The organism is Pseudomonas poae, assembly GCF_001439785.1.
Classification (GTDB): Bacteria; Pseudomonadota; Gammaproteobacteria; order Pseudomonadales; family Pseudomonadaceae; genus Aquipseudomonas; species Aquipseudomonas poae.
In genome coordinates this window covers 1-57,254 of record NZ_JYLI01000028.1, presented here as the reverse complement: position 1 = coordinate 57,254, position 57,254 = coordinate 1, and the positions used below count along the sequence as shown (strand labels likewise).

Here is a 57,254-nt window from a genome sequence, read left to right as displayed (position 1 = left end):
TACGACGCACCACGCGCTGTCGCACAACTGCAACACCGTCTTGCGCCGCACGCCGAGCTGATCCTGCTGCAGAACGGCCTGGGCAGCCAAGACACGGTGGCCGCTCAGCAGCCTCACGCCCACTGCATATTCGCCTCCAGCACCGAGGGCGCGTTTCGCGACGGTGAGTGGCGCGTGGTATTCGCCGGGCATGGCTACACCTGGTTGGGGGACGCGGCCAGTCCGACAGCGCCGCCATGGCTGGATGACCTGCACGCTGCCGGTATCCCCCATGAATGGAGCGACGATATTCTCACGCGCCTGTGGCGCAAGCTGGCGCTCAATTGCGCGGTCAACCCGCTGACCGTGCTTCATCAATGTCGCAACGGTGGCCTGCAGGCGCACCCGCGTGAAGTCGCAACACTGTGCACCGAGTTGGCCGAGCTGCTTGAGTACTGCGGTCAACCAGCGGCCGCGCAGGATCTTCACGCTGAAGTGCAACGGGTGATCCAGGCCACTGCCGCCAATTTTTCCTCCATGTATCAGGACGTGGCCAACCTGCGCCGTACCGAAATCAGCTACCTGCTGGGTTACGCCTGCCAGGCTGCCGCCCGCCATCAGTTGCCCGTGCCCCATCTGCGCGCCGTGCAGGCGCGCCTGGTCGAGCAGTTGGTGGCCCGCGGATTGCCCAGCGACTGAGGCACGCGCTACCCTGCCTGCCTGTCTCTTAACGGCGAACACCCTGATGCCCCTGCGCCAGCGTCTTGAAAACCTTCCGGTCGGCCAGAAACTGCTGGCCGCGCTGTTGGTGCTGCTGACCACCGTGTTGCTGGTGGCCAACCTCACCTTTATCAGCGCCGCCTACTGGATTTCCCAGGAAAGCATGGCGCCGCAGGCGTTACAGGCCATTGGCCGGTTAGTGTCCAACCCGGCCCTTGCCGCCGAGGCCCTCGAATCGCCGGCCAAGGCCGATGCCCTGCTCAACGAATTGACCAGCTATTCACCGCTGCGCGCCGCTGCGCTGTACGACGGCGAAGGTAATCGCCTGGCACAGATGCAACATGGCGACCGACTGCACCTGCCGGACACCTATCGGCATATCGAGGCGTGGCGCGTCACCGAGTTTCGCAGCAACCAGGTCATCACCCTGCCCCGTCCCGGCCAGGCATCCGGGCATTTGCTGCTGGTGGCCAGCAGCGAACTGCCCGTGGCGTTCTACACCGGCACCCTGACCGCCAGCCTTGGCATCCTGATTTTCAGCGTGCTGTTGTGGCTGGTGATCGCCCGCCAGATCAAGCGATTGATCACCCGGCCCATTTATGAGCTGGAAGAACTGTCCCGCCAAGTGACGCGCGAAGAGAACTACGCATTGCGCGCCGGGCGCGGCAACCACGACGAAATCGGCAGCCTGGCGGAAGCATTCAATACCATGTTGTCGCGCATCGAAGCGCGCGAACAGCAGCTCAAGCGCGCCCGGGACGACTCCCAGGCGGCCTATGACCAGGCGCAAGGTCTGGCCGAAGAAACGCGTCACACCAACCGCAAGCTCGAACTGGAAGTGCAGGTTCGCAGCAAGATCGAGAAAAAACTCACCGGTTTCCAGAATTATCTCAACAGCATTATCGACTCAATGCCCTCGGCGCTGATTGCGCTGGATGAGCAACTGTATGTCACCCAATGGAACCAGGAGGCCAGCGCGCTTTCCGGTACGCGCCTGGATGAAGCGCTGAACCAGCCGATCTTCCTCGCGTTCGAGCCGCTCAAGCCGTTTCTGCCGCAGATCAAGGCCACGATCGAGCAGCACGTGGTGGAGCGCATCGAACGCGTCACCTGGATCAAGGATGACGAGCCCAAGCATTATGCCCTCACCTTCTACCCGCTGACGGGCGGCGCGGGACGCGGTGTGGTGATCCGCATCGACGACATCACTCAGCGCCTTTCCTTGGAAGAAATGATGGTGCAGTCGGAAAAAATGCTTTCCGTCGGCGGTCTCGCGGCCGGCATGGCCCATGAAATCAATAATCCGCTGGGCGCGATTCTGCACAACGTGCAGAACATCCGCCGCCGGCTGTCGGCGGACTTGCCGAAAAACCAGGAACACGCCGAACAGGCCGGCATCGAGCTGGCAACGGTCAATCGCTACCTCGAAGGCCGCGAAGTGCCGCAATTGCTCGACGGCATCCAGCAAGCCGGGGCGCGGGCGGCGAAGATCGTCACCCATATGCTCAGCTTCAGCCGCCGCAGCAACCGGCAAATGGCGCCCTGCGACTTACCCGCGCTGATCGATCAGGCCGTGGAAATCGCCGGCAATGATTTTGACCTGACCATTGGCTTCGACTTCAAGGGGCAGGCGATCATTCGTCAATTCGACCCGCACTTGGGCCCGGTGCCTGGTACTGCCAACGAACTGGAACAAGTGCTGCTCAACCTGCTGAAAAATGCCGCCCAGGCCATTCACCTGCGCGACGACGGCGAGCCGGGGCGGATCATCCTGCGCACCCGCCTCAACCCGCCGTGGGCCGAAATCCAGGTGGAAGATAACGGCATCGGCATGAGCGAAAGCGTGCGCAAGCGCACTTTCGAACCGTTCTTCACCACCAAGGAAATCGGTCAGGGCACCGGGCTTGGGCTGTCAGTGTCGTATTTCATCATCACCAACAACCACAAGGGCCAGATGGAAGTGCATTCCACCTTGGGCCAGGGCACCTGCTTTACCTTGCGCTTGCCTCTGGCCGGCAGCCAATTGTCCCCCACTGCACTTACTCAACTGGAGCAATGACCATGGGCTTTCGCCTGTCGAAGATCTACACCCGCACTGGCGACCAGGGCGAAACCGGCCTGGGCGACGGCCGCCGCGTGCCCAAGGATCACCCGCGCGTGGAGGCCATTGGTGAAGTCGATACGCTCAACAGCCAATTGGGCCTGCTGCTGGCCACTCTGGAAGAGCAGAGCGGCAAGCACCCGGAACTCAGGGAGGTGATTGAAGTACTGACGCCTTGCCAGCATCGCCTGTTCGACCTCGGCGGCGAGCTGGCGATGCCGGTTTACAAAGCATTGAATGCGGCCGAGGTGGACCGGCTGGAAGCAGCCATTGACCGCTGGAACGAAGAAGTCGGGCCGCTGGAAAACTTCATCCTGCCCGGTGGCTCAGCCTTGATTGCCCAGGCACACGTATGCCGTAGTCTGGCACGCAGCGCGGAGCGTCGGTGTCAGCACCTGAACGCGGTTGAGCCGCTTGAAGGGGTGGGGCTTGCGTATATCAATCGGCTGTCGGATCTGCTGTTTGTGGCGGCGCGAGTGATTGCCAAGCGCCAGAGTGTGGCTGAGGTGCTGTGGCAGGCGGCGGCCAAGCCGCACTGATTATGCAGTGGGTTGTCTGGCCTCATCGGGAGCAAGCCCCCTCCTGCCACCCCTCAAATCTGTGGCCAGAACGCCCTGATACCCGCCACACCCTGAGCCCCTGCCGCCCACGCCTGCTCCCGCTCGGCAGGCCCTACCCCGCCCAACAGAAATACCGGCTTGCTGAACCCGGCAATCAACTGTGCCGCCTGTTCCCAGCCCAGGGGCTGCGCATCCGGGTGGGTCTGGGTCGGTTGCACGGGCGATAACGTCACAAAATCCACGTCCATCAATTCCGCCAACGCCAGTTCCTCGGCGTTATGGCAGGACGCAGCCAGCCAACGGTCCTTGGGCAACGGCCTTCCTTTGCTCGCGTATTTGCGCAGTTGCGCCGAGGTCACGTGCCAACCCGCCGCAGGAAAATCCCCCAGCCATTCAAATGGCCCCTTGAGCATCAGTTGCGCTTTACCGGCGCACAGCCCCACCGCATCCACCGCCAGGTCGCGGTATTTGGGGTCGTAACCATTGGGGGCGCGCAGTTGAATCAGCTTGATGCCGGAGGCGACAGCCTGCTGGATGCCACGCAACAGCGTCGGGGTTTCCAGCTCGCCGGGGGTGATCAGGTAGTCGGCAGGCAGGCGCGCGGCCGCGACAATCGGCGTGTTGGCTGCGGGAAACGCATAGTTGAGCAGATCCCGAGGAGCCACCCACTCCAGCGGCTGCCCTTCGACGCCGTGAGGCTCGCCGGTAAACGCCGAGACTTCCCAGACATCCAGCAACACCTGCTTGTCCGGATAGTCATGCTGCACCTTGATCAATGGCCGCGCCGTCGTGACCTGAATACCCAACTCTTCCTGCAGTTCGCGGGACAGCGCGGTGGCGACCGACTCGTCAGTCTCCACCTTGCCACCGGGAAACTCCCACAAACCGCCCTGATGCTGGGTGTCGGCACGGCGTGCCAGCAGGATCCTGCCGTCGGCACCGCGGATCACCGCCGCTGCTACATGTACTCGTTTCACGCCACTGCTTCCTCGTGTGGTAACCCCTGCAAGAGCAAGCGCTTACAGGGGGAGGGTCATTTTCAGGTGCGATATTCCGCGTTGATCTTCACGTACTCGTGGGACAGATCAGTGGTCCAGATGGTTTCGCTGCAATCGCCGCGGCCCAGCTCGATGCGGATGATGATTTCTTCCTGCTGCATCACTGCCGAACCCTGCGCCTCGGTGTAGGTTTCGGCCCGCGCGCCACGGCTGGCGATGCACACGTCACCAAGAAACACGTCGATCTTGCTCACGTCCAGTTCCGGCACGCCGGCGCGGCCGACGGCGGCGAGGATGCGCCCCCAGTTCGGGTCGGAGGCGAACAGTGCAGTCTTGATCAGCGGCGAATGGGCCACGGTGTAACCCACGTCCAGGCATTCCTGATGATTGCCGCCACCATTGACTTCAACGGTGACGAACTTGGTCGCACCTTCACCGTCGCGCACGATGGCCTGGGCGACGTCCATGCACACTTCAAACACCGCCTGTTTCAACGCTGCGAACAGCGGGCCGGTGGCGTCGGTGATTTCCGGCAGGTTGGCCTGGCCGGTGGCAATCAGCATGCAGCAGTCGTTGGTCGAGGTGTCGCCATCGATGGTGATGCGGTTGAACGACTTGTTGGCGCCGTCCAGGATCAGGCTGTGCAGAACGTTGCGCGACACCTTGGCGTCGGTGGCAATGTAGCCGAGCATGGTGGCCATGTTCGGGCGGATCATGCCCGCGCCCTTACTGATGCCGGTGACCGTGACGGTCACGCCGTCATGCACGAACTGGCGGCTCGCGCCCTTGGGCAGGGTGTCGGTGGTCATGATGCCGGTGGCCGCTGCCGCCCAGTTATCCACAGACAAATCATCCAGCGCGGCCTGCAAGGCTCCTTCGATTTTCTCGACCGGCAGTGGCTCGCCGATCACGCCGGTGGAGTAAGGCAGCACCTGGCTGGCATCCACGCCTGTCAATTGCGCAAGCTTTGCACAGGTGCGCGCAGCGGCAACCAGGCCGGGCTCGCCCGTACCGGCATTGGCATTGCCGGTGTTGGTCAGCAGGTACCGAATCGGGCCGGCTACGCGCTGTTTGGCCAGAATGACGGGCGCTGCACAAAACGCATTGAGGGTAAACACGCCAGCGACGGTCGAACCCTCGGCACAGCGCATCACTACCACATCCTTGCGACCCGGACGCTTGATGCCGGCCGAAGCAATACCGAGCTCAAAACCGGCCACCGGGTGCAATGTGGGCAAAGGACCAAGACCAACAGCCATGAATGCGCTCCTCAACAATAGATGATGTCTGTGCCGTCTTGATTGACGGTGAGATTAATTGCAAAACGCCGCGACGGCAGAGGCCGGTCGCGGCGCGGGGTGCTGCAGCGTCAGGCGCAAATCCTAGTTGATTTCGCCGTGGCAGTGTTTGTACTTCTTGCCCGAACCGCACCAGCACAGTTCGTTGCGGCCCAGCTTCTGATCGTTGCGCACCGGGGTTTGCGCCAGGGCTACATCGATCTCTTCGCCAAGCACTTGCGGCGCGTCCAGGCCCGGTGCCTCGTCATGCTGGAACTGCATGCGCGCGGCCAGTGCCTCGGCTTCCTCGCGCAGACGTGCCTCCTCTTCGATCGGGTCTTCGCGACGCACCTGAACGTGGGACAGCACGCGAATCGAATCGCGCTTGATCGAATCGAGCAACTCGGAGAACAGCGTGAACGACTCGCGCTTGTACTCCTGCTTCGGGTTCTTCTGGGCATAGCCGCGCAAGTGGATACCGTGACGCAGGTGGTCCATGGTCGACAGGTGGTCTTTCCACAGGTCGTCCAGCACGCGCAGTACGATCTGTTTCTCGAACGTGCGCAGGGCTTCGGCGCTCGCCTGCTCTTCTTTCTCGTTGTACGCGGCCAAAAGCTCTGTCATCAGCTTCTCGCGCAGCGTCTCTTCGTACAGGTGATCGTCTTCGTCCAGCCATTGCTGAACCGGCAGGTCGACACCGAAGTCGCTCTTGAGCGCCGCTTCCAGACCGGCAACGTCCCACTGCTCAGGCAGGGACTGTGGCGGAATGTGTGCGGCCACGGTGGCGTTGAGCACATCCTGACGGAAGTCGGCAATGGTCTCGCCAATGTTGTCGGCGGCCAGCAACGTGTTACGCATGTGATAAATCACTTTACGCTGTTCGTTGTTGACGTCGTCGAACTCGAGCAGTTGCTTGCGGATGTCGAAGTTGCGCCCTTCAACCTTGCGCTGGGCCTTCTCGATGGCGTTGGTCACCATGCGGTGCTCGATCGCCTCGCCGGATTGCATGCCCAGGGCCTTCATGAAGTTTTTCACGCGGTCCGAGGCGAAGATACGCATCAGGCTGTCTTCCAGGGACAGGTAGAAACGGCTGGAACCGGCGTCACCCTGACGACCGGCACGGCCACGCAGCTGGTTGTCGATACGACGCGATTCGTGACGCTCGGAAGCGATCACCTGCAGGCCACCGGATTCCAGCACGGCCTGATGGCGTTTCTGCCAGTCGGCCTTGATCTGGGCGACCTGCTCGGGCGTCGGGTCGTCCAGCGAAGCCACTTCCACTTCCCAGTTGCCGCCCAACAGGATGTCGGTACCACGACCGGCCATGTTGGTCGCGATGGTCAGCGCGCCTGGGCGACCAGCCTGGGCGATGATCTCGGCTTCCTTTTCGTGGAATTTGGCGTTGAGGACCTTGTGCTCGATGCCTTCCTTGTTGAGCAGGTTGGACACATGCTCGGACGTCTCGATGGTCGCGGTGCCCACCAGGATCGGGCGGCCCTGGGCCATGCCGTCCTTGATGTCGTTGATGATCGCCGCGTATTTCTCTTCGGCGGTCAGGAACACCAGGTCGTTGAAGTCCTTGCGCGCCAGCGGCTTGTTCGGCGGGATAACCACCACCGACAGACCGTAGATCTGATGGAATTCGAAGGCTTCGGTGTCGGCCGTACCGGTCATGCCGGACAGTTTGTTGTACAGACGGAAGTAGTTCTGGAAGGTGGTGGACGCCAACGTCTGGCTTTCGGCCTGGATGTTGAGCACTTCCTTGGCCTCGATGGCCTGGTGCAGGCCCTCGGACAGGCGACGACCCGGCATGGTACGGCCGGTGTGTTCGTCAACCAGCACGACCTGGCCGTCCTGGACGATGTATTCGACGTTGCGGTGGAACAGTTTGTGGGCACGCAGGCCGGCATACACATGGGTCAACAGGCCCAGGTTGTGCGCCGAATAGAGGCTCTCGCCTTCAGCCAGCAGGCCGATCTGGGTCAGCATGTCTTCTACATACTGGTGACCGGCTTCATTGAGTTCGACCTGGCGGGTCTTCTCGTCGATGGTGAAGTGACCTTCTTTGGTCACCACGCCTTCCACTTCCTCGATGTGCTGTTCCAGGCGCGGGATCAACTTGTTGATCTCGGTGTACAGACGCGAGCTGTCTTCGGCCTGGCCGGAGATGATCAGCGGGGTACGGGCTTCGTCGATCAGGATGGAGTCGACTTCGTCGATCACGGCAAAATTGAGTTCGCGCTGGAATTTTTCTTCCATGCTGAACGCCATGTTGTCGCGCAGGTAGTCGAACCCGAATTCGTTGTTGGTGCCGTAGGTGATGTCGGCGGCGTAGGCGGCACGCTTCTCTTCCGGCGGCTGGAACGGCGTGACTACGCCGACGGTGAGGCCGAGGAATTCATACAGCGGACGCATCCAGTTGGCGTCCCGGCGGGCCAGGTAGTCGTTCACGGTCACAACGTGCACGCCCTTGCCGGACAGTGCGTTGAGGTAAACGCCCAGTGTCGCCACCAGGGTCTTGCCTTCACCGGTACGCATTTCGGCGATCATGCCTTCATGCAAGGTCATGCCGCCGATCAACTGGACGTCGAAGTGGCGCATGCCCATTACGCGCTTGCCGGCTTCACGGGCAACCGCAAAGGCTTCGGGCAGCAGTTTGTCGAGGGTTTCACCTTTGGCTATGCGGGCCTTGAACTCTTGGGTCTTGGCGCGCAATTGCTCGTCGGAAAGGGCAACCATCTGCTCTTCGAAAGCATTGACCAGCTGCACCGTCTTGAGCATGCGTTTGACTTCGCGCTCATTCTTGCTTCCAAAAAGTTTCTTTAACAAAGGCGCAAACATATCGGCAGGTTCTTCCACACATAGGGATGGAGGGCGCACCGTCAGTGGCCCGAGCAGCCCTCACGGCCGCATGCGAACGCGCATTCTACCCGGAAACGTGGGTGAGGAAAGTGGCGTTGTTCCCAGATGCTGGCATGAGGCTGTGAGAGGGCCTGTTTAAAATAAGGGCTTTTGCGCGAACTTCAACCCGTCAGGTGCAGAAGTTACTTATTGATTTCACGGGAAAAGCCGTGCATCGGCATTGCCCGGGGCCGCCTGGGTGCTTTCTGTTAAGATGGCCGCTCTGTTACTTAAGGTGTCCGCTCATGGCATTTCGCCCTCTCACAGCCCGCGCACCCAGCGTGTTGCTTCGCGAAGCCAAGCCGTTGAAAGCCATCTTCGGCCACGCCCAACGCCTGGGCCACCTGCAACGCCTGCTCGAAAGCCAACTGCAACCGGCCGCACGCGAACATTGTCACGTGGCGTCCTGGCGTGAAGGCAATTTGCTGCTGATCGTCACCGACGGCCATTGGGCGACCCGCCTGCGCTACCAGCAAAAACGCCTGCAGCGGCAATTGATGGTATTTGATGAGTTCGCCAGCCTGACGCGCATCCAGTTCAAGGTACAGCCGCCTACCGTGCAGCAAGGTGCGGTCGGCCATACGATGGATCTGTCGGAGAATGCCGCCGAAACCATCCAGGCCACGGCCGACGGGATCAGCGATCCAGGCTTGCGCGCGGCGCTGGAACGGCTCGCCGCCCACGCCAGGCCCAAGGCCTGAGCCGCTACTTGCGCTTGCTGCCGCCGAGCAACGAGCCCAGTAAACCGCGCACCAACTGCCGCCCTATTTGATTGGCGGCCTGCTGCATCGCGGATTTGAGCGCCTTGCCTGCCGCCGTTCCCAGAAACGCGCCGGCCTTGTCGGTGAAGCTCGGTTCCTGAGCTGCAGGCGCAGACGCTGCGCCTGGCCCCAGCGCCTTGCGTGCCATCAGCACTTCATAGGCGGATTCGCGATCAATCGGTTTGTCATAGCGGCCTTGCAGGGGCGAACTGGCGATCAGCGCCGCACGCTCGACCTCGCTGAGCGGGCCGATCCGCGATTGTGGCGGCGCCACCAGCACCCGCTGGACCACCTCCGGCGTGCCCTTTTCCTGCAAGGTGCCGACCAACGCCTCACCCGTGCCCAGCTCCGTCAGCACCGTTAAGGCATCGAACGCCGGGTTCGCACGGAAACCCTCAGCCACGGCGCGCAGCGATTTCTGCTCTTTAGTGGTGAACGCACGCAGGCCGTGCTGGATACGCAGGCCGAGCTGCGCGAGCACGGTGTCAGGCAGATCCCCTGGGGACTGCGTGACGAAATACACGCCAACGCCTTTGGAGCGAATCAACCGCACCACTTGCTCCAGCCGATCCTGCAAGGCCTTGGGAGTATCGGCAAACAACAAATGGGCCTCATCGAAGAACAGTGCCAGCAACGGCTTTTCGGCATCGCCGCGCTCCGGCAATTGTTCGAACAGCTCCGCCAGGAGCCATAACAGGAACGTGGCGTACACCTTTGGTGCTTCATGCACGAGACGGCTGGCATCCAATAGATGAATACGGCCACGGCCATCTGCTGCGGGCTGCAAGATATCTTCAAGTTGCAACGCGGGCTCGCCGAACAAGGCGTCGGCGCCCTGCTGTTCCAGCACCGCCAGACGTCGCAGCAGCGCCTGGCTGGAGCCCGTGTTCATCAATGCCGCGTCATCGCCCAGCAGTTGCGGGTGATAGTGCAGGTGATTGAGCAGCGCCTTGAGATCCTTGAGGTCCAGCAGCAACAGGCCTTCGCGGTCGGCCACCTTGAAGGCGGCGTACAGCGCCGACTGCTGGCTGTCGGTGAGTTCCAACAGGCTGCCGAGCAGGAGCGGGCCCATTTCGCTGATGGTGGTGCGCAATGGATGACCGGACTGGCCGTGGATATCCCACAGCGTGACGGGGTAAGCCTTGGCGGTGTAATTAATGAAAGGCATGCCGGCGATACGCTCGGCCACCTTGCCCTGGGGATTGGCGGCGGCGCCCAGGCCACAGAGGTCACCTTTGATGTCGGCGGCAAATACCGCCACACCCGCATCGCTGAACGCTTCCGCCAGGCGTTGCAAGGTGACGGTCTTGCCAGTGCCCGTGGCTCCGGCAATCAATCCGTGACGATTGGCCAGGCGCATGGGCTGGGCTATGGGCTGGCCGTCTGAGTCGGCACCGATAAGCAGTTGTGTGGAATCAGGCATTTCGTCACCCATGGTTGATCTCCAATGCCGCAGGTAGGCGCTTGGAATATTAAGACATTAGCGGCCCCTTCAAGCGATGAATAAAAATCTGCGCTTGAAGGATGGGCAACGTTCGACCCTCATCAGTCTTTTTCAGGCTCGGGCTTGCTGCGCTCGCGTTCCCATAACTGGGCGGCACCGGGAAAATCCGTGCCGTCTTCACTGTTCAGTTCATCCGGGTCATAACGGCTCAAACAGCCTTCGCCCAGGGTCGCCGGGGCCTTTGCGGTGGCTTTGTCCAAAGGGTCATTCATGACTCAATCCTCGACGTTCAGGCAAAGAAAAAGGGCCTGGGACGATTTAACGCCCAGGCCCTCGATTCTTCAATCGCCGTGATCAGAACACGACCGTCTTGTTGCCATGCACCAGCACGCGATCTTCCAGGTGATAACGCAGGCCACGGGCCAGCACCATCTTCTCGACGTCACGGCCGAAACGCACCATGTCTTCAATGCTGTCGCTGTGGCTGACACGCACCACGTCCTGCTCGATGATCGGGCCAGCATCCAGCTCTTCGGTGACGTAGTGACAGGTTGCGCCAATCAACTTCACGCCGCGCAGGGATGCCTGATGGTAAGGCTTGGCACCCACAAACGAGGGCAGGAAGCTGTGGTGAATGTTGATCACCCTGCCGGCGTATTCACGGCACAGTTCCGGCGGCAGGATTTGCATGTAGCGCGCCAGCACCACCACGTCGGCTTCATGCTGCCCGACCAGACGGGAAACCTCGGCGAACGCCGGCTCCTTGTCCTGCGGATTGACCGGCACGTGGTAATACGGGATGCCATGCCACTCGACCATGCTGCGCAGGTCGTCATGGTTGGAGATCACGCAGGCAATCTCGCAGTCCAGCTCATCGCTGTGCCAGCGGTGCAGCAAGTCGGCCAGGCAGTGGGACTCACGGCTGGCCATCAGCACCACACGTTTTTTCTGCTCGGTGTCCGTGATATGCCAGGTCATCGAAAACTCTTCGGCAATCGGCGCAAACGCCTCGCGGAAGGCTTGCAGACCAAAGGGAAGCGTGTCGGCACGTATTTCGTGACGCATGAAAAACCAACCGCTGAGATCGTCCGAGTGATGGCTCGCCTCGGTGATCCAACCGTTATGGGAGGCCAGAAAGTTACTGACTTTGGCAACGATGCCAACCCGGTCCGGGCAAGCAATCACCAGCCGAAAAGTGCGCATTAGGGGGAAACTCCAGAACTTCGCAAAGGCCGCCATTCTAGCGATTGCGCAGAAAAACTGCAGTATTCCTTCACGCTTATTCTGCGCTACGCTCTGCCGGTGCCCCTTAATTGTGTAAGGTTTTACCGCATTTACTTAAATCTACAACCTCACGCGTGGGCAGTAAGCGGGACATTAATCAGAAGGTCGTTGCGCATACCGCTACTTATTAACTCGATTGCATCGCGTGGCTGCTTACATTCAGAGTAATTCACCCGAATACACGCTTAAATGTTTACTTGAGCAAATTGCCTGACTATTATTGGCGCACTGTCCCTGTCATCAGCGTTCTACATAAGGTAGTCCACATGTCCCTGATCAACGAATACCGCGCCACCGAAGAAGCCATCAAAGAGCTGCAAGCCCGTTTGAAGAATTTGTCCCAAGACGACAAACTGAAAACCGAGCTGGAATTTGAAGGCAAACTGCGCACCTTGATGGGTGAATACTCCAAGTCGCTGCGCGACATCATCGCGCTGCTCGATCCAGAGTCGAAAGTTAAAGCACCGCGTGGCGCTGTGAAAACTACCGGCACCAAACGTGCTCGCAAGGTCAAGCAATACAAAAACCCGCACAACGGTGAAGTGATTGAAACCAAAGGTGGCAACCACAAGACGCTGAAAGAGTGGAAAGCCAAGTGGGGCGGTGACGTGGTTGAAGGTTGGTCCACTCTGCTCGGCTAAGCCTTGCCAGGTCCTGCCTGATTTGCGACACCCTGAAACGCCAGCTTGCTGGCGTTTTTTTATTGCCGAAACAATTGCGCAATTATTTTCCTACAGATTCATCCGCAGCGCTAAAGCATCGACATACTCTTGCCATTGATCCAGCACCTCACACTGAATCGATGTAGCACTAATCATCAATTCTCGTCGCGCAAGATTAAATGATTCCAGGGTATTGGGAGCGCCCCATTGTGCGTCCGACAAACGTTGCTGACAGAAAAGTTTCCAGCGTTGTTGCTCCTCGTGACTCAAGGTTTCAGCAAAGTTACGGGCGCGGTAGCGAAATAACAATTCCGGTAAACGGTGATCATCAAAGGGCCACTGTTGACGGGCGAGTTGTGCAGGTTCTGCGGCCCTGACTTGTTCACACAAGCGGCGGTCGCGGTCGCCGATAAAACCAGCGTACAGCTGCTGCTCGGGATCTTCATTTGCGGCAAAATCGTCCTCGGCATAAATAGCCATCAACTTGTCACGCCATACATCCTGTGCGTCAGTTAGCCGCAGCGCGCGTGCTTGATAACTGTCCATATCCAACTGCAACCGCTCACAGTCCTGGGCACGCAGCACACTCAAAGGGGCGACCACCGGACAACGGTTGATATGCACCAACTTGAGCGGCACAGGCAGTTCGCCCTCGGCCAGTTCGTCGCGGCGCGTATAGAGACGCTGACGTAAAGTTTCAGCGTCCAGCGCGAGCAGCCCCTGTGGATCGAGCCCCAGGTCGCACACGATCAAGGCATTGCGGTTGCGCGGGTGCCAGGCCAGCGGCAGCACCACACCCAGATAGTGACGCTCGGCGGAAAAGCGCCCGGAGATATGTACCATCGGCTGCAGCAGGCGTACCTGGTCCATGACGCGTTGCTTGCTGCGCAGTTGAAAGAGCCAGTCGAACAGCTTGGGCTGTTTCTTACGGACCAGGCGAGCCAGTGCAATCGTGGCGCGTACGTCTGACAACGCATCGTGCGCCTGGCCATGATCAATCCCGTTGGCCTGCGTCAGGCGATCAAGCTTGAGGGTAACGCGCCCGTCCTGTTCGGGCCAGGTGATCCCTTCGGGGCGCAACGCGTAGGCCGTGCGGACCACATCGATCAAGTCCCAGCGGCTGTTGCCGCCCTGCCATTCCCGCGCATAAGGGTCGAAAAAATTGCGGTAAAGGCTGTACCGCGTCATTTCATCATCAAACCGCAAGGTGTTGTAACCGGCGCCACAGGTGCCGGGGGCTGCCAGCTGCGCGTGCACACGGGTCATGAAGTCGGCCTCGGCCAGGCCCTTTTGCGCCAGTATCGCAGGCGTGATGCCTGTAATGGCACAGGCTGCCGGATGAGGCAGGATATCGTCGCTTGGCAGGCAAAACAGGTTGACCGGCGCGTCTATCTCGTTGAGGTCGTGATCGGTACGAATACCGGCGACCTGAAGAGGGCGATCGCTGCGAGGATTGATGCCGGTGGTTTCATAGTCGTACCAGAAAATCGAGGTCACGGGCCATTCCTGAGCTGAAGATTGCTAAAGTCTAGGCGCTGCAAGGCGTCCACAGCCAGCGCAAAATCGGCTGTACAAACATCCAGCAAAATCTTGGATGGTTGCTTCCGCCGCCGACGCTGCTAGCATCCGTGTCTTCCAGCCGCTCCGCACTGCCAGGGATCGCGATGCAATCAGCCCCATTGGACACCCGCTACCAGATCGAGACCCCGGAAGGCATCGACCTGCCCCTGCGTCCCGCCGGCCTGCTGCCACGGGCACTGGCCTTTGCCTTCGACCTGGGCGTACGCGGGCTGGCCATGGGTATCCTGCTGGTGCCCTTGGCGCTGTTGGGCAATATCGGCATCGGCCTGGGTTCGCTGCTGCTGTTTCTGGTCAGTTGGTGGTACATGGTGCTGTTCGAAGTGCTTAACCAGGGCTGCTCACCCGGCAAGCAAGTCATGGGCTTGCGCGTGGTGCAGGATGACGGCACGCCCATCGGATGGTCCGCTTCGCTTATCCGCAACCTGCTGCGCTTTGTCGACATGCTGCCTTTCGGCTACTTTTTTGGCGCCGTCAGTTGCCTGCAACATCCCCATTTCAAACGACTCGGCGATCTCGCCGCCGGTACGCTGGTGATTTATCGCCAACAGCCGGCGGCCCGCCCCAAAATACCCCAAGCCGCGCCTTTGGGCCTGCCCTTCACTCTGGAGCTCAACGAACAACGGGCCATCCTTGGATTCGCCGAGCGCCAGGGTGAACTGTCAGCAGAGCGAGTGCACGAACTGGCGTCCATCCTCGCAATGCCCCTGCAGGTGCCAGCGGCGCGCGCCGCAGAGCAACTCAATGGCGTTGCGCGTGGCTTATTGGGGCCGACATGAAGCAGAGCCTGTTCGAAAGCCGTCACCAACCGCAGTGGCAAGCCTTTGCCGAACAACTGAAGCAGTTGGAGCAAGGCAAGCGCAAGGCTGGCGATATGGCCGACTTTCCCCATCAGTACCGGCGCCTTTGCCAGCACCTGGCCCTGGCCCAGGAGCGCGGCTACAGCAGTTACCTGGTCGACCCGCTGCAACAACTGGCATTGCGCGGCCACCAACAACTGTACCGGCATCGCAGCCGTTTGACCGCGAACATACTGAGCTTCGTATTGGCCGATTTTCCCCGACTGGTACGCGAGCAGTGGCGCTTCGTATTGATCGCCGGGCTGCTGTTCTTCGGCAGCCTGGTGGTGGTTGCGCTGCTGGTGTACCTGTTTCCCGAGTTGGTCTACAGCATTGTCAGCCCGCAGCAGGTCGCCGAGATGCAAGGCATGTATGACCCTGAGGCCAGTCGCCTGGGACGCCTTGCCGACCGCGCCGCCAGTGAAGACTGGATGATGTTCGGTTACTACGTGATGCATAACATCGGGATTGCCTTTCAGACGTTTGCCGCCGGCTTGCTGTTCGGGCTGGGCAGCGTGTTTTTCCTGATCTACAACGGCTTGATCATCGGCGCCATCTCCGGACACCTCACTGAAATCGGCTACGGCCAGACCTTCTGGTCGTTCGTTATCGGCCATGGCGCTTTCGAACTCACTGCCATCGCCCTCGCCGGCGCGGCCGGTCTGCAACTGGGCTGGGCACTGATCGCGCCCGGGCGCCTCACACGCGCCGAATCGCTGCGGCTGGCGGCGCGCAAAAGCATGCAGATGCTCTGCGGCGTCATGCTGTTGCTGCTGATTGCGGCGTTTATCGAAGCGTACTGGTCGTCCTCCACCACCACGGCCGCCTGGATCAAGTACCTGGTGGGCGCCGTGCTGTGGCTGCTGGTGGCCGCTTACCTGACATTGACCGGACGGACCCGCCATGCGCCTGAGTGACGCAAGCGTCGTGATTCGCCCGCGCACGCCCTGGGAAGCCATGGACCTTGGCGTACTCATGGCCCGTGAGCACCGTTTGCTGCTGATGGCCAGCTGGGCGATTGTAAGCTTGCCGCTATTCATTTTACTCAGTGCCGTGTTTTGGAAATATCCGTCCACCGCTGTGCTTGTTTTCTGGTGGCTGAAACCGGCGTTCGACCGCTTGCCGCTGTACATCCTGTCCAAATCTTTGTTTGGCGAGACTCCCAGCGTCAAGCAGGCCGTACGCCAGTGGCCGCGTCTGCTCAAAGGCCAGTTGTTGAGCAGCTTGATCTGGCGACGGCTCAGCCTGAGTCGCAGCTTTGTGATGCCCGTCAGCCAGCTCGAAGGACTCGATGGCGACGCGCGTCAGAAACGCCTGGGTGTGCTGCTGCAGCGCAACGGTGGAGCCGCACGCTGGCTCACCCTGCTTGGGATGTGCCTTGAAATAACGCTGTGGTTCGGCGCCATGGCGTTGTTTTACCTGCTCATCCCCCAGCAGATCGAGCTGGACTGGGACTGGCAACGCCTGGCACAGGCGAGCGGTTCGCAAGCGCTGTGGCTGGAGCACATGAGCAACGCGTTCTATGCATTGATCCTGGTGTTCTGGGAACCGATCTACGTCGCCTGCGGTTTCAGCCTGTACCTCAACCGCCGGACCGTACTCGAGGCCTGGGACCTGGAGCTGGTGTTCCGCCGCCTTCGAGACCGCTTGGGCAGCGTCGCGCCGCTGTTGCTGCTGGTTGCAGGTCTGATGCTGGCGCCCTTCTTCAGCCAGTCGTCCATGGCGGCTGACGCCAGCCCGTCCAAACCGGTCAGCACCCAGGCCGCCAGCCAATCGATCAAGACCTTGCTGGAAAAGCCACCTTTCAAGAATCCAGAGACTGTCACGCGCTATCGTTTCGGCGAAGAAAAAACTGCGGTAAAAAACCAGGCGCGTGGCGATGGCAAACTTCCCGCCTGGCTTGAGGCACTGCTGGACAACTTCAACAGCAGCAGCTTCAAACATCTGGCTCGGGGCCTCGAAGTCCTGTTGTGGAGTTTGCTGGCGGGCGGCGTGGCGCTGCTGGTCTGGCGTTATCGCGACTGGCTGCGCACCTTTGTCAGCCGGCGCGGGCCGCTCAATCTCGACACCGACTTGCCTGTGCCCACGCAATTGTTCGGCCTCGCGGTAGGCGCCGAGACCCTGCCCGACGATATCGCCAGCGCCGCCGCGCAACTGTGGCCCACTCAACCACGTGAGGCCCTCGGACTGCTCTACCGTGGCCTGCTCAGCCGATTGCTGCACGACTTCAACCTGCCGCTGACAAACGCCGATACCGAGGGCCAGGTGCTGGAGCGCATTGAACACTTGCAACAACCAGACCTGCTTTCCTTCAGCAACGACCTGACTCGCCATTGGCAAAACCTTGCCTACGGTCACCGGCTGCCTCCCGCGTTTGCACAACAACAGCTGTGCCGCGATTGGCGCAGCTTGTTCAACGCAGGTGCTACCCAATGAACCGGCCATTGCTGTGGGTGGGATTGCTACTGGCAGGTCTGCTTGGGGCCGGCGGGTTGTTTCTGTGGAGCAAAGCCATTCCGTATGACGAAGTCGTCGACCGCGGCCCCTCGCCGGAGGTGCTGGCCAATCCCTACCTTGCGGCAGAACAGTTCCTGCGCCGGCAAGGCCTTGTGGTTGAGCATGCCAATGGCCTGAATAGGCTCGCCGACCTTCCCGCCGAGGGTAATAGCCTGTTGCTGCTGGGCGAGCGCGGCAACATGACCCCACGTCAGGCAGATCAACTATTGGACTGGGCGAGGTCAGGCGGACACCTGTTGCTGGTCGCCGAAGCGCTCTGGGATGAAGAGACCGATAAAAGCGGCGACTTGCTGCTCGATCGACTGCACCTCCATCAGTTGTTGAGTGACGAGCCCGAGGAACCGGCTCCCGCGCGCAAGCAGAACACGCCAGACCTGACCAAACTCTACGTCGACAATGAAACCGCACCGGCTTATTTCAGTTTCGACACCGACTTCAACTTGACCGACCCCAGGCATCTGGCCCAGTTTTCCGCCAACAGCGCCAGGGCCAGCCACCTGATGCAGCTCAATCTGGGGCAAGGCCGAGTCACGGTAGTCACCGACAGCGACCTTTGGAAAGCCCCCATAATCGGCCAACACGATAACGCCTGGCTGCTGTGGTACCTGAACCAGGACACGACCGTCACGTTGCTGTTCAATAGTGATGTCGACAACCTGCTCAGCCTGCTGATGCGCTACTTCCCTCAGGCCCTGGTAGCGCTTGCCGCGCTGATTGCCCTGGCACTCTGGCAGGCAGGCATGCGCCAGGGACCGGTGCAGGCGCCGACACCCAGAGCGCGTCGGCAATTGCAGGAACACCTGAAGGCCAGTGCGGACTTTCTGCTGCGCCGCAGTGGCCAGCGCACACTGTTGCAGGCCTTGCAGCGCGATATCCTGCGCGCCGCGCGGCGCCGCCACACCGGCTTTGAACACCTCGATAACGCGGCCCAGTGTCAGGTCCTCGAACACCTCACTCGCCAACCTCCTCACGTCATCAGCCAGGCCCTCGAGCCACTTGCGGCAAAACGGCTTTCCAGCGCCGATTTCAGCCGTCAGGTGGCGTGCCTGCAAACCCTCAGGAATGCCCTATGAGTGAATTTCCCAGCGCCACGCCCCTGACCAGCGCCACCTTGCTACAGGCCAGCGACTTGGCCAACGCTTTGCGCGTTGAACTGCGCAAGGCGGTGATTGGCCAGGACGTGGTGATTGATGACGTACTGACGGCATTGATTGCCGGCGGCCACGTATTGCTTGAGGGCGTGCCGGGGTTGGGCAAGACGTTGCTCGTTCGCGCATTGGCCCGCTGCTTCGACGGTGATTTCGCACGTATCCAGTTCACCCCCGACCTGATGCCCAGCGATGTTACCGGTCACGCCGTCTACGACCTGCACACCGAACAATTCAAGCTGCGCAAGGGTCCGCTGTTCACTCACCTGCTGCTGGCCGACGAAATCAACCGCGCGCCCGCCAAAACCCAGGCGGCGCTGCTCGAGGCCATGCAGGAACGCCAAGTGACTCTGGAGGGCGAAGCGCTGCCCATCGGCCAGCCATTCATGGTGCTGGCCACTCAGAACCCCATTGAGCAGGAAGGTACTTATCCGTTGCCGGAAGCCGAACTGGACCGCTTCATGCTGAAGATTCGCATGGACTACCCGGATGCTCGGCAGGAACTGGACATGGTGCGCGAAGTCACGCGCTCCTCGCGTGCCGACATGCTGGATATACAACCGCTGCGTACCGTGCTGCAAGCTGCGGATGTGCTGCACCTGCAGCAGGTCGCTACTGAAATGCCGCTGGATGAGCAGGTGCTCGACTATGCCGTGCGCCTGGCTCGCGCCACCCGCAGTTGGCCCGGGCTGACCATCGGTGCGGGCCCGCGGGCCTCCATTGCCCTGGTCAGCGGCGCCCGCGCACGCGCCCTGTTGCGCGGCGGCGAGTTTGTCACCCCGGACGATATCAAGAGCTGCGCCATGGCAGTGCTTCGTCACCGGGTACGAATCGCTCCCGAACTGGACATCGATGGGCTGGACGTAGACCAGGTGCTCAAGCAACTGCTGGATCAGATTCCAGCACCGAGGCAATGAGCCACCTATGAAGCCAACCCGTCTGCTGCTGATCTGGCTCGGTGTCCTGCTGGGTTTGAGCACCCTGCTGGGTATCGCCGCTGCGTTGCAGTTCAAGATGCCCGACACCCTGCACCAGGTGGCGTGGGGCCTGTTGCTGGCGCTGTTGCTGCTGGCCCTGCTGGACGCCGCTCGCCTGCGTCGCCGCCCGGGCATCAGCGTGCAACGGCAGATGCCTGGCAGTCTGGCCCTGGGCCGCTGGGGCGAAGTGCGCCTGACCCTGCATCACGATTATCTGCAGCCGCTGACCGTGCAGGTATTCGATCACGTACCCGATGGGCTGAACGTGGAGAACATGCCTCAACTGGTTGAACTGCGCCCCGGCGCGCGCAGCGAGTTGGGCTATCGCGTGCGTCCGCTGCGGCGCGGGCATTTCAGTTTCACTCGGTGCGAGATTCACCTGCCCAGTCCGCTGGGGTTGTGGTCGGCTCGGCGCTTTGTGGACGTGGCCGATGCCACTCGCGTCTACCCGGACTTCGCGCGTCTGTATGGCGCACAGTTGCTCGGGGTGGACAGCTGGCTGAGCCAACTGGGCGTTCGACAGCATCCGCGACGCGGCTCAGGGCTGGAGTTTCATCAGTTGCGCGAGTTTCGCGAAGGCGACAGCCTGCGGCAGATTGACTGGAAGGCCACCGCACGCCAACGCACGCCCATCGCCCGGGAGTATCAGGACGAGCGCGACCAGCAAATCGTGTTCATGCTCGATTGCGGTCGGCGCATGCGCAGCCAGGATGCCGAGCTCTCCCATTTCGACCACGCGCTCAATGCCTGCCTGCTGCTCAGCTACGTCGCCCTGCGTCAAGGCGATGCGGTGGGGCTGTGCACCTTTGCCTGTGATCAGCCGCGTTACCTGGCGCCCGTCAAAGGCACCGGCCAGTTGACCCTGTTGCTCAATAGCGTCTACGACCTGGATACCACCCAACGCACCGCCGATTACGAAGCCGCTGCCAGCCAACTGCTGGCCCGACAAAAACGCCGTGCGCTGGTTATAGTGGTGAGTAACCTGCGGGACGAGGACGATGAGGCATTACTGACTGCAGTCAAGCGCATCAGCCGCCAACACCGGGTGCTGGTTGCCAGCCTGCGCGAGGAAGTGCTCGACCAACTGCGCCAGTTTCCCGTGCAAACATTGCCCGAGGCACTGGCCTACAGCGGCGCCGTCGATTACCTCACCCGGCGCGACGAATTGCATGATCGTCTGAGCGCCCACGGTTTGACCGTACTGGATACCCTGCCCTCAGCGCTGGGGCCGGCATTGGTGACGCGTTACATGGGCTGGAAAAAAGCTGGGGTGCTGTGAAAAATGCGCACGACCACGGCGAAAGCAAACACACCTGGCCGGGTCGACAACGCGCGGTGTCTAGGCCGAAGCCTGCATGGGATCAAAACTGAAGTAACGCAATAATGCGCTGATCAGTTGGCTGTAATCCGCAGGTGCCACAACCACACTGAAACCTGAGTCGTAGTGCTGCGGGTTGACGTCCTCACGACTCCACAAACACTCAGCTGTGAGGTCAATTGTCTGAACGTCCCCATTCGCCATGGGGGCCTTCACGCACAGTTCGAACGTCGCGCCGACCATCATCGGCAACTGGCTGATCAACATCAGTCCATCTTCAGACACATTGCCCAGGTAACCAATCGGCTTGTCCGTAAACCGGTTGAACACTTGCAGGAAACGGGACAACTCATGCCGCTCAATACGTCGATCAGTAAACATGATGACTGCCATCCATTGGATATTGCTCTGGCCGAGCCAGTGATTCGGAACGGCGATACAGGCCCGCTCTCCCTGAAATTGGCGCGACGAAAGTGTTGCCCATCATCACTATGAATCTACCAATTCCAAGCATTCCATCCGTTTGAAGATAAACACATCAAACAGACATTCAAATAATAGCTTAAGACACGAAACCGGCCAGTGGCAGTGTGACAAATATCGTCAAAGGGATGCGGGCCGGGGTTTCGCGACGCTGGCGCCGGGGTAATGACCCAACTGCTGCAGCGTGTCGAGTCGGGCGCGCGCGCGGTACGCGTATTCGCTGGACGGATACTGGCTGATGATGAACTGATAGGTTTGCACCGCATCCACGAACAGCTTCTGGCGCTCCAGGCACTGCCCGCGCAACATCGAAACCTCCGGCTGCACGTAGCGCCGGGTACGACTTTCACGGTCGACCTGGGACAATTCCAGGGTCACGCGCTCGCAGTCACCCACCTTGTACGCACGGTAGGCGTTGTTCAAATGATGGTCCATGGACCAGCGGGTGCAGCCGACTACACTGACGGCCAGGGCAGCAACGAGCAAAATTCGCATGGGGGTTCTCCTGTCTTGTGCAGTGTATCGACCCCTCGTCGAAAATCTTCAAGGATGTTGTCTATTCAATTGACGCTGAAACGGGCCAATCGTCGATAAGTAGTGCAAACGAACAATGACTACAACCAAAGAGCATAGTAGCCTTCCCCAGCGCTTGAACTCAGGAGTCCGTGCATGTCCGTCCGTCGCACCAAAATCGTCGCCACCCTTGGCCCGGCCAGTAACTCGCCGGAAGTCCTCGAACAGCTGATTCTGGCTGGTTTGGACGTTGCCCGTCTGAACTTCTCCCACGGCACCCCGGACGAGCACAAGGCTCGCGCCAAGCTGGTGCGTGACCTGGCCGCCAAGCACGGCCGCTTCGTCGCTTTGCTGGGTGACCTGCAAGGCCCGAAAATTCGTATCGCCAAATTCGCCAACAAGCGCATCGAGCTGAAGATCGGTGACCCGTTCACCTTCTCCACCAGCCATCCGCTCACCGAAGGCAACCAGCAGGTCGTGGGTATCGACTACCCGGATCTGGTCAAGGACTGTGGCGTCGGCGACGAACTGCTGCTCGACGATGGCCGCGTGGTCATGCGTGTCGACACCGCCACCCCGACTGAACTGCATTGCACCGTGATCATCGGTGGCCCGTTGTCGGACCACAAAGGCATCAACCGTCGCGGCGGTGGCCTGACCGCCCCGGCCCTGACTGAAAAAGACAAGGCCGACATCAAGCTCGCCGCCGAAATGGAAGTGGACTACCTCGCGGTGTCCTTCCCGCGCGACGCCGCCGACATGGAATACGCCCGTAAACTGCGCGACGAAGCCGGCGGTACCGCCTGGCTGGTGGCGAAGATCGAACGCGCTGAAGCCGTGGCCGATGACGAAACCCTCGACGGCCTGATCAAGGCGTCCGACGCCGTGATGGTTGCCCGTGGCGACCTGGGCGTGGAAATCGGCGACGCCGAGCTGATCGGCATCCAGAAGAAGATCATCCTGCACGCTCGCCGCCACAACAAAGCGGTCATCGTGGCGACCCAGATGATGGAGTCGATGATCCAGAACCCGATGCCGACCCGTGCCGAAGTCTCCGACGTGGCCAACGCCGTGCTCGACTACACCGACGCCGTGATGCTCTCGGCCGAAAGTGCCGCCGGCCCGTACCCGCTGGAAGCCGTGCAGGCGATGGCGCGTATCTGCGTCGGCGCCGAAAAGCACCCGACCAGCAAGACCTCCAGCCACCGTATTGGCAAGGTCTTCGAAAGCTGCGACCAGAGCATTGCCCTGGCGGCCATGTACACCGCCAACCACTTCCCAGGCGTTAAAGCGATCATCGCCTTGACCGAGAGTGGCTACACGCCGTTGATCATGTCGCGCATCCGTTCCTCGGTGCCGATCTACGCGTTCACCCCGCACCGCGAAGCCCAGGCCCGCGCGGCGATGTTCCGTGGCGTCTATACCGTGCCGTTCGACCCCGCTTCGTTGCCGCCTAATGAAGTCAGCCAGGCCGCCATCGACGAGTTGGTCAAGCGCGGCGTTGTGGAGAAAGGCGACTGGGTCATCCTGACCAAGGGCGACAGCTACCACACCACCGGCGGTACCAATGGCATGAAGATTCTGCACGTGGGCGACCCGCAGTTCTGAGTGACACGCTGAAAAACAAAAGCCCCGCCATGTGAATGGCGGGGCTTTTTGCATTTCAAGTGAGCGGATGTGCCGAGTTTGAGGGCCTCTCCGCGGGCAAGTCCGCTCTCACGATGGATCGCTTAACCCCGGGGCACGAACACATCGGCCAGCAGTTGATTACGCGGCAGGCCTGCCAGGAACAAGCGCTTGGAAAACGCCTCGACGCTGCCGGGGTGCCCGCAGAGTAAAGCCAGGGTTTGCCGGGAAACCACCCGCAGTTGCGCCAACGCCGCGTCCAGCCCTGCTGCCGTCCACAACTCCACCGTCAGATTGGGATGGCTGGCGGCCAGTGCCGCCAGCGGTTCGGCAAGGTAATGGCCGCTGGCATCGTGAGCCAAGTGAATCACGCGGATGGCGCCCTGATGATCGTGGCGCAAGGCTTCGCGCAATACGCCCCACAGCGGGCCCAGCCCCGTGCCGGAGGCCAGCAGCCACAGGGGTCGCGCCTGCCAGTCCGAATCGTAGTGCAGCGCCCCGCCGCGCAGTTCGCCCAGGCGCAGAGGGTCACCCACCGCCAGACGACGCGCCGCATCGCTGAATTGGCCAGGCTGACGGCAATCGAGATGAAACTCCAGAAAGGCGTCTTCCTGCGGCAAGCTCGCCAGCGAATACGGGCGCGCCACCTGCCCCGCCCACAGCACAAGGTGCTGCCCGGCGCGGTAACGCAAACCACGCTCCGGCTGCAGGCGCAGGCGCAGCACGGAGGCATTCAACCAATCGGCCGCCGTCACCTGTGCCGATAAGCCGTCACGCAAGGGATCGAAGGCTTCAACCTGCACATCACCGATCACCTGGCACTGGCAGGCCAGGCGCCAGCCGTCCTGGCGTTGTGCCGGGCTCAGGGCGTCGGGCTGTTTGTCTTCAACGTCGCCGCGACACCTCACGAGACAGGCATGACAACTGCCCGCCCGGCAACTGTAAGGCACGGCCACCCCCGCCTGATTCAAGGCATCCAGCAGGTTGCTGCCGGCAGGGACCGACCAGTGGCGCTCGCCAACATGCAGTTCAGGCATATAACTCTCACCTGTAGAAGCGAGCTTGCTCGCGAAGATCGCTAACGATAACGCGGGGGGCCTGGCGAAACCCATCAAATTCAAGTTTTTCGCGAGCAAGCTCGCTCCTGCAACCCAATCGAGCCAGGCATTCATGAACATAGCCGGATGTATCGCCCACCGCACCGCGTTATACTGCCGCGCCTTTTTAGCGTCGCGCCTGCACCAATGGCGTGCCTTGGAAAGGTGGCCTCAGCCGACCGACGCAACACTGAAGCCACCTTTATTGAATGTTCCCTTATAGAGGAGCGCGACTCATGACCGTGATCAAGCAAGACGACCTGATTCAGAGCGTTGCCGACGCCCTGCAATTCATCTCCTACTACCACCCCGTGGATTTCATCCAGGCGATGCACGAAGCCTACCTGCGCGAAGAATCGCCAGCGGCCCGTGACTCCATGGCGCAGATCCTGATCAACTCGCGCATGTGCGCCACCGGCCATCGCCCGATCTGCCAGGACACCGGTATCGTCACCGTGTTCGTGCGCGTGGGCATGGATGTGCGTTGGGATGGCGCCACCATGGGTCTGGACGACATGATCAACGAAGGCGTGCGTCGCGCCTACAACCTGCCGGAAAACGTCCTGCGCGCCTCCATCCTCGCCGACCCGGCCGGTGCGCGCAAGAACACCAAGGACAACACCCCCGCCGTGATCCACTACTCCATCGTCCCGGGTAACACCGTGGAAGTGGACGTGGCCGCCAAGGGTGGTGGTTCAGAAAACAAATCGAAAATGGCCATGCTCAACCCGTCCGACTCGATCGTCGACTGGGTGCTCAAGACCGTTCCGACCATGGGCGCCGGCTGGTGCCCGCCGGGCATGCTCGGCATCGGCATCGGCGGCACCGCCGAGAAAGCCGCGGTAATGGCCAAGGAAGTGTTGATGGAATCCATCGACATTCACGAGCTGAAAAAGCGCGGCCCTTCCAACCGCATCGAAGAGATGCGCCTGGAGCTGTTCGAGAAGGTTAACCAACTGGGCATCGGCGCCCAGGGCCTCGGTGGCCTGACCACTGTGCTCGACGTGAAGATCATGGACTATCCGACCCACGCAGCCTCGCTGCCGGTGTGCATGATCCCCAACTGCGCCGCCACCCGTCACGCCCACTTCGTGCTGGACGGTTCCGGCCCGGCGTCGCTGGAAGCACCACCGCTGGACGCCTACCCGGAAATCGTCTGGGAAGCCGGCCCGTCGGCCCGTCGTGTCAACCTCGACACCCTCACCGCCGAAGACGTGCAAAGCTGGAAGCCGGGCGAAACCGTATTGCTCAACGGCAAGATGCTCACCGGTCGCGACGCGGCGCACAAGCGCATGGTCGAGATGCTCAACAAGGGTGAAACCCTGCCGGTGGACCTCAAGGGTCGCTTCATCTACTACGTGGGCCCGGTTGATCCGGTGCGCGAAGAAGTGGTTGGCCCGGCCGGCCCGACCACCGCGACGCGGATGGACAAGTTCACCCGTCAGATCCTTGAGCAAACCGGTTTGCTGGGCATGATTGGCAAATCCGAACGCGGCCCGACTGCGATCGACGCTATCAAGGACCACAAGGCCGTGTACCTCATGGCCGTGGGCGGCGCCGCTTACCTGGTGGCGCAAGCCATCAAGAAGTCGCGTGTAGTGGCCTTCGCCGAACTGGGCATGGAAGCGATCTACGAGTTCGACGTCAAAGACATGCCGGTCACCGTCGCGGTGGACAGCAACGGCGAATCCGTCCATATCACCGGTCCTGCCATCTGGCAGAAAAAGATCAGTGAAAGCCTGGCGGTGGAAGTGCAGTAAGCACACTCCCGCAAGGAGAAAGGCGACTGCGGCCCAAGGCCCAGTCGCCTTTTTTACTGTGAATACCGTCAAATGTGGGAGCGGGCTTAACTGAACGACATTGGGGTAAGCCCCCTCCCACACAAGCCCATTCGCCACAGACTCAAGCAGCGCATGCTATGGTGCGCTCCTCCCAACTGTGCCTGCTCATCACCGTATGATCGTGATCCCCCGCCCCCTGCGCCTCACCTTCTACTCCCTGCTGATCATCGCCGGTGCGCTATTGGCCGCCGCCCTGGCAACGCGTCATGCCGAGCGCCAGGCGTTGGTGGACGATGCGACTCGCGCCAATCAGCAGCTCGCGTTGTACGCCAACTCGCTGCACACCCTGATCGAGCGTTACCGCGCCCTGCCTGCCGTGCTGGCGCTGGACTCGGAAATGATCCGCGCCCTCAAAGACCCTCTGGATGCCGCGACCCAGGATGTGCTTAACCGCAAGCTGGAGCGCATCAATGCTGCCGCGCAGTCCTCCACCCTGGAACTGATGGACCGCAACGGCCTGGCCGTGGCGGCCAGTAACTGGAACCTGCCGAGTAGCTACGTGGGCCACAACTACGCATTTCGTCCCTATTTCAGCCAGACCCTGAGCCAGGGCACCGGGCGTTTTTATGCGGTAGGGGTGACCACCGGCATACCGGGTTACTTTCTCTCCAGTGCGGTGCTCGACGAACACGGGCAGTTCCTCGGCGCCATGGTGGTGAAGCTGGAATTCCCCGAGCTTGAACGCGAATGGGCCCAAGGCAACGACCTGCTGCTGGTCAGCGACGCGCGCGGGATTGTGTTTATCGCCAACCAGCCGGGCTGGCGCTATCGCAACCTTCGGCCCTTGTCAGGCAGCGACCTGGCCGAACTCAAAGCCACGCGCCAGTACGACAAGAAAAATCTGCAAACGCTGGAAACCAGCACCCTGCAACGCTTCGGCGAAAACAGTCATCTGATGCGCGTCAACGGCCCGGATGGCAATGCCAATTACATCTGGGAGTCCCTGCCCCTCAAAGCCGAGGGCTGGACCCTGCACCTGCTGCGCAAACCGCAATTCGCCTTTGAAGACCAACGCAACGCGGGTCTGGCCGCCGCCGGTTCCTGGCTGGCGCTGGTATTTCTGGTGCTGTTCCTCAGCCAGCGCTGGCGCCTGGCCCGTCTGCGCCAGCGCAGCCGCGAAGAGCTTGAACAACTGGTCGAGGAACGCACCCAGGCGCTGCGCACGGCGCAGGACGGCCTGGTGCAGTCGGCCAAGCTGGCGGCATTGGGGCAGATGTCGGCCGCCCTAGCCCATGAAATCAACCAGCCACTGACCGCCCAGCGCATGCAACTGGCAACGCTGCGCCTGCTGCTGGACCACGGCCGCGTGGATGACGCCTACCAGGCCCTCACGCCGCTGGACGATATGCTCACGCGCATGGCCGCTCTCACCGGCCACCTCAAGACGTTCGCCCGCAAGAGCCCCAGCGGCCTGCGCGAACGGCTTGATCTGGCCACGGTGGTCGACCAGTCCCTGCACTTGCTCGACGCACGCCTGCGTGATGAAGCCATCGGCGTGATGCTGGACCTGACCCGCCCAGCCTGGGTGCGCGGCGACGCGATCCGCCTGGAACAGGTGCTGATCAACCTGCTGCGCAACGCCCTCGACGCCATGGCCGACACGCCGCGCAAGCGCCTGGAGATCCGCCTGCACGCCGATGAACAATGCTGGCAACTGACTGTTGCCGACAGCGGCGGCGGGATTGCCGACGAACACTTGGCCTGTGTGTTCGACCCGTTCTTCACCACCAAGCCGGTGGGCGACGGGCTCGGCTTGGGACTGGCGGTGTCCTACGCTATCGTGCACGAACTGGGCGGGCGCCTGAGCGCCGCCAACCGTGGCGATGGCGCCGTATTCACCCTCACCCTGCCTGTCGCGCTGGAGACACCGGACCTATGTTGAACGCGGTAATTGTGGTCGATGACGAAGCCAGCATTCGCACGGCCGTCGAGCAATGGTTGCGCCTGTCCGGATTTGAAGTGCAGTTGTTCAGCCGTGCCGAGGAATGCCTGGCGCAACTGCCCAGGGATTTCCCCGGCGTCATTCTGAGCGACGTGCGGATGCCGGGCTTGAGCGGCCTGCAGCTGCTGGCCGAAGTGCAACGCCGCGATGTCGACTTGCCGGTGATCCTGCTCACGGGCCATGGCGATGTGCCGATGGCGGTCGAAGCCATGCGCGACGGCGCCTACGATTTTCTGGAGAAACCCTTCAGCCCGCAGGACCTGCTCAACGGTCTGCGCCGTGCGTTGGACAAACGCGGGCTGGTGCTGGAGAACCGGCGCCTGCATCAGCAGGCCGATCATCGCGCGCGGCTGGAAACCAGCCTGCTGGGCGTGTCCAAGGGCCTGCAAACGTTACGGCGCCAGGTCATGGACCTGGCGAGCCTGCCGGTCAATGTGCTGATTCGCGGCGAGACCGGCAGCGGCAAGGAGCTGGTCGCGCGCTGCCTGCATGATTTCGGGCCGCGGGCGAAAAAGCCGTTCGTGGCCCTCAATTGCGCGGCGATCCCCGAGCAGTTATTTGAAGCCGAACTGTTCGGCCACGAAAGTGGCGCGTTCACCGGCGCCCAGGGCAAGCGCATCGGCAAGCTCGAATATGCCCATGGCGGCACGCTGTTTCTGGATGAAATCGAAAGCATGCCCCTGGCTCAGCAGGTGAAGCTGCTGCGCGTTTTACAGGAGCAGAAACTGGAGCGACTGGGCTCCAACCAGAGCATCCAGGTGGACCTGCGCATCATTGCCGCCACCAAGCCGGACCTGCTTGAAGAGGCCCGCGCGGGGCGGTTTCGTGAAGACCTGGCGTATCGATTGAACGTCGCTCAACTGCGCCTGCCGCCGCTGCGCGAACGCCGCGAAGATATCCCGCTGCTGTACGAGCATTTTGCACAAAGCGCCGCCGAACGCCTGGGCCGCAACATCGAACCGTTGAGCGGGCCACAGTTGGGTCGCCTGCTCAGCCACGACTGGCCGGGCAATGTGCGGGAATTGGCCAACGTCGCCGAGCGCCAGGTGCTGGGGCTGGGCGAACCGGAACCGGAGGGGATGGATGCCGGCCAATCGCTGGCGGCGCAGCAAGAGGCGTTTGAAGCCCATTGCCTGAAAGCTGCGCTGGCCCGGCATAAAGGCGATATCAAGGCGGTGCTGGCGGAACTGCAACTGCCGCGTCGGACCCTGAATGAAAAGATGCAGCGCCATGGGTTGGCGCGGGAGATGTTTCTCTAGCGGCCTGCGATAGCGCCGACAGCCATAAGCGGATTTCCGCTCATCCGCTGCAAACCATCAGCGACTTTCCGCTCAAAAAACTCCCGCCCCCCTTCTGCCCCGGCTCTTTCCCCACCTGGCACACCTCCTGCTACAGCCGAACCACGCTGCGTTCGCGCCGCTCCATAAAAACAACTAGATGAAGGATCCTTCAATGGATAACTCCAACTCCCTGCCTCTGGGCTCGGCGGCTGCGCCGGCAAAAGAACGCACGACGGCAAGCCGTATCAAATCGATCTTCAGCGGATCGGTCGGCAACATGGTCGAGTGGTACGACTGGTACGTCTACGCCGCCTTCTCGCTGTACTTTGCCAAAACCTTCTTCCCCGCCGGCTCTTCCAATGCCCAACTGATGAACACCGCCGCAATCTTTGCCGTGGGCTTTATCATGCGCCCCATCGGCGGCTGGCTGATGGGGCTCTACGCCGATTACAAAGGCCGCAAGGCCGCGCTGATGGCTTCCGTATTGCTGATGTGCTTCGGCTCATTGCTGATCGCCCTGACCCCGGGTTACGACACCATCGGAATCAGCGCACCGATCCTGCTGGTATTCGCGCGTTTGCTGCAGGGCCTCTCGGTAGGCGGTGAGTACGGCACCTCGGCCACTTACCTGAGCGAAATGGCGACCAAGGAACGTCGTGGCTTCTTCTCCAGCTTCCAGTACGTGACCCTGATTTCCGGCCAGCTCATCGCCCTGGCGGTACTGATTGTGCTGCAACAGGTACTGACCACCGAGCAGCTGTATGCCTGGGGCTGGCGCATCCCGTTCGCCATCGGCGCGCTGTGTGCCGTGGTCGCCTTGTTCCTGCGTCGTGGCATGGAAGAAACCGAGTCGTTCACCAAGAAGGAAAAAGCCAAGGGAAGCGCAATGCGCACCTTGATCCGCCATCCCAAGGAAGTCCTCACCGTGGTCGGCCTGACCATGGGCGGCACCCTGGCCTTCTACACCTACACCACCTACATGCAGAAATACCTGGTGAACACGGTGGGCATGAGCATTTCCGACTCCACCACCATTTCGGCGGCGACGCTGTTTTTGTTCATGTGCCTGCAACCCCTGGTGGGCAGCCTGTCGGACAAGGTCGGTCGACGGCCGATTCTGATCGCCTTCGGCATCCTCGGCACCCTGTTCACCGTGCCGATTCTCACCACCCTGCACACCATCCAGTCCTGGTGGGGCGCGTTCTTCCTGATCATGGCAGCGCTGATCATCGTCAGCGGTTACACCTCGATCAACGCGGTGGTCAAAGCAGAGCTGTTTCCGACCGAAATCCGCGCGCTGGGCGTGGGCCTGCCCTATGCACTGACCGTGTCGATCTTCGGCGGCACCGCTGAATACATCGCGCTGTGGTTCAAGAGCATCGGCATGGAGACCGGCTACTACTGGTATGTGACGGCGTGTATCGCGGTGTCGCTGGTGGTTTACGTGACCATGAAGGACACCCGCAAGCACTCGCGCATTACCACCGACTAAAAGAGCCGACTCGCCAAGAAACGGTGGGAGCGGGCTTGCTCGCGAATGCGCAGTGTCAGTCATCCATTCGATAACTGACAGACCGCATTCGCGAGCAAGCCCGCTCCCACATTGGTTATGATGCGTGCCCCAGAACCGAGTACGGAACAGGCCATGTCTGACGATATCCACTTCTACGAACCCGCCAATGGCCACGGCCTGCCCCATGATCCGTTCAACGCGATTGTCGGCCCGCGCCCGATTGGCTGGATTTCGTCCCACGACCGCGAGGGCTGCCTGAATCTGGCGCCCTACAGCTTTTTCAACGCGTTCAACTACATTCCGCCGATCATTGGGTTTTCCAGTGTCGGACGCAAAGACAGCCTGAACAACATCGAACAGACCGGCGAGTTTGTCTGGAACCTGGCAACCCGCCCGCTGGCCGAGCAGATGAACCAGAGTTGTGCGGCCGTCTCGCCGCAGGTGGATGAGTTCCAACTGTCAGGCCTGACGCCGGTGGCCTCGAAAATCGTCGGCGTGCCACGGGTGGGCGAGAGCCCGGTATCGTTCGAGTGCAAGGTGACGCAAATCATCCAGTTGCAGCGCGCTGACAAAGAGTTGGTGCCAAGCTGGCTGGTGCTGGGCGAGGTGGTGGCGGTGCACATTGCCAAGTGGCTGCTCAAGGACGGCATCTACGACACCGCAGCCGCCGAGCCGATCCTGCGTGGCGGCGGCCCGGCGGATTACTTCCAGCTGGGTCCGGAGGCGCTGTTCAAGATGTACCGCCCGGGTGCCACCAAACCCTGATTGCAAGGCAACCGAATGTGGGAAGGGGCAAGCGCCTTCCCACGTTTTCAGCTAGCGGCAGATTCCCACTTCAGCACGCCCTCTTCGTCGACATCGATCAATCGCTCAAGCTGCACGGCGGCCGCGTCATCAGCATCGGACGCCGTCTTGAAGCGCTGCCCGTCAAGGATCTTGTGAAACCGCGGTGCGCCCATGCCGTCCAGGGCTTTGACGGCAACGGCGGCGCTGTAGCCCCCTTCACCCGGTACTACGGCGGAAACGGCTTCGTGATGGGCAAATTGTTTGCGTGCCATGTGGCAGGTCCTGGCCAATTGAAAGTCGGCCATTCTAAACCCTAACCGGCCAGTTGCAGGTACTCGCCATAGGCATTGACGGCCGAGGCGTCGCTGAACGTCTGGAAGTCCATGCTGCGCACCACCCTATCGTTCAACAGCTCGGTGAAGATCATCAGCGCCGGCGAATTGAAGTAGGCACTCATTGCCTGCTCGCTGCTCCAGAAGCCCGAGACCAGCCATACATCGGGATCGGTGTGGGAATGCTGCAACGAAAATTGCAGGCAACCCTGAGCCTGACGGCCCGGTTCGATCAAACTGCTCAAGCGTGCACCGAGTTCGGTGCTGCACCCGCTACGGGCACGGATAAAGGCCATATGGCTCGCGGGAATGGGGGTGGACATGTTCGACTCTCCCGTTGAGAAGTGATGCTCGGCAAGCACTGAGGGGGCGTGTTGCCACAGGATCAACGATAAGGCCGCAGCGGCGCGCGCGGTTAGTCGAATCCTGCAGGCTTATTGCACAATCCTGCGAAAAGCGTAGGGAGGACGTCAGCCGCCCGGGGTTTATTCCAGACCATGCTCAGTATTTTCGGGCGATGACCGCCCTCGTCATTGCCTGATTCACGCCTGCTCGCAGGATCAGGCAAGGATTGAGCAGAATCGACATAACACGCTTGGAAGATCCACCGCTAAGCTCAGGCCATCAACGCAATACGCAGAGGACGTTCCATGTCGTCGCCCGACCCCAAGCATCTTCCCCTCGATGCCGAGATGGAAAAACAGCGCGCTGAACTCGCCAGCATCGTGCAACGCCATACCTGGGAAGAAGGTTCCTACGGCACGGCGATCACCTCGCTGTACCTGAACCGGCAAAACACGCCACGCGACTTCATGCCGGTGCTGGTGGAACCTGCGCTGTGCATCCTCGCCAGCGGCAGCAAGGAAGTGCGCCTGGCTGATGAAATCTTTGCCTACGACCCGCTCAACTACCTGGTGTTTTCAGTGGCGATGCCCGTGGCCGGAAGGATCATCGACGCCACGCCGCAAGACCCCAACCTGTCGGTGCGCATCAATATCGACCCGGCGCAACTGACGGCCCTGATTGCAGAAGCGGGCCCGATGGGCGTGCCTTCGCGACCGACATCGCGCGGGATGTATGTAGACCGCATCGACCACTCGCTGCTCGATGCAGTGCTGCGCCTGGCGCGACTGCTGGACACCCCAAAGGATATCGCGATGCTCGCGCCGCTGATCAACCGCGAGATCCTCTACCGCCTGCTGCGTGGGCCGCAGGGTTATCGGCTGTATGAAATCGCCGTGGCCAACAGTCAGAGCCATCGCGTCAGCCAGGCGATCACCTGGTTGAACGGCAACTATGAGCAACCGTTGCGCATCGATGACCTGGCCAGGGAAGTGAACTTGAGCGTCTCGACCTTGCACCACCGCTTCAAGGCGATCACCGCGATGAGCCCGCTGCAATACCAGAAGCAACTGCGCCTGCAGGAGGCGCGGCGGTTGATGATCGCCGAAGGGCTGGAAGCGTCGGCGGCGGGGTATCGGGTGGGGTATGAAAGCCCGTCACAGTTCAGCCGGGAATACAGCCGGCTGTTTGGTGCGCCGCCCCTGAGAGACCTGGCCCGGTTGCGCCAAAGCATCTGATGCGCGCGCAGCACAATGTGGGAGCTGGCTTGCCTGCGATGGCGGTGTGCCAGTCACCATTGTATTAACTGACCCACCGCCATCGCAGGCAAGCCAGCTCCCACGGTAGTCCTGCGTATATTCAGTCTAATCCGCGGGGGAGCTGCAAGGTGACGCGCAGGCCACCTTCACGCAGGTTCTGCAAACTCACTTCGCCGCCGTGACTATGGGCGATGTTGCGCGCAATCCCCAGCCCCAACCCGTACCCCTGCTGGTGCCCGGCCAGGCGGAAGTGCGGTTCGAACACTTGCTCCAGACGCTGCTCCGGCACGCCGGGGCCTTCATCATCCACATGCAGGATGAACTGCGCGCCATCGTCCTCAATGTGCAAATGGGCGTTCTGCCCATACTTCAAGGCGTTGTCGATCAGGTTGCCGATGCAGCGCTTGAGCGCCAGCGGCTTGCCCGCATACGCCGCCAGGGCATACCCGTTCAGCGTCACGCGACCGTTGCCGTTGGGCGCCAGATAAGGCTCCACCAGGCATTCGAGCACATGATTAAGGTCCACCGGCTGGATGTTCTCGTGGATGTCGGTGTCTTTCACGCATTGCAGCGCGCCCTTCACCAGCAGCTCCAGCTCGTCCAGGTCGCGGCCGAACTTGGTTTGCAGGTTTTCGTCTTCGAGCAGTTCCACGCGCAGGCGCAGGCGGGTGATCGGCGTGCGCAGGTCGTGGGAAATCGCACTGAACAACTGGCTGCGTTCGGTCAGGTAGCGACTGATGCGTTCGCGCATGGCATTGAACGCGCGGCCCACTTCCACCACTTCGCTGCCGCCGCCCTCGGCCACCGGCTCCACATCGGCGCCCAGGGACATGTCCCGCGCCGCCCGTGCGAGGCGTTTGAGCGGACGACTCTGCCAATGCACCAACAGGCCGATAAACAGCAGCAGCAAGCCGCTGGTCAGCACGATAAACCACACCTGCTGCGACGGCAGGCCTTGTTCTTCCAGGCTGGTGTACGGCTCGGGCAACAGCGAGGCGATGTACAGCCACTCGCCGGGGGCAAGCTTGATCTGCGTGACCAGCACCGGCGGGTTCACCGGCTCCAGGGTCAGCGCGTAATGCGCCCAGGAGCGCGGCAGTTCATCGAGCTTGAGGCCGGCATTGAAGATGCGCAGGTCTTCGGCGCTGACGAACTCCACCGAGATCAGCACATCGCCGCCCAGGGTTTGGCGCAGCACCTCATCGACCGCCTGCAACACCGCCTGCTTGCGCGGGGTCTGTGGCAGCACCGCCATGTCCAGCGGTCGATCATTGAGGGTCACGACAAACCGCGTGCCGCCCATGCTGCGCAATTGGTCCAGCACCAAGGGCCGATAGGCCACCGGCAGCGAGCGGAAATAACTCACGCTGGCCGTCATCGAATGCGCCAGGCTGCGGGCGCTGGTGACCAGGCCTTCGAGCTGGGTGGCGCGCAGTTGCGAGACCCAGATCACGCTGGACAGCGCCTGGGCAAACAACACCACCAGCAAGGTCAGCAGGAGCATGCGCCCCAGCAGCGAGCGTGGGATGGGAAAGCGGCGTCGGCGTTCGGTGACCGACTCAGTGGGCATTGCCGGCAACCACGCTGGCTGCCAGTTGGTAACCGCTGCCGCGCACGGTGCGGATCAGCCTCGGCGGTTTTTCGGTGTCGCGCAGGCGCTGGCGCAGGCGGCTGACGGCCATATCGACGATCCGGTCCAGGGGCATCAGGTCGCGACCACGGGTGGCGTTGCCGATGGTATCGCGGTCGAGAATCTGTTGCGGGTGATCGAGAAATAACTTGAGCAGGGCAAAATCGGCGCCGGACAAAATCACCTCTTCACCGTCCACGTGAAACAGCCGGTGGCTGATCATGTCCAGGCGCCATTCATCGAACACCAGCACATCTGCCGTGCCGCTGCGCTCCTGGCCGAACTGGCAGCGCCGCAACAGCGCCTTGATTCGCGCCTGCAACTCGCGTGGGCTGAAGGGCTTGCCGATATAGTCATCGGCGCCCAACTCCAGGCCGATCACGCGGTCGGCTTCGTCGGAACTGGCGGTGAGCATGATGATCGGCACCTGCGCCTGACGCGGATGCTGGCGAATCCAGCGGCACAGGCTGAAGCCGTCTTCGTCCGGCAACATCACGTCGAGAATGACCAAGTCGCACGGCGCCTCGTTCATCGCCTGGCGGAACCCCGCGCCGTCAGGCACGCCACGCACCTGGAAGCCGGCGCGACTGAGGTAGGTTTGCAGCAATTCGCGGATTTCCTGGTCGTCGTCGACGAGGAGAATGGATTTACTGATTACGCTCACGGGGGTCCTCCTGGGTGGTGGGGACAAGCTTAAAGCATCTGGTGCCCTTTAGGCCGCTATCGGGGGCACTCAATGCCTACCCAAAGGCCTGCTCAAGCGCCACACCCGCCCCGGTCAATCCGGAATACGGCGCGGTTACCAGCCACACCGGGATCCCCTTGAAGTAGTCGCTCATGCAGCCCTTGTCCGCAAAGCTTTTGGCGAAACCGCTGTTGATGAAGAAGTCGGCAAACCGGGGGATCACGCCGCCCACGATGTACACGCCGCCGCGCCCGCCGGTGGTGAGTACATTGTTGCCGGCGACCCGACCCAGCCAGATGCTGAATTGATCCAACACCTCCATCGCCACCGGGTCGCCAGCCAGACCGGCCGCCGTGATGGCTTCAGGGGTGTCCAGCACCGGCGCGTGCCCATCCACCGCGCAGATCGCCCGGTACAGACGCGGCAGCCCGCCACCGCTCAACGCGGTCTCGGCGCTGACGTGGCCGATCTCGCTGTGAATGTGCTGCCACAGCTGGGTTTCGCGCACGCTGCTCAAGGGCAGGTCGACATGACCGCCTTCCCCGGGCAACGCGGCAAAACGGCCCGCACCAAGGTCCAGCAACGTACCCACGCCCAGCCCCGTACCCGGCCCGATCACCACGGCCGGGCGCAATGGCTCCGGCGTGCCTTCGCAGACCACGCGAAATTCATCGGGCTGCAGGCGGGTCATGCCCAGGGCCATCGCCGAAAAATCATTCACCAGCAGCAGCTCATCCACCTGCAAGGCCTGGCAGAACGCCGTCTTGCTCAGGCGCCAGTGGTTGTTGGTGAACCTGAATTCATCACCGCTCACCGGCCCGGCCACCGACAGGCACACCGCGCCGATGTCCCCGATTTCCAGGCCTTCTTCTTTGAGATAAACCTTGATCGCCTCTTCCGGGCTCTGGTGATCCGCCGTGGCGTGCACCCGGATCGAATGCAGCGCCTGATCGCGCCACAACGCAAAACGGGCATTGGTGCCCCCGATATCACCGACCAGCGCTAACTTCACTTAAGCGTCTCCAAGGCAGAGGTAAAGGCGCTGGCGCCCTGCTCTGCGGAGCTTGCGGCCAAGCGCATGAATGCAAACAGCTCGCGACCGGCCCCCACGTTATTGCCCAACAGGCCCGTGGCGGGTGCGCGCGCTGCAAATTCTTCGGCGTCCACCTTAAGCTCCAGGGTGCCGGTAACGCCATCCACGCGAATGATATCGCCATCGCGCACGCGCGCCAGCGGCCCGCCGCTCTGGGCTTCGGGGTTCACATGAATCGCGGCAGGGATCTTACCTGACGCGCCGGACATGCGCCCATCGGTGACCAGCGCCACTTTGAAACCTCGGTCCTGCAATACGCCGAGAAACGGCGTCATCTTGTGCAGTTCGGGCATGCCGTTGGAGCGCGGGCCCTGGAAGCGCATCACCGCAACAAAGTCCTTTTCCAGTTGACCGGCCTTGAAGGCATCGGCCAGGTCCTGCTGGTCCTGGAACACCACGGCCGGCGCTTCGACCACCTGGTGCTCCGGCGCCACGGCGGACACTTTCATCACGCCACGGCCGAGGTTGCCTTCCATCACGCGCAAGCCGCCTTCGGGCGAGAACGCGCGAGCCACGGGGCGCAGGATCGTTTCGTCGAGGCTTTCGATGGGGCCTTCGCGCCAGATCAGTTGGCCGTCGACCAGGAACGGCTCCTGGGTGTAACGGCTCAAACCCTTGCCGGCCACGGTGTTGACGTCTTCGTGAAGCAGGCCGGCTTCGAGCAGTTCGCGGATCAGGAACGACATGCCGCCCGCCGCCTGGAAGTGGTTGATGTCAGCCTTGCCGTTCGGATAAACGTGGGACAGGGTCGGCACCACCTCGGAGAGGTCGGCCATGTCCTGCCAGGTGAGGATGATGCCCGCCGACATGGCGATGGCCGGCATATGCAGGGTGTGGTTGGTGGAACCGCCGGTGGCGTTGAGGGCGACGATGGAATTGACGATGGATTTTTCGTCGACGATTTCGCCGATCGGGGTGAAGTTGCCGTTGGCCTTGGTCAGGCGCGTGACCTGGTGCGCCGCTTCGCGGGTCAGCGCGTCACGCAGCGGCGTGTACGGGTTGACGAACGAGGCGCCCGGCAGGTGCAGGCCCATCACTTCCATCAGCAGCTGATTGGTGTTGGCGGTGCCATAGAACGTGCAGGTGCCGGGGCTGTGATAGGACTTCATCTCCGATTCCAGCAGCTCTTCGCGGCTGGCCTTGCCTTCGGCGTAGCGCTGGCGCACATCGGCTTTCTGCTTGTTGGAAATGCCCGACGGCATCGGACCGCCCGGCACGAAGACCATTGGCAGGTGGCCGTAGCGCAGCGCGCCCATCATCAGGCCCGGCACGATCTTGTCGCAGATACCCAGCATCAGCGCGGCGTCGAACATGTTGTGGGACAGCGCGACCGCCGTGGACATCGCGATCACTTCGCGGCTGAGCAGGCTCAGTTCCATGCCGGGCTCGCCCTGGGTGACGCCGTCGCACATGGCCGGGGTGCCGCCGGCGAACTGGCCGACCGAGCCGACTTCGCGCAGGGCTGTCTTGATCTGTTGCGGGAAGTGTTCGTACGGCTGATGCGCCGAGAGCATGTCGTTATATGAAGAAACAATTGCCACGTTGGCGGCATTCATCATGCGCAGACTATTTTTATCTTCAGTGCCGCAACCGGCCACGCCGTGGGCGAAGTTGGCGCATTGCAGCTTACCGCGCATCGGGCCGTCGCTGGCTGCGCCGCGAATGAGCGCAAGGTAGGCCTCACGGGTGGCGCGGCTGCGGGCGATAAGCCGTTCGGTGACCTCAAGGACGCGGGGATGCATGTGTAGAACTCCAGGCTAACGGATGTGGCGACCTGAGTGTCTATGCTGATCAAACGCCCGCGCGCATGGGATGGCAGGGGTGTCGTTTGGATCATCGGACCAGTTGATTCAGGTCACTCGTTGTAGATTGAACAAAATATTGCCACTAAAAAGGCTTGTTTTCTATTTTTATGCGAATAATCTTGTAATTCTTACAACAAATCGACGACAGGCACTTTCCAATGACTCTTCGTATCGCAATCAATGGTTTTGGTCGTATCGGCCGTAATGTCCTGCGCGCACTGTATACCCAAGGCTACCGCCAGGATTTGCAGATCGTCGCCATCAACGACCTGGGCGACAGTTCGATCAACGCCCACCTGCTCAAATTCGACACCGTACATGGCACTTTCGACGCAGAGGTCGCCCACGATCAGGAAAGCCTGACCGTCAATGGTGACCGGATTGCCGTCAGTGCCATTCGCAACCCGGCCGACCTGCCATGGGCCGCGCACAAGATCGACGTGGTGTTCGAATGCACCGGCCTGTTCACCGACCGTGACAAGGCTGCCGCCCATATTACCGCCGGCGCACGCAAGGTGATCATCTCCGCACCGGCCAAGGGCGCGGACGCCACCGTGGTGTACGGCGTCAACCACGACATTTTGCGCCAGTCCCACCAGATTATTTCCAACGCATCCTGCACCACCAACTGCCTGGCGCCCGTGGCTCAGGTGCTGCACCGCGAGCTGGGCATCGAAAGCGGCCTGATGACCACGATTCACGCCTACACCAACGACCAGAACCTCACCGACGTCTACCACACCGACCCGTACCGCGCGCGTTCGGCCACGCAGAACATGATCCCGAGCAAGACCGGCGCAGCCGAAGCGGTGGGCCTGGTATTGCCGGAACTGGCGGGCAAGCTGACCGGCATGGCGGTGCGAGTACCAGTGATCAACGTGTCGCTGGTCGACCTCACCGTGCAACTGAAAAAAGAAGCCACGGCCGACGAGGTCAACGCGCTGCTCAAGGAAGCCAGCCAGCATTCGAAGATCCTCGGCTACAACACGCTGCCGCTGGTTTCCAGTGACTTCAACCATAATCCGCTGTCGTCGATCTTCGACGCCAACCACACCAAGGCCAGCGGAAAGCTGCTCAAAGTACTGGCCTGGTACGACAACGAGTGGGGCTTCTCCAACCGCATGCTGGATAACTGCCTGGCGCTGTGCAACGCCGAATAAGCTATGTGGGAGGGGCCTGCCCCTCCCACATTTGCTCTCTATAAGCTCACAGCAATAGCCACTTGCCATTTCAGTTGATGATAAGCATTATCATTTGATTGCAATCGGCCTGGTATCACTGTGAGCCAATCTCGCTTCAACCATGTCTTTCTCACCCAACGGGTGATTCTGCTACGCACCTTGCAGCGGATGGTGAATAACCACAGCACCGCCGAAGACCTGCTGCAGGAAACCTACCTGCGCGTCACCCGGGCCCTGAGCGAGCGCCCGATCGATCATCTCGAACCCTTCGTCTACCAGACAGCGCGCAACCTGGCGCTGGACCACTTGCGCGCGCGCAGGATTCAGGCCCGCACGCTGCAGGAAGATGTGCCGCTGGATGTGCTGCAAAGCGTCGCCTCCCCTGTCAGCACGCCCGAGGACGCCACTCAGGCCGAGCAATTGCTGGAGCATTTGAGCGTCAGCCTCGGCCAGTTGAGCGCGCGCCAACAGCGGATTTTCATCCTCAGCCGCCTGCACGGCTGCAGCTATCAGGAGATTGCCGATCAATTGGACGTGTCCCTGAGCACCGTGCAAAAGGAACTGAAGCTGATCATGGCCATCTGTGTAGGTGTGGCCCAGAGGCTGGATCAGCCGTAAGCTGCATCCGACAGAACTGTGGAACCTGCCCGCAGGAACAATGAATAGAACGTGGCGAAGACCCGAGGCACACCGTGACCAACCCGAATAACCTGCGCCCCCATGAGCTGGCTCATGAGGTGTTGCAAGATGCGGCTATGGACCAGGCGCTCGACTGGCTGATCGCACTGCAGTGCCCGCAACCGGGTCAGCAAGCGGCGTTCGAGGCTTGGCTGACCAGCGACCCGGCACATGTTCACGCCTTCGCCAGTGCTCAGGCAGCCTGGGGCGGCGCGCCGGTGCACAGTGCCGCCGTCGCCTTGGCCGCGCCGCGCAAACCCGGCGCCTGGCGTCGCATCAAGCCACACTGGAAACCTTTGGCCACCGCCGCCGTGCTGGTGCTGGGTCTGTTCAGCTTCAGCAACCTGCCGGCGCGCTTGCAGGCTGACCACCTCACCGTGGTGGGTGAGCGCCAGCGCCTGCAACTGGACGACGGCTCCAGGGTGCTGCTCAACACCAACTCGGCGTTCTCCAGCAGCATCAAGGACCACCAGCGCACTGCGCGCCTGTATCAGGGCGAGGCTTTTTTCGAGGTCATGCCCAGTCGCGGCCTGCCCCTGGAAGTCGATGCCGGCCCGGTGCGGGCCAGCGTGCGCGACACGGCTTTCGCCGTGCGCTACCTCAACGGCGAAGCCCAGGTGCAGGTGCAGCGCGGCGATGTTGACCTGCGCAACACCGTCGACGATGCCCGCGTGCGCCTGAGCGCCGGCGAAAGCATCCGCATCGGCCCCAAGGGCTTTGGCCCGCCTGCCAGACTGGACCCCACCAGGGACCTGGCTTGGGTACAGGGCCGACTGGTGTTCGAAAACTGCCCGATGAGCGAAGTGCTCGCCGAGTTGCGCCGCTATTATCCAGGCTGGATCGTCAACACCAACGACAAGCTCGCCCGTGTCGCCGTCACTGGCGATTATCGCCTCGACCAGCCGCTGGACGTGGTGCGCTCCCTGGCTCACATCACCTCGGCCAGACTCGCGGAATTCCCGGCGCTGGTCATTCTCAACTAAATGAGAATTATTTTTACTCGATATTAACCGGCGATACGTCTCGTTATAGCCAATGCAACTGATTCCTATTTGGAGCAGTGCGCAACTATAAGATTCGTACTTCCGGAGCGTTCACGATGTCCTCTCGTTTCAACCGTCGGTCTTCCTCGCCCGTCCTGTCCCTGCTGACTGCCGCCCTCCTGCTGGCCGGTGCGCCGGTGATGGGCGCCGTGGCGGCCGAGCCGACCGCGCGCAGCCATGGCAATTACGCGTTCAGCATTGAACAGCAGCCACTGGTCTCGGCGCTCAATGCCTTCACCGCCGTGACCGGCTGGCAAGTCGGCCTGCCAGCCGAGCTGGGCCAAGGTGTGTCATCGCCAGGCGTGCGCGGCGCGCTGCCACCCGAGAAAGCGCTGGAGCGGCTGTTGGTGGGGACCAACCTGAGCTACCGCAAACTGGGCAATAACAACATCGTGCTGGAAAAACGCGCCGCTGGCGGCACCGTCAACCTGCAACAGGTGACCATCAGCGCCACCCGCACCGAGCAGGCGGTGAACAGCGTACCAAGCACCGTCACCGTGCATGAGCGCGAGGAACTGGACCGCCAGAACGTGAACACCCTTCGCGAACTGGTGCGTTACGAACCCGGCGTATCGGTGGGCGGCGCGGGTACTCGCTCCGGCAACGCCGGCTATAACATTCGCGGGATCGACGGCGACCGCATCCTCACCCAGGTCGATGGCGTCGAAGTGCCGGACAACTTCTTCAACGGCCCCTACGCCAAGACCCGTCGCAATTACGTCGACCCGGAAATCGTCAAACGCGTGGAAATCCTCCGTGGCCCGGCCTCGGCCCTGTACGGCAGCAGCGCGATCGGCGGCGCCGTGAGCTACTTCACCCTCGACCCGGACGACATCATCAAGCCAGGCCAGGACGTCGGCGCCCGCCTGAAAACCGGCTACAGCTCCGCCGACGACAGCTGGCTGACCTCCGGCACCGTTGCCGGCCGCGTGCAGGCTGTCGACGGCCTGCTGCACCTGAGCCAGCGCAGGGGTCATGAAACCCAGTCCTACGACGGCAACAACGCCACCGGCCTGGCCCGCACCGGCGCCAATCCGGAGGATGCGCGCACCACCAATGTGTTGGCCAAACTGGGCTGGAACTATGGGGATGACAACCGCCTGGGCCTGACCTACGAAAAGTACAAGGACGATCGCGACGTCAACCTGAAAAACGCAGTAGGCGGGCCGTTCATTGGTGGCCGGGGCTTCAACCTCTACCGCGACCGGCGCGGCAACGACACCATCACCCGGGAACGTTTCGGCCTGGAAAACACCTTCTCCCTCGAATCGCCGATGGCCGACCGCATCAAGACCAGCCTCAATTACCAGATCGCCAAGACCGACCAGACCACCGCCGAGGTCTATCAGTCAGGCCGCCGCGTTCTGCGCACCCGCGACACGCTGTACGAAGAAAAACAGTGGGTCTTCGACGCACAACTGGACAAGGCCTTCCGCCTCGGCGACAGCGATCACCAGGTGACCTACGGCACCACGCTCAAGCAGCAGAAAGTCACCGGTTCGCGCGAAGGCGCCGCCACGTGCCTGGCGGTTGGCAGTGGCTGCACCGCCATCGGTGCACCGAGCCCGCAAGCCGGCGACAGCGTGAAGAAATCCAGCGACTTCCCGGACCCGACCATCAACACCTATTCGCTGTTCGCCCAGGACCAGATCACCTGGGACAAATGGACCTTCCTGCCCGCCGTGCGCTACGACTACACCCAGCTCAAGCCGAAACTGACCCAGGCGTTTCTCAACACTGTAAACCCCACGGGTGCCGATTCGGTCAGCAACAAGGACAAGACCTGGCACCGCGTGACGCCCAAGTTTGGCCTGACCTACGCCCTCACCGATCAATACACCTGGTTCGGCCAGTACGCCGAAGGTTTCCGCACGCCCTCCGCCAAGGCGCTGTACGGCCGCTTCGAAAACCTGAACCTGGGCTACACCGTCGAACCGAACCCCGACCTCAAGCCGGAGACCAGCAAAGGGATCGAAACCGGCATTCGCGGCGCATTCGACGCAGGCTCCTTCGAGATCGCGGTGTTTTATAACAAGTACCGCAACTTTATCGACGAAGACAACGCCGTGGTCGGCGGCACCGTGGAGCAATTCCAGGCCGTCAATATCAAGCGCGCCACCATCAAGGGCGCCGAAGCCAAGGGCCGCCTCAACCTGGATGCCTATGGCGCCCCGCAGGGGCTCTACACCCAGGGCGCGGTGTCCTATGCCTACGGTCGTAACGATGAAAACGGCGAACCGCTCAACAGCGTCAACCCGCTCAAGGGCGTGTTCGGCCTGGGCTACGACCAGGACACCTACGGCGGCCTGCTGAGCTGGACGCTGGTGAAAAAGCAGCATCGCGTCGACAGCAGCACCTTCCACGCACCGGACGGCGACACCAGCGGCCCGTTCAAGACACCGGGCTTCGGCATCCTCGACCTGACTGCCTACTACAAAGTCAGCCAGGACGTGACCCTCAACGGTGGCCTCTACAACCTCACCGACAAAAAGTACTGGAACTGGGATGACGTGCGCAGCTACGACAGCGTCGGCGAAGCGGCGGTGACCGGCCCGGCCAACCTTGATCGCCTGACCCAGCCCGGCCGCAACGTTGCGATCAACCTGATCTGGGATATCTGACGACACCCGCCTCGCCTCGCCGCGATTGTTCAGCGCCGGGGTGAGGATTTTTTACTGTGCAGCGTCTTCTTGTTCGTCTAGTTGATAACCGCTCTCTACGGGGCAACCAGGCGCTACCCTTCTCAAGGACTCTTTCGATGACCGCTTCTCCTACCGCAGAACGCCCAAGCCTGCGCTCTCAGCGCCTGAACCAGATCACCCATGCGCCACACACCCGGCTCGACGCCTTGGTCAAGGCGCACGCCCCCTTCGACACCCAGGCCAACTTCGCACGTTTCGTGGTGGCGCAATATCTGTTTCAGTCGGAACTGGTGGCGCTGTACAACGATGCCGAGCTGATCAACATCATCCCCGACCTTGCCGAGCGCTGCCGCGCCGACGCTGCCCGGCTAGACCTGGGCGACCTTGACACCGAAGTGCCGGCCCCGGTCGCTGGCGCCGTGACAAACCCAAGCAAAGCCGAAGCCTTGGGCTGGCTGTTCGTGTCCGAGGGTTCCAAGCTTGGCGCCGCGTTCCTGATCAAACGCGCCGTGGGCCTTGGCCTGAGCGAAACCTTTGGCGCCCGCCACCTGGGCGAACCGGCTGGTGGCCGCGCCGAAGGCTGGAAACGCTTCACCCGAACCCTCGACGCTCTTGAATTCAGCACCGAAGAGGAAGCCGCCGTGGAAAAAGGCGCGATTGACGCGTTTGTACGCTTCACCGTATTGCTGGAACAGGCGTACGCTAGCGCCCCTGAAATAGCCTGATACCTGAATTGAAATGCGATCAAATGTGGGAGCGGGCTTGCCCGCGAAGACGTCGGCCCAGCAAGCATTGATGTTGACTGACCCGCCGCTTTCGCGGGCAAGCCCGCTCCCACAGGGGGGATCTGCGCTTGACTGACTGGTATTAGGGCTTGCCCATTCCCACAATGAGTTCGCATTTCAAACTGATTTTTTGCTTTATTTTATGTTGCGCACAAACATGACCGGCAAACCCCAATCCACCTCGAAAATCGCACAGATCCTGTTTGGCCTGCTGGCCTACGTCAGCCTGGGCATCGGCCTGGTGGCGATTGTAATCCCGGGGCTGCCCACCACCGAATTCATCCTGCTGGCCGCCTGGGCCGCCACCAAAAGCTCGCCGCGCCTCAGCGCCTGGCTGGAAAACCACCGCCTGTTCGGGCCCATGCTGTTCAACTGGCGCAACGGCAAAATCATCGCGCGCCGCGCTAAAGTCAGCGCCACCGTCAGCATGTTGGTGTGCGCCCTCCTGATGCTGGTGATGCTTGATCACGGCTGGCCGATCTACCTGGCAATTGCCGGCATGAGCCTGGGCAACCTGTGGATCTGGTCGCGCCCGGAACGGCCCGCAGCCCCCGCCCAACGCAGCATGTAGTCTTTTTCCTACCGCTCATCGCCTTGCTCTCACGAATTGATTCATGACGCCGATGTTTCAGGCATAGCGCCGAACGGACTTGGCTCGTCCTGCTTGCACTCCACTACGTCCTTTCGCGAGTTAATCCATGCTCAACACTCTTTCAATTCGTCTGAAAATTGTGCTGCTGTCCGGCCTCTGCCTGCTAGGGGTGATCGCGCTGATCGTGAGCATCAACCTGCGCGAGACCGACAAGAACGATCAACTGACCAGCGACTCAAGCTCGCGCATGCTCACCAGCAACGTGCAGAAGCTGCTGCAGGCCAACGCTGCCGAGCAAGCCCTGCAGTTGCAGAAAACCTTCGGCGACAACCTCACCGCCGCGACCGCCCTCGTCGACCAGGTCAGGGACCTGCGTAACCTCGCCACCAAACGCGGACTGGAACCGGCTGCGCTGCGCGAGGAACTCAACCAGAGCCTGAAAACCGCATTCGAGCGCAACAGCAAGGTGCTGGGCATGTGGCTGTCGTTCGAGCCCAATGGCCTGGATGGCCGGGACAGCGAATTCGTCGGCGACAAGGCCCGCGTGTCTAACGAATCAGGACGCTTTGCCAGCTACTGGAGCCGCGCCGGCGGCACAGACGTGAACACCATCATGATCGAGGAAGACCTGAACAAGACCGCCCTCAACCTCAGCGGCACGCCCTACAACATTTGGTACACCTGCTCACGCGATACTCGCAGCACCTGCCTGCTGGACCCTTATGAAGACACGGTCGCCGGCAAGTCGGTGCTGATGACCACCCTGTCCCAGCCATTGATCGTGGACGGCAAGGTGATCGGCGTGGTGGGTGTCGACATCGCCCTCGGAGCCCTGCAAGTGGCCACCGATGCGGCCCAGAAAAACCTGTTCGACGGCGCCGCGCACCTGGAGGTGATCTCCAGCACCGGCCTGATTGCGGCCTACAGCGGCGAGCCGGGCAAGGTCGGCAAGAACCTCGCGGACATCATGGGCGCAGAAGGCAAGGAGGTCGTGCAACTGCTGGCCAGCGACAGCCACGTCAACCGCGAACAGGGCGACACGATCCGTGCGGTGTACCCGTTCAAGCCGATCGCCGATGCCAAGGCCTGGGGCGTGGTGGTCAAGCTGCCCAAACACGTGATGCTGGCTGATTCGATCAAGCTGCAAGGCGTCATCGATGAGGCCCAGGCAGCCAGTGCGCTGTTGTCCATCGGCGTAGGCGTGGGCGCGGGGCTGCTCGGGTTGCTGCTGATCTGGCTGACCGCCACCGGCGTCACCCGCCCCATCAACAGCGTGGCCGCCATGCTCAAGGACATCGCCAGCGGCGACGGCGACCTCACCCAGCGCCTGACGTATACCCGCAAGGACGAACTGGGCGAGCTGGTGAACTGGTTCAACCGCTTCCTCGACAAGCTGCAACCGACCATCGCGCAGATCAAGCAAAGCATCACCGAGGCACGAGGTACGGCGGATCAGTCATCGGCCATCGCACGCCAGACCAGCGAAGGCATGCAGGTGCAGTTCCGTGAAATCGACCAGGTGGCCACCGCGTCCAACGAAATGAGCGCCACCGCCCACGATGTGGCCAATAGCGCGTCCAATGCCGCCAGCGCGGCGCGAGGCGCGGATCAGTCGGCGCGTGAAGGCATGTCGATCATCGAGCAAAGCACCCGCGACATCACCACCCTGGCCGACGAAGTCAGCAAGGCCGTGAGCGAAGTCGAAGCCCTGGCGGTCAACAGCGAGCAGATCGGTTCGGTGCTGGAAGTGATCCGCAGCATCGCCGAGCAAACCAACCTGCTGGCCCTGAACGCGGCCATCGAAGCGGCACGCGCCGGCGAAAGCGGGCGCGGTTTTGCGGTGGTGGCCGACGAAGTGCGCAACCTGGCCAAGCGCACCCAGGACTCGGTAGAGGAAATTCGCCAGGTCATCGAACGCATCCAGAGCGGCACGCGTGGCGTGGTGGCGACCATGCATTCCAGCCAGCACCAGGCCCAGAGCAATGCGGGGCAGATCCATCAGGCGGTCACGGCGTTGGGCAAGATCAGTGAGGCGGTAACGGTGATCAGCGACATGAACCTGCAGATTGCCAGCGCCGCCGAAGAACAGAGCGCAGTGGCCGAAGAGGTCAATCGCAACGTATCGGCGATTCGCACTGTGACCGAAACCCTGACTGGCCAGGCCACCGAGTCGGCGGCCATCAGCAGCCAACTCAATGCCCTGGCCAGCCAGCAGATGAAGCTGATGGATCAATTCAAGGTGTAGAGCGACTCCTGGGCTGGTGACGGCCCTGGAGCCGACCGGGATTGTCTGCCGAACGCGGTCAAATGTGGGAACTGGCTTGCCTGCGAAGGCATCGCCCGGGTTTTCCTGCTGGATTGAGGTGTCTGCATCGCAGGCAAGCCAGCTCCCACAGAGAAGCGGATTGGGGAAAAATCATGCCTTTCATCTGAGGGCGAAACCCAGATCAGCCGTCACCGCAACAACGGATATGCCCCTGTCAAACCCCAGGCCACCCCTGCACGAACGCCGCCACATCCTCCTTGGGCGCACTACGCGGCGGATTCTGCGGCGTTCCCAGATAAAGAAAGCCAATCACCTCTTCACCCGCCGCCAGCCCCAATCCGTTGGCCACATGCGGCGAATACGACAACTCCCCGGTACGCCACACCGCACCAATCCCCTGCGCATAAGCCGCCAGCAAAATGCCATGGGCCGCACAGGCAGCCGCCAGCAGCTGTTCGGATTTGGGTACCTTGAAATGCTCCTGCAGACGCGCAATCACCACCACCACCAACGGCGCACGCAAGGGACCATTCTGGGCCTTGTCGATGACAGCTTGCGGCGCCTGCGCATCATTGAGGCGCGCCGCTTCGGCCAGCAAAGTGCCCATCTGCTCACGGGCAGCGCCTTCCACTGTAAGGAAGCGCCATGGGCGCAGTTGGCCATGGTCGGGCGCGCGCATGGCGGCTGCGAACAGCACGTCGCGCTGCTCCTGGGTCGGTGCCGGCTCCAGCAGACGCGGCACGGAAACACGGTTGAGCAAAGCGTCGAGAGCCTGCATTGGCCACCTCCAGAAAAAATGTGAAGTCATTCTAGCCGGAATGAAACGCGATGCCAGCAAACGATAATTGCTCTTATTCATTGCCCCCGGCCCTGTTAGACTTTGCGACCCCTTTTTCACCATCGCCTCAGGAAACTCGATGTTCCGTTCGCTTTTTCGCCTGTGCGCAGCATTGATGGCCTTGAGCCTGACCGCCTGCGACGACGCCCCCAGGTTCACCAAGGCAGAGCCTGGGGAAGCGCGGGCCGGTGGTGCAGCGACCGTGAACAAGCGTGACCAGAACGCGTTTTCCCTGCCCTCGGCCAATCTGTCGCCCACGCGTCGCGTGGACTTCAGCGTCGGCAACAGCTTCTTTCGCAGCCCCTGGGTGATCGCCCCGTCAACCACCACCGCCCGCGATGGCCTGGGGCCGTTGTTCAACACCAATGCCTGCCAGAACTGCCATATCAAGGATGGGCGCGGCCACCCGCCCCTGCCCGACGCGCCCAACGCCGTGTCGATGCTGGTGCGCCTGTCCTTGCCGGATACGCCGGACTACGCCAGCCTGATCGAACAGGCCGGCGTGGTGCCCGAGCCAGTGTATGGCGGCCAGTTGCAGGACATGGCCGTGCCGGGCGTGGTGCCGGAAGGCAAAGTGCGGGTGGACTACACGCCCGTCAACGTCACCTTCAAGGACGGCACCGTCGTCGAACTGCGCAAGCCTGCGCCGCAGATCACCCAGCTCGGCTACGGGCCGATGCACCCGGATACGCGCTTTTCCGCACGCATCGCCCCGCCGATGATCGGCCTGGGCCTGCTCGAAGCCATCAGCGAAACCGATATCCTGCGCAACACCGACCCGAAGACCGCCGACAAGGACGCACTCATCGGCCGCGCCAATCAGGTCTGGGATGACGCCCGGCAAACCACCGTGCTGGGACGTTTTGGCTGGAAAGCCGGACAACCGAACCTCAATCAACAGAATGTTCACGCGTTTTCCGGTGATATGGGCCTCACCACCTCGCTTAGGCCGTTCGATGACTGCACCGACGCTCAGGTCGCCTGCAAACAGGCGCCCAACGGCAATGGCCCCGAGGGTGAGCCGGAAGTCAGCGACAATATTCTGCGCCTGGTGCTGTTCTATACCCGTAACCTCGCCGTACCGGCGCGTCGTGGCGTCGACACGCCGCAGGTGCTGGCCGGGAAAAACCTGTTCTACCAGGCCGGCTGCCAGGGCTGTCACACGCCATCGTTCACCACGGCTGCCCACGCTGCCGAGCCCGAGCTGGCCAATCAGTTGATTCGCCCCTACAGCGACCTGCTGCTGCACGACATGGGCGAAGGCCTGGCCGACCACCGCAGCGAATTCAAGGCCGGCGGCCGCGACTGGCGCACGCCGCCGTTGTGGGGCATCGGATTGACGCAAACCGTGAGTGGCCATACCCAGTTTCTGCATGACGGCCGCGCCCGCAACCTGCTGGAGGCCGTGCTGTGGCATGGCGGCCAGGCAGAGCCGGCGCAGCAGCATGTGCTGTCCTTCAATGCCGAGCAGCGTGCCGCGTTGCTGGCGTTCCTGAATTCTCTATAAGCTTTGCCCCAATCCGATAAGGGAGCTCGACATGTTCCGTCCCAAGTTGTTGTTCACCAGCCTTGCCGCCCTCGCCCTCGGTGCCTGCTCACCGCAAGACCCGCAGGCCGTGACCTCGGCGGCTATCGCCAAGCAAGTGATCCTGCCGACCTACAGCCGTTGGGTCGACGCCGACCGTCAACTGGCCGTCAGCGCTCTGGCCTACTGCCAGGGTAAAGAGAGCCTGGACACCGCCCGTGCGGACTTCCTCCATGCACAAAAAGCCTGGGCCGAGCTGCAACCGCTGCTGATCGGCCCGCTGGCCGAAGGCAATCGCGCGTGGCAGGTGCAGTTCTGGCCGGACAAGAAAAACCTGGTGGGCCGCCAGGTGGAGCAACTGGTCACCGCGCAGCCGCAGATCGACGGCGCAGCACTGGCCAAGTCCAGCGTGGTGGTACAAGGCCTGTCGGCCTACGAGTACATCCTGTATGACGCCAAAACCGACATCGCCGACGACGCGCAAAAAGCCCGCTACTGCCCACTGCTGATGGCCATCGGCGAGCGCCAGAAAGCCCTGGCCGAAGAGATTTTGGCGAGCTGGAACAGCACCGACGGCATGCTCGCGCAGATGAGCAAGTTTCCCAACCAGCGCTACGCCGATTCCCACGAGGCCATCGCCGACCTGCTGCGCGTGCAGGTGACCGCGCTGGACACCCTGAAGAAAAAACTCGGCACGCCCATGGGGCGCCAGACCAAGGGTATCCCGCAGCCGTTCCAGGCCGATGCCTGGCGCAGCCAGTCGTCCCTGCAAAGCCTGGAGGCCAGCCTCGCTGCGGCGCGCACCGTGTGGGTGGGCGTCGACAACAAGGGGCTGCGTGGTCTGTTGCCGGCCGAGCAGAAGCCGTTGGCCGACAAGATCGACGCCGCCTACGCCGCATCGCTCAAACTGTTCGCCAGCAACCAGCGCACTCTCAACGAACTGTTGAATGATGACGCCGGGCGCCAGCAGCTCAACGATATCTACGACAGCCTCAACGTCGTCCACCGCCTGCACGAAGGCGAGTTGGCCAAAGCGTTGGGCATCCAACTCGGCTTCAATGCCAACGACGGTGACTGATGATGCTCAGGCGACAGGCTTTAGCGGTGGGCAGCATATTGCTCAGTGCCCTCACCCTGGGCGGCTGGACGTTGTTCAAGCAGAAGGACAAGGGCCCGCTGCTGCTGTCGGCGCGCGATGATGCCCATGGCAACCACTATGCCGTGGGCTATCGTCTGGACGGCAAGCCGGTGTTTGCCACCCAGGTTGGCCAGCGCTGCCACGACATCATCAATCATCCGACGCTGCCGATTGCGCTGTTTGTCGCCCGTCGTCCGGGCACCGAGAGCTACCTGATCGACCTGCGTGATGGCGCGCTGCTGCAGACCATTACCTCCAACGCCAACCGTCATTTCTACGGCCATGCGGTCATCCACAAAGACGGCGAGTGGCTGTATGCCACCGAAAACGACACCGCCGACCCCGGACGCGGTCTGCTTGGCGTGTACCGCTTCGAAGGCGAGCGACTGGTGCACAGTGGCGAGATGTCCACCCACGGCATCGGCCCGCATCAGGTGTCATGGATGCCCGACGGCGAGACGCTGGTGGTTGCCAATGGCGGGATTCGCACCGAGGCCGAAAGTCGCGTGGAGATGAACCTCAATGCCATGGAACCGAGCCTGGTGCTGATGCAGCGCGACGGTACGCTGATCAGCAAGGAAACCCTCGCCCAGCCGATGAACAGCGTGCGCCATATGGGCATCGCCAGCGATGGCACCATCCTCACCGGGCAGCAATTCATGGGGCCGTCCCAAGAGCGTTCCGAGCTGCTGGCGATCAAGCGGCCCGGCCAGCCATTCGTGGCTTTCCCGGTGGCCGATGAGCAGTTGCAGGCGATGGGGCATTACACCGCCAGCGTCGCGGTGCACAGTGAGCTGCGCCTGGTAGCACTGACCGCACCGCGGGGCAATCGCTTCTTTATCTGGGACCTGGACAGCGGCGAGCTGCGCCTGGATGGACCGTTGCCCGACTGCGCGGGTGTGGGCGCGGTGACGGACGGGTTTGTGGTGACATCGGGCCAGGGGCGCTGCCGGTTCTACGATTGCCGACAGACACAGGTGATCGCCCAACCGCTGGAGTTGCCGGCGGGGCTTTGGGATAACCATCTGCACCTGGCTTGATCTGCGCCTTGACTGAGCCTCTGTGGCGAGCAGGCTTGCCCTGCGTTGGGCTGCGCAGCAGCCCCACAACCAGGCACTGAGCCGTATCAGGTACACCGCGTTTTGCTGGATTGGGGGCGCTTCGCACGCCAACGCGGGGCAAGCCCGCTCGCCACTTAATGCCCGTTCCCATAGGGGATGGACGTTGATTTCAGATCCATTGGCCACAAAAAAAGGGCCTCACGGAGTAAGGCCCTTTCGCGGGTTTCAATCGTTTCAACTTTGCGGCCTCATCCCCTGGGACATCCCGAACATGAACAACAACAAATCATGATCGGGCCTGGCCGCCACACTCGCCTTGGCAACCCGCGGCAGCAGGCATTGCCCGCTACCTTCAGTTGCGCTGAGCACTTGTGTCCGAGGCAGCTCCCACGCAGCCAGGGCAAGGGCTGACACGCCCAACGCCCCGACCAGAAACAAACCTCGTGCTATTTCTAGCTTCATTTGGTTAAACCCTTGATAGCGCTGCCAAACGCCGTCTCGTAAAAATAGCTCAGCTTCTTCCAGTCGCTATCGCTGAACGACGAATGGCGACGCAGTTGCAGCATATCGTGGGACGCGGCCCGATAAGCGGTCAGGCGCTGGCGGCATTTCTCGAAGTCCAGCAACGCCACTTCCACCTTGGCGGAGTCAACGTCGCCCGTCACCTTCACGAACACGTGCTTGATATACAGGCACCCATGCTGCCAGCGGCCTTTATGCATGCGAGCCAGGGTCTCGGCCAATTCCTTGAGCAGGCGTTCATGCACCGCTTCGCCATACTGTTGGCGGCCGCCAGCGGCGTACCAGTTTTCGATCTCGTCAAAGCCGTCCAGCGAAGCCGTCACCAACAAGGCTTTCCATTGGTGTTCGGGGTCGCGGCGCGCCTCGCAGAACACCATCTCTGGCACTCGCACGTCCAACAGGCGCAAGCCCTTGAGCGCATCGCGCTCGCGCAACACGGTCGGGCGTCCGAACGGGTGCAGCCAACTGCGATAGATATGCCCGGTCTGGCGCTTGCAGTAGAGCAAGCGGCCGTTGGCGCTGACTACCCGTTGCACACCGCTCTCACCGCCGCGTCGACGGTTGGGTTCCTCGACCCACTCGCCCTGCTGGCGCCAGAAATAATCAAATCGCTCTTCGGGAGCTACATGACTGCCTGCTACGCACTCAACTGCCATCCTGTTACCTCTTGCGCAATACATAAACACGCCACATGGCGTAGAGCGGGATGAAATCCAGGGATTCCTGAACACGGAAACCGGCCTGCTCGAATTCTGCCTCAACGGTAGCAGCCGGTAACACAAATCTGTTTTGGTAACCTTCCTGCTCACCTTTTCTGCGACGTCTCACCTCGGCGCGCTTGCGTTTCCAGGCCTTGAAGTTGCCGTCCACCCATAGCGAAATGATCACGCTGTCGCGGGTAACCCGCTGGAACTCTCGCAGAATCGCCAGCCTGTGCGTCGGATCACCGATATGGTGCAGCAAACGCATGCAAAAAATGCTGTCGACCGAACTGTCTGGCAAATCAATTTCAAAGGCCGACGTCTGCAAAGGCCGTACCCGTTTCACCACATCCGCCGGTTGAGCGAGTGTCGCCACCTTCAACATCGATTCGGAATTGTCCGCACCGATGATCACACGGTTGGGCTTTTCGGCCAGCAGCGGCCAGAAACGACCGGCACCGCACGGCAGGTCAAGCACCAGGCCTGGCTCACCGGCCATGGCCAACGCACCACGCGCCAATTGCTCGTCGCGTTTGTGGGACAGCCGACGCGCCAGATTGTCCTGATGCTTGAGCAAATAATTCTGCGCATGCTGATCATCGTACTTTTCGGAAAATTCGAGCTTGATTGGGGAAGGCATCTTACGTCTCCGTTCACTGATGCCTGCAACCTTAAGCAGCGAACTGTGATCAACAGGTCAATCAAGTGTGAAAAACTTGTCCTGTCTATTCTGATACATTTCAAGACGTTACAAAAAAAGCAGGCGCGAGGATACTCGCCCCTGCAGGCAGCGCTTACGGCTTGGGCGGGTTCAGCTCGACACGAAAGCAGCAACCGCTGGGCTCCATGGTACTCAAGCTGACGCTCCAGCCCTGGTTCTCGCAGATGCGTTGTACCAGGGACAACCCGAGCCCCAGCCCTTCGCCGCGCTTCTCGCTGCCAGTACCACGCACGAACGGCTCGAACATCGCTTCGCGCTTCTCCTCGGGAATGCCCACCCCGGAGTCCTCGACTACAAACCCGCTGGGTTCCAGGGTGAGACGGATAAAGCCGTGTTCGGTGTAGTGCAAGGCGTTGCGCAACAAGTTGCCCATCACCGCGTGCAAAAAGGTGGTGTTGTAACGGGTCTCCAGCGGGCTGCCGGGGTGATAGATCAATTCCAGCCCCTTACGCTCGATGGGCTCGCGCCAGATGCCGAGCAGGTCTTCAGCCACTTGCGGCAAGGTCACCTGGGGCGACATGGCTTCTTCGCTGTGTTCGGCGCGGGCGAGCATCAGGAAGGTCTGCACCAGTTCACGCATCTCTTCACACGCCCTGGCGATGCGTTGCACCTGGTTGCGTCCGCGCTGATCGATCGCCGGGTTCTCCAGCAGCAGTTCGCAGGAACTGGCCAGCACCATCAACGGCGTGCGCAGTTCGTGGCTCACGTCGCTGGTAAACAGCTGCTCGCGCGACAGCGCCTGGCGCAGGCGGCCCAACGTGGCGTCGAACGCCACGGCGAGTTCACCCACTTCGTCAGCCGCATAATCCGGAGCCAGGGGCGGTGCCAGGCCGAGCAACTGGTCGCGGTGGCGCACCTGGCGTGCCAGTCGCACCACCGGCGCCATCACCTTGCGCGCCAGCACCCAGCCGAGGAATACCGCCAGCGCCAGGCTGAGCACGAAACCCACCAGCACCACGGCAAACAGCACCCGTTCGCGCTCCTCGAAATCGCTCTGATCCTGCAGCAACACATAGCGCCGGCCGTCCACCACTTCGACCATGGCGTGGTACGACAGCGACTCGCGAAACACCTCATGGAAGCCCGGTTCCAGATGGCGAAGGTCCTTGGGAAGCTCGAAGTCGCCCGGCCCGCCGCTGAAATAAAACAGTTGGTCCGGCTCGGGACGGTGGCGCCAGTCTTCAACGCTGTCCATCATCAGCAGGCGTTGCAGGTCGCCGCCCAGGCCGGCCGAGATGAGTTTCTCTTCCACCAGGTGCACCGTGGCAACGATGCCCATGGCGAAGGCCCCCGCCACCAGCGCGCTCATCAGCGCGAACGCGATGATGATCCGCTGGGCAAGGCTTTGCTTAAACTCCATCTCGACCCTCGGCCAGGCGGTAACCCACGCCGTGCACGGTTTGCAGCAGTGGCTTGGCGAACGGCTTGTCGATCACCTGGCGCAATTGGTGGACGTGGCTGCGCAGGCTGTCGCTGTCCGGACAGTCATCGCCCCACAACGCTTCCTCAAGAATTTCGCGACGCAACACGTGGGGGCTCTTTTGCATCAATACCGCCAGCAACTTGAGGCCGACCGGATTGAGTTTGAGCAGGCGGCCCTCGCGGGTCACCTCAAGGGTGTCGAGGTCGTAACTCAGGTCGCCCACTTGCAGCGCACGGCGCCCGCCACCCTGGGCACGGCGCAGCACGGCTTCGATGCGGGCGGCCAATTCGGACAGCGCGAACGGTTTGAGCAGGTAGTCATCGGCGCCGGACTTGAAGCCTTGCAAGCGATCATCCAACTGGTCGCGGGCGGTGAGCATGATGACGGGTGTGTCACGCCGCGCGTCTTCGCGCAGGCGCTTGCACAGGGTGTAGCCGTCGATGCCCGGCAGCATGATGTCGAGCACGATCAGGTCGTAATGCTCGGTCGCGGCCAGGTGCAGGCCCGACAGACCGTCCTGCGCACAGTCCACGGTATAGCCCTTGAGCCCGAGATAATCCGCCAGGTTGGCGAGAATATCGCGGTTGTCTTCAACCAATAAAATTCGCATGGGCAATGTCTCCGGACGCGTTAACGGCCATGTTGGCTCGCGCAGCTTAAGGGCAAGCGGGGTTTACGGCTAGGGCTGAGAGGCCAATCGTTTCTGGAAGGACAGCCAATAAAAAGGTTCTTCACGGAATCCCGGGAAACACAGAAACAAGAACGCCGATTTGATTGATGATGTTCGTGCGAGCAAACACATCTACCAAACCGGCGTTCTTATGCGCGATATTAATACTTTCCTTCC

50 protein-coding genes and 1 pseudogene (1 of these 51 running past the window's edge) are annotated in these 57,254 nt (G+C 61.7%); 29 read left to right on the top strand and 22 right to left on the bottom strand.

The genetic code is table 11. The features are described 5' to 3' along the window. The 3 genes in view from TU75_RS24650 to TU75_RS24640 are tightly spaced (at most 46 nt apart) and all read left to right on the top strand, a layout consistent with a single transcriptional unit that may run on beyond the window. Positions 1–678 carry the 3' portion of a putative 2-dehydropantoate 2-reductase gene (locus TU75_RS24650; protein WP_060550428.1) on the top strand. It extends 240 nt beyond the left edge of the window, so the window shows 678 of its 918 coding nt (coding positions 241–918); its start codon lies off the left edge, out of view; its stop codon occupies positions 676–678. A 46-nt stretch (positions 679–724) separates the two neighbouring features. Continuing rightward, positions 725–2,758: a sensor histidine kinase gene (locus TU75_RS24645; protein ID WP_015372847.1), complete on the top strand. Its 2,034-nt coding sequence runs from the start codon at positions 725–727 to the stop codon at positions 2,756–2,758. Between the two features lie 2 nt (positions 2,759–2,760). Next, positions 2,761–3,339, top strand: a complete 579-nt coding sequence (locus TU75_RS24640) for a cob(I)yrinic acid a,c-diamide adenosyltransferase (protein ID WP_060550427.1) — start codon at positions 2,761–2,763, stop codon at positions 3,337–3,339. Between the two features lie 53 nt (positions 3,340–3,392). Here TU75_RS24640 and TU75_RS24635 read toward each other — a convergent pair whose 3' ends face one another. The 3 genes from TU75_RS24635 to secA all read right to left on the bottom strand — a co-directional run bounded on the left by TU75_RS24635 (position 3,393) and on the right by secA (position 8,476). Then, positions 3,393–4,337 carry a Nudix family hydrolase gene (locus TU75_RS24635; RefSeq protein ID WP_003237656.1) on the bottom strand — a complete coding sequence of 315 codons (945 nt, stop codon included), beginning with the start codon at positions 4,335–4,337 and terminating at the stop codon, positions 3,393–3,395. A 62-nt stretch (positions 4,338–4,399) separates the two neighbouring features. Beyond that, entirely contained in the window at positions 4,400–5,617 is a 1,218-nt protein-coding gene (gene argJ, locus TU75_RS24630) for a bifunctional glutamate N-acetyltransferase/amino-acid acetyltransferase ArgJ (protein ID WP_060550426.1), read from the bottom strand. A 123-nt stretch (positions 5,618–5,740) separates the two neighbouring features. Continuing rightward, positions 5,741–8,476 (bottom strand): preprotein translocase subunit SecA, encoded by a 2,736-nt coding sequence (gene secA / locus TU75_RS24625; RefSeq protein WP_015372850.1) that lies wholly within the window; start codon positions 8,474–8,476, stop codon positions 5,741–5,743. Positions 8,477–8,781: 305 nt separating this feature from the next. Here secA and TU75_RS24620 point away from each other — a divergent pair, with 305 nt between their 5' ends. Beyond that, positions 8,782–9,237, top strand: a complete 456-nt coding sequence (locus TU75_RS24620) for a DUF721 domain-containing protein (protein ID WP_003237650.1) — start codon at positions 8,782–8,784, stop codon at positions 9,235–9,237. 4 nt (positions 9,238–9,241) lie between these two features. Here the strand turns inward: TU75_RS24620 and TU75_RS24615 are convergent, their stop codons facing one another. The 3 genes from TU75_RS24615 to purU all read right to left on the bottom strand — a co-directional run bounded on the left by TU75_RS24615 (position 9,242) and on the right by purU (position 11,944). Next, positions 9,242–10,720, bottom strand: a complete 1,479-nt coding sequence (locus tag TU75_RS24615; protein ID WP_015372851.1) for a helicase HerA-like domain-containing protein — start codon at positions 10,718–10,720, stop codon at positions 9,242–9,244. A 122-nt stretch (positions 10,721–10,842) separates the two neighbouring features. Continuing rightward, positions 10,843–11,013 (bottom strand): hypothetical protein, encoded by a 171-nt coding sequence (locus TU75_RS27830; protein ID WP_003237646.1) that lies wholly within the window; start codon positions 11,011–11,013, stop codon positions 10,843–10,845. Positions 11,014–11,095: 82 nt separating this feature from the next. Next, positions 11,096–11,944 (bottom strand): formyltetrahydrofolate deformylase, encoded by an 849-nt coding sequence (gene purU / locus TU75_RS24610; protein WP_003237644.1) that lies wholly within the window; start codon positions 11,942–11,944, stop codon positions 11,096–11,098. Positions 11,945–12,291: 347 nt separating this feature from the next. Between purU and mvaT the strand changes: the two genes are divergently transcribed. Further along, positions 12,292–12,666: a histone-like nucleoid-structuring protein MvaT gene (mvaT, locus tag TU75_RS24605; protein ID WP_003237642.1), complete on the top strand. Its 375-nt coding sequence runs from the start codon at positions 12,292–12,294 to the stop codon at positions 12,664–12,666. Between the two features lie 90 nt (positions 12,667–12,756). Here the strand turns inward: mvaT and sbcB are convergent, their stop codons facing one another. Then, entirely contained in the window at positions 12,757–14,184 is a 1,428-nt protein-coding gene (gene sbcB, locus TU75_RS24600; RefSeq protein ID WP_060550425.1) for an exodeoxyribonuclease I, read from the bottom strand. 167 nt (positions 14,185–14,351) lie between these two features. Between sbcB and TU75_RS24595 the strand changes: the two genes are divergently transcribed. Genes TU75_RS24595 through TU75_RS24570 form a run of 6 tightly spaced genes read left to right on the top strand, consistent with a single transcriptional unit; the run spans position 14,352 to position 21,025 of the window. Further along, complete coding sequence (locus tag TU75_RS24595) at positions 14,352–15,044, top strand: RDD family protein (RefSeq protein ID WP_003237638.1); 693 nt, start codon at positions 14,352–14,354, stop codon at positions 15,042–15,044. Next, positions 15,041–16,021: a stage II sporulation protein M gene (locus TU75_RS24590; protein ID WP_015372853.1), complete on the top strand. Its 981-nt coding sequence runs from the start codon at positions 15,041–15,043 to the stop codon at positions 16,019–16,021. Before TU75_RS24595 ends, TU75_RS24590 begins: the two co-directional genes overlap by 4 nt. After that, complete coding sequence (locus TU75_RS24585) at positions 16,008–17,540, top strand: DUF4129 domain-containing protein (RefSeq protein WP_060550424.1); 1,533 nt, start codon at positions 16,008–16,010, stop codon at positions 17,538–17,540. The genes TU75_RS24590 and TU75_RS24585 overlap by 14 nt, the downstream gene beginning before the upstream one ends. After that, complete coding sequence (locus TU75_RS24580; RefSeq protein WP_060550423.1) at positions 17,537–18,694, top strand: DUF4350 domain-containing protein; 1,158 nt, start codon at positions 17,537–17,539, stop codon at positions 18,692–18,694. Before TU75_RS24585 ends, TU75_RS24580 begins: the two co-directional genes overlap by 4 nt. Further along, the gene (locus TU75_RS24575) at positions 18,691–19,686 is read left to right on the top strand and encodes an AAA family ATPase (RefSeq protein ID WP_003237630.1); all 996 of its coding nucleotides are present in this window, start codon (positions 18,691–18,693) and stop codon (positions 19,684–19,686) included. The genes TU75_RS24580 and TU75_RS24575 overlap by 4 nt, the downstream gene beginning before the upstream one ends. Positions 19,687–19,693: 7 nt before the next feature. Continuing rightward, positions 19,694–21,025, top strand: a complete 1,332-nt coding sequence (locus tag TU75_RS24570) for a DUF58 domain-containing protein (RefSeq protein WP_060550422.1) — start codon at positions 19,694–19,696, stop codon at positions 21,023–21,025. Between the two features lie 60 nt (positions 21,026–21,085). Here the strand turns inward: TU75_RS24570 and TU75_RS24565 are convergent, their stop codons facing one another. Together TU75_RS24565 and TU75_RS24560 are read right to left on the bottom strand one after the other, a co-directional pair. Continuing rightward, the gene (locus TU75_RS24565) at positions 21,086–21,445 is read right to left on the bottom strand and encodes a PilZ domain-containing protein (protein WP_060550421.1); all 360 of its coding nucleotides are present in this window, start codon (positions 21,443–21,445) and stop codon (positions 21,086–21,088) included. A gap of 222 nt (positions 21,446–21,667) precedes the next feature. Next, entirely contained in the window at positions 21,668–22,042 is a 375-nt protein-coding gene (locus tag TU75_RS24560) for a tol-pal system YbgF family protein (protein ID WP_003237623.1), read from the bottom strand. Positions 22,043–22,216: 174 nt separating this feature from the next. Between TU75_RS24560 and pyk the strand changes: the two genes are divergently transcribed. After that, positions 22,217–23,668: a pyruvate kinase gene (gene pyk / locus TU75_RS24555; protein WP_003237621.1), complete on the top strand. Its 1,452-nt coding sequence runs from the start codon at positions 22,217–22,219 to the stop codon at positions 23,666–23,668. Positions 23,669–23,790: 122 nt separating this feature from the next. Here pyk and TU75_RS24550 read toward each other — a convergent pair whose 3' ends face one another. Then, positions 23,791–24,723: an iron-sulfur-binding ferredoxin reductase gene (locus tag TU75_RS24550; protein WP_015372858.1), complete on the bottom strand. Its 933-nt coding sequence runs from the start codon at positions 24,721–24,723 to the stop codon at positions 23,791–23,793. Between the two features lie 296 nt (positions 24,724–25,019). Here TU75_RS24550 and TU75_RS24545 point away from each other — a divergent pair, with 296 nt between their 5' ends. The 5 genes from TU75_RS24545 to TU75_RS24525 all read left to right on the top strand — a co-directional run bounded on the left by TU75_RS24545 (position 25,020) and on the right by TU75_RS24525 (position 32,124). Then, positions 25,020–26,543, top strand: coding sequence for a fumarate hydratase (locus TU75_RS24545; protein WP_003237617.1), 1,524 nt, complete (start codon positions 25,020–25,022; stop codon positions 26,541–26,543). Positions 26,544–26,739: 196 nt separating this feature from the next. Beyond that, entirely contained in the window at positions 26,740–28,506 is a 1,767-nt protein-coding gene (locus TU75_RS24540) for a sensor histidine kinase (RefSeq protein ID WP_060550420.1), read from the top strand. Then, entirely contained in the window at positions 28,500–29,825 is a 1,326-nt protein-coding gene (locus tag TU75_RS24535; RefSeq protein ID WP_060550419.1) for a sigma-54-dependent transcriptional regulator, read from the top strand. Before TU75_RS24540 ends, TU75_RS24535 begins: the two co-directional genes overlap by 7 nt. Before the next feature lie 193 nt (positions 29,826–30,018). Next, on the top strand, positions 30,019–31,338 hold the full coding sequence (locus tag TU75_RS24530) for an MFS transporter (RefSeq protein ID WP_060550418.1): 1,320 nt from the start codon (positions 30,019–30,021) through the stop codon (positions 31,336–31,338). A 153-nt stretch (positions 31,339–31,491) separates the two neighbouring features. Next, the gene (locus TU75_RS24525; RefSeq protein ID WP_003237609.1) at positions 31,492–32,124 is read left to right on the top strand and encodes a flavin reductase family protein; all 633 of its coding nucleotides are present in this window, start codon (positions 31,492–31,494) and stop codon (positions 32,122–32,124) included. A 47-nt stretch (positions 32,125–32,171) separates the two neighbouring features. On the opposite strand, the gene TU75_RS24520 is transcribed toward TU75_RS24525, so the two are convergent. Beyond that, on the bottom strand, positions 32,172–32,450 hold the full coding sequence (locus tag TU75_RS24520; RefSeq protein WP_080627581.1) for a hypothetical protein: 279 nt from the start codon (positions 32,448–32,450) through the stop codon (positions 32,172–32,174). A gap of 8 nt (positions 32,451–32,458) precedes the next feature. After that, positions 32,459–32,800, bottom strand: coding sequence for an antibiotic biosynthesis monooxygenase family protein (locus TU75_RS24515; protein ID WP_003237605.1), 342 nt, complete (start codon positions 32,798–32,800; stop codon positions 32,459–32,461). A 327-nt stretch (positions 32,801–33,127) separates the two neighbouring features. On the opposite strand from TU75_RS24515, the gene TU75_RS24510 reads away from it, so the two are divergent. After that, positions 33,128–34,057 (top strand): AraC family transcriptional regulator, encoded by a 930-nt coding sequence (locus TU75_RS24510; RefSeq protein WP_003237603.1) that lies wholly within the window; start codon positions 33,128–33,130, stop codon positions 34,055–34,057. A gap of 121 nt (positions 34,058–34,178) precedes the next feature. Here the strand turns inward: TU75_RS24510 and TU75_RS24505 are convergent, their stop codons facing one another. The 4 genes from TU75_RS24505 to edd form a co-directional block, all read right to left on the bottom strand. Further along, complete coding sequence (locus TU75_RS24505; protein WP_060550417.1) at positions 34,179–35,648, bottom strand: ATP-binding protein; 1,470 nt, start codon at positions 35,646–35,648, stop codon at positions 34,179–34,181. Continuing rightward, positions 35,638–36,372, bottom strand: coding sequence for a response regulator (locus TU75_RS24500; protein ID WP_003237599.1), 735 nt, complete (start codon positions 36,370–36,372; stop codon positions 35,638–35,640). Before TU75_RS24500 ends, TU75_RS24505 begins: the two co-directional genes overlap by 11 nt. Before the next feature lie 76 nt (positions 36,373–36,448). Then, the gene (locus TU75_RS24495) at positions 36,449–37,405 is read right to left on the bottom strand and encodes a glucokinase (protein WP_060550416.1); all 957 of its coding nucleotides are present in this window, start codon (positions 37,403–37,405) and stop codon (positions 36,449–36,451) included. Then, positions 37,402–39,228, bottom strand: coding sequence for a phosphogluconate dehydratase (gene edd / locus TU75_RS24490; RefSeq protein WP_060550415.1), 1,827 nt, complete (start codon positions 39,226–39,228; stop codon positions 37,402–37,404). Before edd ends, TU75_RS24495 begins: the two co-directional genes overlap by 4 nt. Before the next feature lie 221 nt (positions 39,229–39,449). On the opposite strand from edd, the gene gap reads away from it, so the two are divergent. From gap to TU75_RS28745, 8 genes and pseudogenes are all read left to right on the top strand, one after another. Further along, positions 39,450–40,451 carry a type I glyceraldehyde-3-phosphate dehydrogenase gene (gene gap, locus TU75_RS24485; protein ID WP_003237594.1) on the top strand — a complete coding sequence of 334 codons (1,002 nt, stop codon included), beginning with the start codon at positions 39,450–39,452 and terminating at the stop codon, positions 40,449–40,451. A 120-nt stretch (positions 40,452–40,571) separates the two neighbouring features. Further along, entirely contained in the window at positions 40,572–41,090 is a 519-nt protein-coding gene (locus TU75_RS24480) for an RNA polymerase sigma factor (protein ID WP_003237592.1), read from the top strand. 74 nt (positions 41,091–41,164) lie between these two features. Continuing rightward, complete coding sequence (locus tag TU75_RS24475; protein WP_060550414.1) at positions 41,165–42,133, top strand: FecR family protein; 969 nt, start codon at positions 41,165–41,167, stop codon at positions 42,131–42,133. A gap of 116 nt (positions 42,134–42,249) precedes the next feature. After that, complete coding sequence (locus TU75_RS24470; protein ID WP_060550413.1) at positions 42,250–44,814, top strand: TonB-dependent receptor; 2,565 nt, start codon at positions 42,250–42,252, stop codon at positions 44,812–44,814. Between the two features lie 137 nt (positions 44,815–44,951). Then, positions 44,952–45,560: a biliverdin-producing heme oxygenase gene (locus TU75_RS24465; RefSeq protein ID WP_060550412.1), complete on the top strand. Its 609-nt coding sequence runs from the start codon at positions 44,952–44,954 to the stop codon at positions 45,558–45,560. A gap of 217 nt (positions 45,561–45,777) precedes the next feature. Continuing rightward, entirely contained in the window at positions 45,778–46,191 is a 414-nt protein-coding gene (locus tag TU75_RS24460; protein ID WP_060550429.1) for a YbaN family protein, read from the top strand. 127 nt (positions 46,192–46,318) lie between these two features. Further along, positions 46,319–47,599: pseudogene (locus TU75_RS28750) on the top strand (methyl-accepting chemotaxis protein); the annotation flags it as partial. A 102-nt stretch (positions 47,600–47,701) separates the two neighbouring features. Next, the gene (locus TU75_RS28745; RefSeq protein WP_413469480.1) at positions 47,702–48,457 is read left to right on the top strand and encodes a methyl-accepting chemotaxis protein; all 756 of its coding nucleotides are present in this window, start codon (positions 47,702–47,704) and stop codon (positions 48,455–48,457) included. A 235-nt stretch (positions 48,458–48,692) separates the two neighbouring features. On the opposite strand, the gene TU75_RS24450 is transcribed toward TU75_RS28745, so the two are convergent. After that, the gene (locus tag TU75_RS24450) at positions 48,693–49,256 is read right to left on the bottom strand and encodes an NAD(P)H nitroreductase (protein WP_060550411.1); all 564 of its coding nucleotides are present in this window, start codon (positions 49,254–49,256) and stop codon (positions 48,693–48,695) included. Between the two features lie 139 nt (positions 49,257–49,395). On the opposite strand from TU75_RS24450, the gene TU75_RS24445 reads away from it, so the two are divergent. Genes TU75_RS24445 through TU75_RS24435 form a run of 3 tightly spaced genes read left to right on the top strand, consistent with a single transcriptional unit; the run spans position 49,396 to position 53,019 of the window. Continuing rightward, complete coding sequence (locus tag TU75_RS24445) at positions 49,396–50,823, top strand: di-heme oxidoreductase family protein (RefSeq protein ID WP_060550410.1); 1,428 nt, start codon at positions 49,396–49,398, stop codon at positions 50,821–50,823. A gap of 31 nt (positions 50,824–50,854) precedes the next feature. Then, the gene (locus tag TU75_RS24440; protein WP_003237575.1) at positions 50,855–51,919 is read left to right on the top strand and encodes an imelysin family protein; all 1,065 of its coding nucleotides are present in this window, start codon (positions 50,855–50,857) and stop codon (positions 51,917–51,919) included. A 2-nt stretch (positions 51,920–51,921) separates the two neighbouring features. Next, positions 51,922–53,019: a DUF1513 domain-containing protein gene (locus TU75_RS24435; protein ID WP_060550409.1), complete on the top strand. Its 1,098-nt coding sequence runs from the start codon at positions 51,922–51,924 to the stop codon at positions 53,017–53,019. Between the two features lie 255 nt (positions 53,020–53,274). Here the strand turns inward: TU75_RS24435 and TU75_RS24430 are convergent, their stop codons facing one another. The 5 genes from TU75_RS24430 to colR form a co-directional block, all read right to left on the bottom strand. Then, positions 53,275–53,502 carry a hypothetical protein gene (locus TU75_RS24430; protein ID WP_003238867.1) on the bottom strand — a complete coding sequence of 76 codons (228 nt, stop codon included), beginning with the start codon at positions 53,500–53,502 and terminating at the stop codon, positions 53,275–53,277. Next, on the bottom strand, positions 53,499–54,218 hold the full coding sequence (locus TU75_RS24425; RefSeq protein WP_003238868.1) for a lipopolysaccharide kinase InaA family protein: 720 nt from the start codon (positions 54,216–54,218) through the stop codon (positions 53,499–53,501). The genes TU75_RS24430 and TU75_RS24425 overlap by 4 nt, the downstream gene beginning before the upstream one ends. A gap of 4 nt (positions 54,219–54,222) precedes the next feature. After that, positions 54,223–54,903 carry a class I SAM-dependent methyltransferase gene (locus tag TU75_RS24420; RefSeq protein ID WP_060550408.1) on the bottom strand — a complete coding sequence of 227 codons (681 nt, stop codon included), beginning with the start codon at positions 54,901–54,903 and terminating at the stop codon, positions 54,223–54,225. A 154-nt stretch (positions 54,904–55,057) separates the two neighbouring features. Next, a complete protein-coding gene (locus TU75_RS24415; protein ID WP_060550407.1) occupies positions 55,058–56,344 on the bottom strand; it encodes a sensor histidine kinase in 1,287 nt (428 codons plus the stop codon). After that, a complete protein-coding gene (gene colR, locus TU75_RS24410) occupies positions 56,334–57,017 on the bottom strand; it encodes a two-component system response regulator ColR (protein WP_003175870.1) in 684 nt (227 codons plus the stop codon). The genes TU75_RS24415 and colR overlap by 11 nt, the downstream gene beginning before the upstream one ends. Positions 57,018–57,254: the final 237 nt, after the last annotated feature.

Excerpts from the sequence above, each read along its gene's own strand:
- TU75_RS24645 (WP_015372847.1), top strand. The coding sequence starts at position 725 with ATGCCCCTGCGCCAGCGTCTTGAAAACCTTCCGGTCGGCCAGAAACTG.
- TU75_RS24640 (WP_060550427.1), top strand. The coding sequence starts at position 2,761 with ATGGGCTTTCGCCTGTCGAAGATCTACACCCGCACTGGCGACCAGGGC.
- argJ (WP_060550426.1), bottom strand. The coding sequence starts at position 5,617 with ATGGCTGTTGGTCTTGGTCCTTTGCCCACATTGCACCCGGTGGCCGGT.
- secA (WP_015372850.1), bottom strand. The coding sequence starts at position 8,476 with ATGTTTGCGCCTTTGTTAAAGAAACTTTTTGGAAGCAAGAATGAGCGC.
- TU75_RS24620 (WP_003237650.1), top strand. The coding sequence starts at position 8,782 with ATGGCATTTCGCCCTCTCACAGCCCGCGCACCCAGCGTGTTGCTTCGC.
- TU75_RS24615 (WP_015372851.1), bottom strand. The coding sequence starts at position 10,720 with ATGCCTGATTCCACACAACTGCTTATCGGTGCCGACTCAGACGGCCAG.
- TU75_RS27830 (WP_003237646.1), bottom strand. The coding sequence starts at position 11,013 with ATGAATGACCCTTTGGACAAAGCCACCGCAAAGGCCCCGGCGACCCTG.
- purU (WP_003237644.1), bottom strand. The coding sequence starts at position 11,944 with ATGCGCACTTTTCGGCTGGTGATTGCTTGCCCGGACCGGGTTGGCATC.
- mvaT (WP_003237642.1), top strand. The coding sequence starts at position 12,292 with ATGTCCCTGATCAACGAATACCGCGCCACCGAAGAAGCCATCAAAGAG.
- TU75_RS24595 (WP_003237638.1), top strand. The coding sequence starts at position 14,352 with ATGCAATCAGCCCCATTGGACACCCGCTACCAGATCGAGACCCCGGAA.
- TU75_RS24590 (WP_015372853.1), top strand. The coding sequence starts at position 15,041 with ATGAAGCAGAGCCTGTTCGAAAGCCGTCACCAACCGCAGTGGCAAGCC.
- TU75_RS24585 (WP_060550424.1), top strand. The coding sequence starts at position 16,008 with ATGCGCCTGAGTGACGCAAGCGTCGTGATTCGCCCGCGCACGCCCTGG.
- TU75_RS24580 (WP_060550423.1), top strand. The coding sequence starts at position 17,537 with ATGAACCGGCCATTGCTGTGGGTGGGATTGCTACTGGCAGGTCTGCTT.
- TU75_RS24575 (WP_003237630.1), top strand. The coding sequence starts at position 18,691 with ATGAGTGAATTTCCCAGCGCCACGCCCCTGACCAGCGCCACCTTGCTA.
- TU75_RS24570 (WP_060550422.1), top strand. The coding sequence starts at position 19,694 with ATGAAGCCAACCCGTCTGCTGCTGATCTGGCTCGGTGTCCTGCTGGGT.
- TU75_RS24565 (WP_060550421.1), bottom strand. The coding sequence starts at position 21,445 with ATGTTTACTGATCGACGTATTGAGCGGCATGAGTTGTCCCGTTTCCTG.
- TU75_RS24560 (WP_003237623.1), bottom strand. The coding sequence starts at position 22,042 with ATGCGAATTTTGCTCGTTGCTGCCCTGGCCGTCAGTGTAGTCGGCTGC.
- pyk (WP_003237621.1), top strand. The coding sequence starts at position 22,217 with ATGTCCGTCCGTCGCACCAAAATCGTCGCCACCCTTGGCCCGGCCAGT.
- TU75_RS24550 (WP_015372858.1), bottom strand. The coding sequence starts at position 24,723 with ATGCCTGAACTGCATGTTGGCGAGCGCCACTGGTCGGTCCCTGCCGGC.
- TU75_RS24545 (WP_003237617.1), top strand. The coding sequence starts at position 25,020 with ATGACCGTGATCAAGCAAGACGACCTGATTCAGAGCGTTGCCGACGCC.
- TU75_RS24540 (WP_060550420.1), top strand. The coding sequence starts at position 26,740 with ATGATCGTGATCCCCCGCCCCCTGCGCCTCACCTTCTACTCCCTGCTG.
- TU75_RS24535 (WP_060550419.1), top strand. The coding sequence starts at position 28,500 with ATGTTGAACGCGGTAATTGTGGTCGATGACGAAGCCAGCATTCGCACG.
- TU75_RS24530 (WP_060550418.1), top strand. The coding sequence starts at position 30,019 with ATGGATAACTCCAACTCCCTGCCTCTGGGCTCGGCGGCTGCGCCGGCA.
- TU75_RS24525 (WP_003237609.1), top strand. The coding sequence starts at position 31,492 with ATGTCTGACGATATCCACTTCTACGAACCCGCCAATGGCCACGGCCTG.
- TU75_RS24520 (WP_080627581.1), bottom strand. The coding sequence starts at position 32,450 with ATGGCCGACTTTCAATTGGCCAGGACCTGCCACATGGCACGCAAACAA.
- TU75_RS24515 (WP_003237605.1), bottom strand. The coding sequence starts at position 32,800 with ATGTCCACCCCCATTCCCGCGAGCCATATGGCCTTTATCCGTGCCCGT.
- TU75_RS24510 (WP_003237603.1), top strand. The coding sequence starts at position 33,128 with ATGTCGTCGCCCGACCCCAAGCATCTTCCCCTCGATGCCGAGATGGAA.
- TU75_RS24505 (WP_060550417.1), bottom strand. The coding sequence starts at position 35,648 with ATGCCCACTGAGTCGGTCACCGAACGCCGACGCCGCTTTCCCATCCCA.
- edd (WP_060550415.1), bottom strand. The coding sequence starts at position 39,228 with ATGCATCCCCGCGTCCTTGAGGTCACCGAACGGCTTATCGCCCGCAGC.
- gap (WP_003237594.1), top strand. The coding sequence starts at position 39,450 with ATGACTCTTCGTATCGCAATCAATGGTTTTGGTCGTATCGGCCGTAAT.
- TU75_RS24470 (WP_060550413.1), top strand. The coding sequence starts at position 42,250 with ATGTCCTCTCGTTTCAACCGTCGGTCTTCCTCGCCCGTCCTGTCCCTG.
- TU75_RS24465 (WP_060550412.1), top strand. The coding sequence starts at position 44,952 with ATGACCGCTTCTCCTACCGCAGAACGCCCAAGCCTGCGCTCTCAGCGC.
- TU75_RS24460 (WP_060550429.1), top strand. The coding sequence starts at position 45,778 with ATGACCGGCAAACCCCAATCCACCTCGAAAATCGCACAGATCCTGTTT.
- TU75_RS28745 (WP_413469480.1), top strand. The coding sequence starts at position 47,702 with ATGCAGGTGCAGTTCCGTGAAATCGACCAGGTGGCCACCGCGTCCAAC.
- TU75_RS24450 (WP_060550411.1), bottom strand. The coding sequence starts at position 49,256 with ATGCAGGCTCTCGACGCTTTGCTCAACCGTGTTTCCGTGCCGCGTCTG.
- TU75_RS24445 (WP_060550410.1), top strand. The coding sequence starts at position 49,396 with ATGTTCCGTTCGCTTTTTCGCCTGTGCGCAGCATTGATGGCCTTGAGC.
- TU75_RS24440 (WP_003237575.1), top strand. The coding sequence starts at position 50,855 with ATGTTCCGTCCCAAGTTGTTGTTCACCAGCCTTGCCGCCCTCGCCCTC.
- TU75_RS24435 (WP_060550409.1), top strand. The coding sequence starts at position 51,922 with ATGCTCAGGCGACAGGCTTTAGCGGTGGGCAGCATATTGCTCAGTGCC.
- TU75_RS24430 (WP_003238867.1), bottom strand. The coding sequence starts at position 53,502 with ATGAAGCTAGAAATAGCACGAGGTTTGTTTCTGGTCGGGGCGTTGGGC.
- TU75_RS24425 (WP_003238868.1), bottom strand. The coding sequence starts at position 54,218 with ATGGCAGTTGAGTGCGTAGCAGGCAGTCATGTAGCTCCCGAAGAGCGA.
- TU75_RS24420 (WP_060550408.1), bottom strand. The coding sequence starts at position 54,903 with ATGCCTTCCCCAATCAAGCTCGAATTTTCCGAAAAGTACGATGATCAG.
- TU75_RS24415 (WP_060550407.1), bottom strand. The coding sequence starts at position 56,344 with ATGGAGTTTAAGCAAAGCCTTGCCCAGCGGATCATCATCGCGTTCGCG.
- colR (WP_003175870.1), bottom strand. The coding sequence starts at position 57,017 with ATGCGAATTTTATTGGTTGAAGACAACCGCGATATTCTCGCCAACCTG.